The sequence below is a fragment of the Frankia sp. AvcI1 genome (assembly GCF_001420875.1).
Taxonomy (GTDB): domain Bacteria; phylum Actinomycetota; class Actinomycetes; order Frankiales; family Frankiaceae; genus Frankia; species Frankia alni.
In genome coordinates, this window is sequence record NZ_LJFZ01000008.1 from 11,259 (window position 1) to 68,929 (window position 57,671).

Annotated in this window: 28 protein-coding genes and 60 pseudogenes (1 of these 88 only partly in view); 27 read left to right on the plus strand and 61 right to left on the minus strand. The window is 73.8% G+C overall.

Translation table 11 applies throughout. From position 1 onward, the window contains the following. Positions 1 to 592 precede the first annotated feature (592 nt). From UK94_RS10290 to UK94_RS10310, 7 genes and pseudogenes are all read right to left on the minus strand, one after another. On the minus strand, positions 593 to 1,108 hold the full coding sequence (locus UK94_RS10290; RefSeq protein WP_235487362.1) for a TadE/TadG family type IV pilus assembly protein: 516 nt from the start codon (positions 1,106 to 1,108) through the stop codon (positions 593 to 595). 467 nt (positions 1,109 to 1,575) lie between these two features. After that, positions 1,576 to 1,624: pseudogene (locus UK94_RS73395) on the minus strand (hypothetical protein); the annotation flags it as partial. 1 nt (position 1,625) lies between these two features. Continuing rightward, positions 1,626 to 2,472, minus strand: a pseudogene (locus tag UK94_RS10300) (type II secretion system F family protein); the annotation flags it as partial. Beyond that, the coding region (locus UK94_RS10305; protein ID WP_235487364.1) for a type II secretion system F family protein at positions 2,469 to 3,329 on the minus strand (861 nt) is incomplete at its 5' end. The gene UK94_RS10305 and the pseudogene UK94_RS10300, both read right to left, overlap by 4 nt. Positions 3,330 to 3,541: 212 nt before the next feature. Then, positions 3,542 to 3,828: pseudogene (locus tag UK94_RS46705) on the minus strand (CpaF/VirB11 family protein); the annotation flags it as partial. Position 3,829: 1 nt separating this feature from the next. Further along, a pseudogene (locus tag UK94_RS46710) lies at positions 3,830 to 3,911 on the minus strand (hypothetical protein); the annotation flags it as partial. A gap of 1 nt (position 3,912) precedes the next feature. After that, positions 3,913 to 4,849: pseudogene (locus UK94_RS10310) on the minus strand (ATPase, T2SS/T4P/T4SS family); the annotation flags it as partial. A gap of 649 nt (positions 4,850 to 5,498) precedes the next feature. Here UK94_RS10310 and UK94_RS46715 point away from each other — a divergent pair. The 3 genes and pseudogenes from UK94_RS46715 to UK94_RS75965 all read left to right on the plus strand — a co-directional run. Beyond that, a partial coding sequence (locus UK94_RS46715) for a PAS domain-containing protein (protein WP_235487453.1) occupies positions 5,499 to 5,605 on the plus strand: 107 nt, incomplete at its 3' end. Position 5,606: 1 nt separating this feature from the next. After that, positions 5,607 to 5,844: pseudogene (locus UK94_RS46720) on the plus strand (histidine kinase); the annotation flags it as partial. Between the two features lie 800 nt (positions 5,845 to 6,644). Then, complete coding sequence (locus tag UK94_RS75965; RefSeq protein ID WP_313949478.1) at positions 6,645 to 7,079, plus strand: PAS-domain containing protein; 435 nt, start codon at positions 6,645 to 6,647, stop codon at positions 7,077 to 7,079. A gap of 2,663 nt (positions 7,080 to 9,742) precedes the next feature. Here UK94_RS75965 and UK94_RS10325 read toward each other — a convergent pair. The 8 genes and pseudogenes from UK94_RS10325 to UK94_RS10345 all read right to left on the minus strand — a co-directional run bounded on the left by UK94_RS10325 (position 9,743) and on the right by UK94_RS10345 (position 14,903). After that, positions 9,743 to 10,237, minus strand: coding sequence for a hypothetical protein (locus UK94_RS10325; RefSeq protein WP_011602513.1), 495 nt, complete (start codon positions 10,235 to 10,237; stop codon positions 9,743 to 9,745). A 136-nt stretch (positions 10,238 to 10,373) separates the two neighbouring features. Continuing rightward, a pseudogene (locus UK94_RS46725) lies at positions 10,374 to 10,933 on the minus strand (patatin-like phospholipase family protein); the annotation flags it as partial. Between the two features lies 1 nt (position 10,934). Next, a pseudogene (locus tag UK94_RS46730) lies at positions 10,935 to 11,552 on the minus strand (patatin-like phospholipase family protein); the annotation flags it as partial. Positions 11,553 to 11,804: 252 nt separating this feature from the next. Continuing rightward, a pseudogene (locus tag UK94_RS46735) lies at positions 11,805 to 11,913 on the minus strand (transcriptional regulator); the annotation flags it as partial. A gap of 1 nt (position 11,914) precedes the next feature. After that, a pseudogene (locus tag UK94_RS46740) lies at positions 11,915 to 11,988 on the minus strand (transcriptional regulator); the annotation flags it as partial. A gap of 1 nt (position 11,989) precedes the next feature. Beyond that, positions 11,990 to 12,305: pseudogene (locus UK94_RS46745) on the minus strand (helix-turn-helix transcriptional regulator); the annotation flags it as partial. A 499-nt stretch (positions 12,306 to 12,804) separates the two neighbouring features. Beyond that, positions 12,805 to 14,136, minus strand: a complete 1,332-nt coding sequence (locus UK94_RS10340; RefSeq protein WP_011602510.1) for a chromosome partitioning protein — start codon at positions 14,134 to 14,136, stop codon at positions 12,805 to 12,807. Next, positions 14,133 to 14,903, minus strand: coding sequence for an SAF domain-containing protein (locus UK94_RS10345; RefSeq protein ID WP_055749652.1), 771 nt, complete (start codon positions 14,901 to 14,903; stop codon positions 14,133 to 14,135). Before UK94_RS10345 ends, UK94_RS10340 begins: the two co-directional genes overlap by 4 nt. Before the next feature lie 504 nt (positions 14,904 to 15,407). Between UK94_RS10345 and UK94_RS73400 the strand changes: the two are divergent. Beyond that, positions 15,408 to 15,466: pseudogene (locus tag UK94_RS73400) on the plus strand (DNA-binding protein); the annotation flags it as partial. A gap of 1 nt (position 15,467) precedes the next feature. Next, positions 15,468 to 15,644 (plus strand): annotated as a pseudogene (locus UK94_RS10350) (helix-turn-helix domain-containing protein); the annotation flags it as partial. A gap of 65 nt (positions 15,645 to 15,709) precedes the next feature. Here the strand turns inward: UK94_RS10350 and UK94_RS10355 are convergent. Beyond that, entirely contained in the window at positions 15,710 to 16,279 is a 570-nt protein-coding gene (locus UK94_RS10355; protein ID WP_011602507.1) for a hypothetical protein, read from the minus strand. A gap of 160 nt (positions 16,280 to 16,439) precedes the next feature. Here UK94_RS10355 and UK94_RS10360 point away from each other — a divergent pair, with 160 nt between their 5' ends. Beyond that, positions 16,440 to 17,876 (plus strand): hypothetical protein, encoded by a 1,437-nt coding sequence (locus UK94_RS10360; protein WP_055749654.1) that lies wholly within the window; start codon positions 16,440 to 16,442, stop codon positions 17,874 to 17,876. 465 nt (positions 17,877 to 18,341) lie between these two features. Next, the gene (locus UK94_RS75970; RefSeq protein WP_313949479.1) at positions 18,342 to 18,761 is read left to right on the plus strand and encodes an Rv3235 family protein; all 420 of its coding nucleotides are present in this window, start codon (positions 18,342 to 18,344) and stop codon (positions 18,759 to 18,761) included. 94 nt (positions 18,762 to 18,855) lie between these two features. On the opposite strand, the gene UK94_RS46750 is transcribed toward UK94_RS75970, so the two are convergent. The 11 genes and pseudogenes from UK94_RS46750 to UK94_RS46805 form a co-directional block, all read right to left on the minus strand. Then, on the minus strand, positions 18,856 to 19,499 hold a 644-nt coding region (locus tag UK94_RS46750; RefSeq protein WP_235487371.1), incomplete at its 5' end, for an SEC-C metal-binding domain-containing protein. A gap of 37 nt (positions 19,500 to 19,536) precedes the next feature. Next, positions 19,537 to 19,639 (minus strand): annotated as a pseudogene (locus tag UK94_RS46760) (hypothetical protein); the annotation flags it as partial. 1 nt (position 19,640) lies between these two features. Then, positions 19,641 to 19,763 (minus strand): annotated as a pseudogene (locus tag UK94_RS46765) (hypothetical protein); the annotation flags it as partial. 1 nt (position 19,764) lies between these two features. Further along, a pseudogene (locus UK94_RS46770) lies at positions 19,765 to 19,960 on the minus strand (hypothetical protein); the annotation flags it as partial. A gap of 1 nt (position 19,961) precedes the next feature. Further along, positions 19,962 to 20,457 (minus strand): annotated as a pseudogene (locus tag UK94_RS46775) (preprotein translocase subunit SecA); the annotation flags it as partial. 1 nt (position 20,458) lies between these two features. Further along, positions 20,459 to 20,514 (minus strand): annotated as a pseudogene (locus tag UK94_RS46780) (hypothetical protein); the annotation flags it as partial. Positions 20,515 to 20,516: 2 nt separating this feature from the next. Further along, a pseudogene (locus tag UK94_RS46785) lies at positions 20,517 to 20,768 on the minus strand (hypothetical protein); the annotation flags it as partial. A 1-nt stretch (position 20,769) separates the two neighbouring features. Further along, positions 20,770 to 21,176: pseudogene (locus UK94_RS46790) on the minus strand (preprotein translocase subunit SecA); the annotation flags it as partial. 1 nt (position 21,177) lies between these two features. After that, positions 21,178 to 21,621, minus strand: a pseudogene (locus UK94_RS46795) (preprotein translocase subunit SecA); the annotation flags it as partial. A 1-nt stretch (position 21,622) separates the two neighbouring features. Continuing rightward, a pseudogene (locus UK94_RS46800) lies at positions 21,623 to 21,694 on the minus strand (hypothetical protein); the annotation flags it as partial. A gap of 1 nt (position 21,695) precedes the next feature. Continuing rightward, positions 21,696 to 21,819, minus strand: a pseudogene (locus tag UK94_RS46805) (hypothetical protein); the annotation flags it as partial. 319 nt (positions 21,820 to 22,138) lie between these two features. On the opposite strand from UK94_RS46805, the gene UK94_RS46810 reads away from it, so the two are divergent. The 3 genes and pseudogenes from UK94_RS46810 to UK94_RS46820 form a co-directional block, all read left to right on the plus strand. Beyond that, the coding region (locus UK94_RS46810; protein WP_235487373.1) for a GNAT family N-acetyltransferase at positions 22,139 to 22,331 on the plus strand (193 nt) is incomplete at its 3' end. A 1-nt stretch (position 22,332) separates the two neighbouring features. Continuing rightward, positions 22,333 to 22,605, plus strand: a pseudogene (locus UK94_RS46815) (GNAT family protein); the annotation flags it as partial. Between the two features lies 1 nt (position 22,606). Next, positions 22,607 to 22,711 (plus strand): annotated as a pseudogene (locus tag UK94_RS46820) (N-acetyltransferase); the annotation flags it as partial. Between the two features lies 1 nt (position 22,712). Here UK94_RS46820 and UK94_RS46825 read toward each other — a convergent pair. The 8 genes and pseudogenes from UK94_RS46825 to UK94_RS10390 form a co-directional block, all read right to left on the minus strand. After that, the coding region (locus tag UK94_RS46825; protein ID WP_235487456.1) for a LuxR C-terminal-related transcriptional regulator at positions 22,713 to 22,813 on the minus strand (101 nt) is incomplete at its 5' end. Between the two features lies 1 nt (position 22,814). After that, positions 22,815 to 23,049 (minus strand): annotated as a pseudogene (locus UK94_RS46830) (LuxR C-terminal-related transcriptional regulator); the annotation flags it as partial. Position 23,050: 1 nt separating this feature from the next. Continuing rightward, positions 23,051 to 23,293: pseudogene (locus tag UK94_RS46835) on the minus strand (response regulator transcription factor); the annotation flags it as partial. A gap of 1 nt (position 23,294) precedes the next feature. After that, positions 23,295 to 23,426, minus strand: a pseudogene (locus UK94_RS46840) (DNA-binding response regulator); the annotation flags it as partial. A gap of 132 nt (positions 23,427 to 23,558) precedes the next feature. After that, positions 23,559 to 23,893 (minus strand): sigma 54 modulation/S30EA ribosomal C-terminal domain-containing protein (locus UK94_RS46845; protein ID WP_235487375.1); only part of this gene is annotated, 335 nt, incomplete at its 5' end. A 1-nt stretch (position 23,894) separates the two neighbouring features. Continuing rightward, a pseudogene (locus UK94_RS46850) lies at positions 23,895 to 24,073 on the minus strand (ribosomal subunit interface protein); the annotation flags it as partial. Position 24,074: 1 nt separating this feature from the next. Continuing rightward, positions 24,075 to 24,353, minus strand: a pseudogene (gene raiA, locus UK94_RS46855) (ribosome-associated translation inhibitor RaiA); the annotation flags it as partial. A gap of 350 nt (positions 24,354 to 24,703) precedes the next feature. Continuing rightward, positions 24,704 to 25,491 (minus strand): annotated as a pseudogene (locus UK94_RS10390) (phosphoribosyltransferase family protein); the annotation flags it as partial. 1,689 nt (positions 25,492 to 27,180) lie between these two features. Here UK94_RS10390 and UK94_RS10400 point away from each other — a divergent pair. The 5 genes and pseudogenes from UK94_RS10400 to UK94_RS10415 all read left to right on the plus strand — a co-directional run. Further along, positions 27,181 to 27,793, plus strand: a pseudogene (locus tag UK94_RS10400) (DUF4129 domain-containing protein); the annotation flags it as partial. Then, positions 27,790 to 28,435, plus strand: a 646-nt coding sequence (locus UK94_RS46860; protein ID WP_235487377.1) for a DUF4350 domain-containing protein, incomplete at its 3' end; no start/stop codon positions are given. The pseudogene UK94_RS10400 and the gene UK94_RS46860, both read left to right, overlap by 4 nt. 1 nt (position 28,436) lies before the next feature. Then, positions 28,437 to 28,544: pseudogene (locus UK94_RS75975) on the plus strand (hypothetical protein); the annotation flags it as partial. 936 nt (positions 28,545 to 29,480) lie between these two features. Continuing rightward, positions 29,481 to 30,470 (plus strand): MoxR family ATPase, encoded by a 990-nt coding sequence (locus UK94_RS10410; protein ID WP_011602497.1) that lies wholly within the window; start codon positions 29,481 to 29,483, stop codon positions 30,468 to 30,470. A 5-nt stretch (positions 30,471 to 30,475) separates the two neighbouring features. Beyond that, a complete protein-coding gene (locus UK94_RS10415) occupies positions 30,476 to 31,771 on the plus strand; it encodes a DUF58 domain-containing protein (RefSeq protein ID WP_041938890.1) in 1,296 nt (431 codons plus the stop codon). Here the strand turns inward: UK94_RS10415 and UK94_RS10420 are convergent. The 4 genes and pseudogenes from UK94_RS10420 to UK94_RS10430 all read right to left on the minus strand — a co-directional run. After that, positions 31,743 to 32,219 carry a DUF5990 family protein gene (locus UK94_RS10420; protein WP_041940206.1) on the minus strand — a complete coding sequence of 159 codons (477 nt, stop codon included), beginning with the start codon at positions 32,217 to 32,219 and terminating at the stop codon, positions 31,743 to 31,745. The two genes, UK94_RS10415 and UK94_RS10420, sit on opposite strands and share 29 nt — an antisense overlap. A 97-nt stretch (positions 32,220 to 32,316) precedes the next feature. After that, positions 32,317 to 32,739 (minus strand): nitroreductase family deazaflavin-dependent oxidoreductase, encoded by a 423-nt coding sequence (locus tag UK94_RS10425; RefSeq protein WP_041938889.1) that lies wholly within the window; start codon positions 32,737 to 32,739, stop codon positions 32,317 to 32,319. Positions 32,740 to 32,812: 73 nt separating this feature from the next. Next, positions 32,813 to 33,095: pseudogene (locus UK94_RS46865) on the minus strand (alkene reductase); the annotation flags it as partial. A gap of 1 nt (position 33,096) precedes the next feature. Then, positions 33,097 to 33,943: pseudogene (locus UK94_RS10430) on the minus strand (alkene reductase); the annotation flags it as partial. A 184-nt stretch (positions 33,944 to 34,127) separates the two neighbouring features. Here UK94_RS10430 and UK94_RS46870 point away from each other — a divergent pair. From UK94_RS46870 to UK94_RS46900, 6 genes and pseudogenes are all read left to right on the plus strand, one after another. Then, a pseudogene (locus tag UK94_RS46870) lies at positions 34,128 to 34,357 on the plus strand (VOC family protein); the annotation flags it as partial. A gap of 1 nt (position 34,358) precedes the next feature. Then, positions 34,359 to 34,467 (plus strand): annotated as a pseudogene (locus UK94_RS46875) (VOC family protein); the annotation flags it as partial. Positions 34,468 to 34,576: 109 nt separating this feature from the next. Then, the coding region (locus UK94_RS46880) for an alpha/beta fold hydrolase (RefSeq protein ID WP_235487379.1) at positions 34,577 to 34,871 on the plus strand (295 nt) is incomplete at its 3' end. Positions 34,872 to 34,892: 21 nt separating this feature from the next. Continuing rightward, a pseudogene (locus UK94_RS46890) lies at positions 34,893 to 35,111 on the plus strand (alpha/beta hydrolase); the annotation flags it as partial. 1 nt (position 35,112) lies between these two features. Further along, positions 35,113 to 35,227 (plus strand): annotated as a pseudogene (locus UK94_RS46895) (alpha/beta hydrolase); the annotation flags it as partial. A gap of 1 nt (position 35,228) precedes the next feature. Further along, a pseudogene (locus UK94_RS46900) lies at positions 35,229 to 35,494 on the plus strand (alpha/beta hydrolase); the annotation flags it as partial. Here UK94_RS46900 and UK94_RS10445 read toward each other — a convergent pair. The 13 genes and pseudogenes from UK94_RS10445 to UK94_RS46950 all read right to left on the minus strand — a co-directional run. Next, the gene (locus UK94_RS10445; RefSeq protein ID WP_011602490.1) at positions 35,495 to 35,974 is read right to left on the minus strand and encodes a PPOX class F420-dependent oxidoreductase; all 480 of its coding nucleotides are present in this window, start codon (positions 35,972 to 35,974) and stop codon (positions 35,495 to 35,497) included. A gap of 9 nt (positions 35,975 to 35,983) precedes the next feature. Beyond that, positions 35,984 to 36,761: stage II sporulation protein M (locus tag UK94_RS10450; RefSeq protein WP_235487381.1), on the minus strand; the 778-nt coding region annotated here is incomplete at its 5' end. Between the two features lies 1 nt (position 36,762). After that, positions 36,763 to 36,994, minus strand: a pseudogene (locus UK94_RS46905) (stage II sporulation protein M); the annotation flags it as partial. A 132-nt stretch (positions 36,995 to 37,126) separates the two neighbouring features. Next, positions 37,127 to 38,999: pseudogene (locus UK94_RS46910) on the minus strand (KR domain-containing protein); the annotation flags it as partial. 1 nt (position 39,000) lies between these two features. Continuing rightward, a pseudogene (locus UK94_RS73405) lies at positions 39,001 to 40,725 on the minus strand (polyketide synthase dehydratase domain-containing protein); the annotation flags it as partial. A gap of 1 nt (position 40,726) precedes the next feature. Continuing rightward, positions 40,727 to 42,183, minus strand: a pseudogene (locus UK94_RS46925) (acyltransferase domain-containing protein); the annotation flags it as partial. Between the two features lie 5 nt (positions 42,184 to 42,188). Next, positions 42,189 to 43,995 (minus strand): annotated as a pseudogene (locus tag UK94_RS46930) (beta-ketoacyl synthase N-terminal-like domain-containing protein); the annotation flags it as partial. Positions 43,996 to 44,156: 161 nt separating this feature from the next. Continuing rightward, complete coding sequence (locus UK94_RS46935; RefSeq protein WP_313949480.1) at positions 44,157 to 44,543, minus strand: hypothetical protein; 387 nt, start codon at positions 44,541 to 44,543, stop codon at positions 44,157 to 44,159. A gap of 8 nt (positions 44,544 to 44,551) precedes the next feature. After that, positions 44,552 to 45,157, minus strand: a pseudogene (locus tag UK94_RS46940) (beta-ketoacyl synthase N-terminal-like domain-containing protein); the annotation flags it as partial. Between the two features lies 1 nt (position 45,158). Continuing rightward, positions 45,159 to 45,391 (minus strand): annotated as a pseudogene (locus UK94_RS46945) (ketoacyl synthase); the annotation flags it as partial. Between the two features lies 1 nt (position 45,392). Then, positions 45,393 to 45,488 (minus strand): annotated as a pseudogene (locus UK94_RS73410) (hypothetical protein); the annotation flags it as partial. Between the two features lie 320 nt (positions 45,489 to 45,808). After that, positions 45,809 to 46,266 (minus strand): annotated as a pseudogene (locus tag UK94_RS10465) (response regulator); the annotation flags it as partial. 1 nt (position 46,267) lies between these two features. Further along, positions 46,268 to 46,350 (minus strand): annotated as a pseudogene (locus UK94_RS46950) (hypothetical protein); the annotation flags it as partial. Positions 46,351 to 47,236: 886 nt separating this feature from the next. Between UK94_RS46950 and UK94_RS10470 the strand changes: the two are divergent. Further along, the coding region (locus UK94_RS10470; protein ID WP_235487459.1) for an RDD family protein at positions 47,237 to 48,131 on the plus strand (895 nt) is incomplete at its 3' end. Between the two features lie 139 nt (positions 48,132 to 48,270). On the opposite strand, the pseudogene UK94_RS46955 reads toward UK94_RS10470, so the two are convergent. The 4 pseudogenes from UK94_RS46955 to UK94_RS46970 form a co-directional block, all read right to left on the minus strand. Further along, positions 48,271 to 48,428: pseudogene (locus UK94_RS46955) on the minus strand (adenosylhomocysteinase); the annotation flags it as partial. A 1-nt stretch (position 48,429) separates the two neighbouring features. Then, positions 48,430 to 48,893: pseudogene (locus tag UK94_RS46960) on the minus strand (adenosylhomocysteinase); the annotation flags it as partial. A 1-nt stretch (position 48,894) separates the two neighbouring features. Next, positions 48,895 to 49,254 (minus strand): annotated as a pseudogene (locus UK94_RS46965) (adenosylhomocysteinase); the annotation flags it as partial. A gap of 1 nt (position 49,255) precedes the next feature. Then, a pseudogene (locus tag UK94_RS46970) lies at positions 49,256 to 49,596 on the minus strand (adenosylhomocysteinase); the annotation flags it as partial. Between the two features lie 266 nt (positions 49,597 to 49,862). Between UK94_RS46970 and UK94_RS10480 the strand changes: the two are divergent. The 5 genes and pseudogenes from UK94_RS10480 to UK94_RS46990 all read left to right on the plus strand — a co-directional run. Then, positions 49,863 to 50,333 (plus strand): MerR family transcriptional regulator, encoded by a 471-nt coding sequence (locus tag UK94_RS10480; protein WP_268761295.1) that lies wholly within the window; start codon positions 49,863 to 49,865, stop codon positions 50,331 to 50,333. Between the two features lie 203 nt (positions 50,334 to 50,536). After that, on the plus strand, positions 50,537 to 51,846 hold a 1,310-nt coding region (locus tag UK94_RS46975; RefSeq protein ID WP_235487383.1), incomplete at its 3' end, for a biosynthetic peptidoglycan transglycosylase. Position 51,847: 1 nt separating this feature from the next. Next, a pseudogene (locus UK94_RS46980) lies at positions 51,848 to 52,021 on the plus strand (transglycosylase domain-containing protein); the annotation flags it as partial. Between the two features lies 1 nt (position 52,022). Further along, a pseudogene (locus tag UK94_RS46985) lies at positions 52,023 to 52,426 on the plus strand (penicillin-binding protein); the annotation flags it as partial. A 1-nt stretch (position 52,427) separates the two neighbouring features. After that, positions 52,428 to 53,566: pseudogene (locus UK94_RS46990) on the plus strand (penicillin-binding transpeptidase domain-containing protein); the annotation flags it as partial. 75 nt (positions 53,567 to 53,641) lie between these two features. Here UK94_RS46990 and UK94_RS10490 read toward each other — a convergent pair. From UK94_RS10490 to UK94_RS10500, 5 genes and pseudogenes are all read right to left on the minus strand, one after another. After that, on the minus strand, positions 53,642 to 54,775 hold the full coding sequence (locus UK94_RS10490; protein WP_011602480.1) for a fused response regulator/phosphatase: 1,134 nt from the start codon (positions 54,773 to 54,775) through the stop codon (positions 53,642 to 53,644). Further along, on the minus strand, positions 54,772 to 55,481 hold a 710-nt coding region (locus UK94_RS46995; RefSeq protein WP_235487385.1), incomplete at its 5' end, for an ATP-binding protein. The genes UK94_RS46995 and UK94_RS10490, both read right to left, overlap by 4 nt. Position 55,482: 1 nt before the next feature. Continuing rightward, a pseudogene (locus UK94_RS73415) lies at positions 55,483 to 55,671 on the minus strand (response regulator); the annotation flags it as partial. Between the two features lie 22 nt (positions 55,672 to 55,693). Continuing rightward, positions 55,694 to 56,115: pseudogene (locus UK94_RS75980) on the minus strand (histidine kinase dimerization/phospho-acceptor domain-containing protein); the annotation flags it as partial. A gap of 692 nt (positions 56,116 to 56,807) precedes the next feature. Then, positions 56,808 to 57,671 (minus strand): annotated as a pseudogene (locus tag UK94_RS10500) (ATP-binding protein) (its annotated part continues 85 nt past the right edge of the window); the annotation flags it as partial.

Sequence of the window (57,671 nt, forward strand, 5' to 3'; positions counted from 1 at the left end):
CCCGTGAACGCAGGAAATCCCTGCTAGGGCTGGGCTTCTCGCCTGTCCGCGCGGAACTGGTCGATGACGACGGTGAACTGGCCGTTGACGGTGACGTCGGTGATGCCGGCGAACAGGGCGCCGGTGNCGGGTAGGGCGACGACCGTCCGGACGCAGATGACGAACGNCGCGCCCGGTTCCAGGGTCTGGGCGCCGTCGCCGGGATTGCCCGCGCCGCAGTTCGCGCCCGCAGGAGCGAAGTGGACCTGCGGCTGGCCGGCGACGCCCTGGTCCTGCAGGGAGAGGGCGGCCGCGAGGCGGGCGCGGTCGGCGCCCTGGGTCTCGGTGTCGGCGGTGGCGAACGCGCGGCCGGCCTCGCGGGCCGCCTGGGTGACGCCGAACGCCGACTTCTGCACCGCGAACACGCACAGGAACAGGTACACGAACGGGACGAGCAGCACGACGGACAGCCCGACGAACTCGATCATCGCCGAGCCGTCGTCGGTTGCCCCCCGTCCGACGCGGTGCGCCGCGCCCCCGACGCCGCGCNCCTGNCCCTTCCCCCACACCACCCGCGCCCAGATCGCGTGGACGGTACGCAGCCGCCGGGGCGTCATGGCTGCTCCTTGACCGCGTGGCCGGTGACGGTGATCGTCACGCCGTCGCCGAGCGGGACGAGGACGAGCGGGACGGCGACCTTGCAGGTGACCTGGACGAGTGGGGTGCCGCCGGGACCCTCGACGTCGGTGCCGGTGCAGACGGTGTCGGCGCGGCCGGGAATCGTCCGGGCGATCAGCGCCTGCGCGTACGGGCCACCGTCCGCGGCCGGGACGCCGAGGTTGGCCGCGTGCCGGGCGCCCTCCGCCGCGTCCGCCGCGAGCGTGTTGCGGATGTGCAGGATCAGGCCGACCTGCAGGATCCCTAGGAACAGGAACAGCAGCAACGTCCCCACCAGGATGAACTCGACGACGGCGGACCCTTCGTCGCCCGGCGGGGCGTCTTCGCCGGGCACGGAGCTGCCGGCCGCCGTGCTGGCCTCGCCCGGCGCGGCCTCGCCGTCGGGCTCGACCGGGTCTGCACCGTCTCGCGCGGCCATGGCCGGCGTGGCCGGGAGGTCAGCCGCCGCCACCGCCGCCGACGCCCGACACCGAGTTGATCGCCGAGGTGAAGAGGTTCTGCAGCGCCGGCGTCGCCAGCGTGGCGATGGCCACGACGAGTGCCGCCGTCATCACCGTGATCATGACCCAGCCGGGAACGTCCCCCCGGTCNCGGCCGTCACGGCCGTCATCGCCGTCACGGCCGTCGCCGGTCGTGTCGGTGGCCGACCGCCAGGCCAGCCACCTCGCCTTCAGGGTCTGCCCGATACGTCGTCCCATGTCTCCTCCATCACCGTCTGGCCTGGGCCATGCGCCCGGCCAGGAGCCGCGCGCCCACGTCGTCCGTGNCGCGCACCCTGCGCATCCGCGTCGAGCACCGCGTTGTGCCATGTCGGTTGGGCCCGAGTCGGACCAAGGCCGTGTCCCTCCCCGGGGGCCGCCGCGATCACTGGGCGATCACGGTGAAGCTCACCAGGGCGGGGTAGAAGGCGAAGATCANGGTCGTCGGCAGGACAAGGAAGACGACCGGGATCATCATTGCGATCTCCNTGCGGCCGCCGGCCTCCAGCAGCTGGCGCTTGCCGGCCTCGCGGACGTCCATCGCCTGGGCGCGCAGGATGTCGGCCAGCGGCGTGCCGCGTTCGATCGCGACGGCCATGCCGTCGACGAACCGGGTCAGCGGCGCGAGCGCCGTGCGGGCGGCGATGCCCTCCAGGGCCTGCACGAGGGTGGCGCCGGCGCGGGCGTCGGCGAGGGCCAGGCGCAGCTCGCGGCCCAGCTCGCCGTGGGTGAGGCGGCTGACCCGCTCCAACGCGCCGATGGCGGACTCCCCCGCGGTGACCGCCAGCGCCAGCAGCTCGGCGACCGTGGGGAACTCCAGCAGCATCCGGTCCTCGCGCTCGCCGATCGCCCGGGTCAGCCAGTACTCGCGGCCGACCACCCCACCGGCCGCGCCGGCGACGACGAGGGCGACGCTGACCAGCGCCGGCGGGCCGACGCCGAGCAGCGCCCGCAGCGCCAGCAGGAACGCGCCGACCAGCGCGCCGCTGACCGCACAGATCACCTGCTGGACCCGGAACTCCTCGATGCTGGTCCGCCCGCCCGCCTGGGTCAGCCGGCGCTGCAACGCCGCCCGACCACCGAGGAAGCGGTCGAGGCGGCCGGCGACGTCGGAGAGCAACGGCCGCACGAGCGCCTCGACGGCGGCGAGGCCCGGGCGGGACGACGCCCGCGGCCGGTCGGCGAGCAGCCGGGACGGGCTGGGCGTGTCGCGCAGGTAGGGGTCGATCCGGTCGGCGAGCTGGATGCGCCGAGCCCGGGGCGAGCGGTAGACGACGATGACCAGACCGAGCCCGGCGAGCAGGCCGAGCAGCGCCCCCGCGGCGACCATCGTCATGGTTGCATCCCCCGATCGGGCCCCACCCCGAAGCCCCCAGGCCCGTCGAAGCCCCCAGGCCCGTCGAAACCTCCGAGGCCGTCGAATCCTCCGGGCCCGTCGAGGTCGGGAGCGGCGATCGTCGGGCGGGCGGCCGCGGGACCGTCCGGGCGTGATCCCGAGCCGCGCCCGGCGGGAGTGGCGGCGGCCGCGGCCTGAGCGGCGGCGGCGCCGCCACGCAGCACCCGGCCCTCCTCGGGCAGCCGGCCGATCCGTTTCATCAGCAGGTACGCGAGGGCCGACACACCGCCGCCGACGACCAGCACCAGCACGCCGGTCGGGCTGTCGTACGCCTGCACGTTCTGGCCGCGGGTGGCCAGCAGGAGAAGCACGATCCAGGGGGCGGCGAGCGCGAGGCGGGCGGCGTTGACCGTCCAGCCCTGGCGGGTCTCCAGCTCGGCCCGGGTCCGCGCGTCCTCGCGCAGGAAGGTCGACAGGGTGCGCAGGAGCCGGCCGAGATCGGTGCCGCCGACCTCCCGCGCCATCCGCAGCGACTCGATGATCCGGTCGGCGACCGGGTCGGCGAGTTCGTCGGCGAGCCGGTCCAGGCAGGTCGAGAACGATCCGGTGGCGCTGTAGTCCTCGCCGAAGCGGGTGAACGCCGGACGCAGCTGCACCGGCCCGCGCACCCCGACGGCGGCCAGGCCCTCGGGCAGCGACATCCCGGCGCGCACGGCGCTGGCAAGGTTGTCGACGACGTCCGGCCACAGCTCCCGCAGGTCGTGGATGCGGCCGTGGCGACGACGGACGACCAGCGCCCGCGGCAGCAGGCTCGCGAAGACCGCGAACGCGCCGGCAAGCGACAGGGTCCCGGTGAANGCCAGCACGACGAGACCGACGAGCAGCCCGAGCGCGACGCTGATCGCGACGAACTGACGGGGGCTCAGGCCGCGGATGCCGGCCTGGGCGAGCAGCTCCGCGGTGGTGTGCTCCCAGCGCATCGTCGTCGGNCCGCGGGACGCGCGGGGCCGGCCGCTGGTGATGATGAGGAACAGGCCGAGCCCGCACAGCAGGCCGAGGAAGATACCCATCAGCGCTCCACGGCGATCTCGGGCCAGCCCCCACCGGGCCGGCGCTGGGGATGGTCACGTTCCCCCTGCGCAAGCAGGGTGGGCAGGTCGTAGCCGGCTCGGGTGAAACGGTCGACGTGCGGGGGGAAGCCGTCGGCGCGGACCAGGCCCTCGGCGCGGGAGCGGTAGATCTGGGCGATCTCCACGATGTCGCCCTCGGCCCGGCCGGGCAGCGCGACGATCTCGGTGACGCGCCGGCGACCCGAGACGTCCTTCTCCAGGTGGACGACGAGATCGACGCTGGCGGNCACGGTCGGCACGACGAAGGCGTGGCTGACGTTCTCCCCGGCGAGCAGCGGCAGCGTGCACAGCTTGGTCACCGCCTCGCGGNCCGAGTTGGCGTGCAGACTGCACATGCCGGGCAGGCCGGAGTTCAGCGCGATGAGCAGATCCAGCGCCTCCTCCTGGCGGACCTCGCCGACCAGCAGGCGGTCCGGGCGCATCCGCAGCGCCTCCTTGACCAGCCGGCGCAGCCGGATCTCCCCGCTGCCCTCCAGGTTGGCCTGCCGGGTCTGCATCGCGACCCAGTCCGGGGCGCGCAGCTTCAGCTCGAAGACCTCCTCGCACGAGATCACCCGCTCGCGGGCGGGAATCGCCGAACCGAGGCAGTTGAGCAGCGTCGTCTTCCCGGCCTGGGTGCCACCGGCGACGATGATGTTGAGCCCGGAGACGACGGCGGCCTCCAGGAACGCCGCCGCCGCGGAGGTGATCGTGCCGAGCCCGACCAGCTCGTCCATGCTGCCCGCGCTCAGCACGAACTTGCGGATGTTGATCGACCAGTGCACCCGGGTCACGTCGGGAATCACCACGTGCAGACGGGAACCGTCGGGGAGCATGGCGTCGACGAAGGGGGTCGACAGGTCCACCCGCCGGCCGGACGATTTGAGCATCCGTTCGACCAGATCCTGCACCTGGTCGGCGGTGAGAATGGTCGTCGTCAGCTCACTGCGACCGGCCCGCGCGACGAATACCCGACCCGGCTCGTTGATCCAGACCTCTTCGACGGTGGGGTCGTCGAGATGGCGCTGCAGCGGCCCGAAGCCGGCGACCGCGTCGTAGACCAGACGGGCGGTGACATCCCGGTCGACGACAGGCGGAAGGTCGCTGACGAGAACGCGTTCCTCATAGTCGGCGAGCACCTCCTGAACGAGCTGGCGGACCAGGGCCGGATCGCGCACGGGATCCAGGGAACGCCGCCGAACGAGCTCCCGGACCTCGTCCTCCACGAACGAGGTGGCGTCCAACCAACCGCCACGTGCCACCGCCACGAAAACCGCCGTTCCTCCAGCTCCGCCTCTTCCCGCCCCGACAATTGCTACGAAGCGTAGGAAGAAGGTCACCGCTTATCAAGCCCCGACCATCGGGGCGGACGCAACAACGTTCGCACAACCCCCTACGGGGGTGTGGGCCGGGTAGGACACAGGCAGGTCACGGNCCGCACAGGGTCCCACCTTGACCACCCATTTAGTTACTCTCCGCATCAGCAGCGCGGCCACGGATCGGGGGACGACGATCGCTGCGCGCGTACATCCCGCGGGTCGGCAGTGCGCCGACCGCCCTGGAAACGCCCGCAGGATTTCGCCGCCGAATCGCCCCGGAGGCGGTAGCCTCGCGGCGGTCCCTAACCCGCTCATCCGTGAAGCCACAATCGCTTGCTGGGTCGACCGGTGGAGCCTCCCCCACCCCGCCGATCTCACCCGGTAAGCCACCAACGCCTGCCTCGGGGGTCCCTTCCGTGTCCGGTCAGCCATCGATCCGCGGGCTCAGCAACCGCTTGCGAGAAGCTCGTCTGCCCACCACGGCGACGCTGCCCAGGACCTGCCTGCGGCCCGCTACGCGCGGCTCGAAAGGGGCGACCCGATGAGTGGAAACCGAGATTTCCAGCCTTCGGACATGTTCGACAAGACCGCTTGGAAAATGTTCTGGCGAATTGTCGAGAACTGCCCGGTGGCCGTATTCGCCACCGACGCGGTCGGCCGCCATCTCTTTGTGAACCGGCCGTGGTCCGAACTGACCGGGCTTCCNCGTGACGAGGCGGTCGGCTGGGGATGGGACCGGGTCGTCCATCCCGACGACGTCGCCACCGTGGGCAACCACTGGCGGCGCCTGGTCACGCATGGCGACGGATTCGCCGTACAGGTCCGGCTGGTGCTACCTGGCGGCGCGGCCCGGCGGGCGATCATCCAGACGGTGGCGACGTCCGCCGGCGACGGGCGGCGCCGCTTCGTCGGTACGCTCACGCCTGCCCCGATCGGCGCACCCANCGCCGGGGACGCCGCCAGCCGCGACATCCCCGACCTGGACCTCCCGGCACACCCCGACAGCCACACGCATCCGCAAGGCCAGGCCGGGCGCCCGGGCGCCGACGACGCCGGACACGCCGCCGCGCCCCTCGAGTCCGAGGAGGCGGCACTTGATTTCACCGCCTTCGACGCGGACTTCCTCGACGAGCAGCTGCTGGGTCACGAGCTGTTCGGCCGGGAGGATGTCGGAGCGGAGGAGATCGGACCGGAGGGCATCCTGCCGGGCGGGCCCGACCGATACGGGCTGTTCGACGGGCTGGGCGGCTACGACCCGTTCGACGACGCCGCCCGTGCCTTCCGCGAGTCCGCCGACGACCCGTTGCGCTGGACCGACGCGCCGGCAGGCCCCGGCGATCCGGAAAGTCCGGATCACGTCGCCGGAGCAGACCGGTCCGCGGACCGCTCGGCCGATCCCACGTCGGCCCCCGACGGCCCGGTGCTCGGACATCCCGCGGGAACCGGGTACCCCCTGGCCGGGCCCCCGCCGCGGTGGCCCGAAGCGGACGACGCCGTGGCGAGGCGCTGGACGGTCCCGCTGCCCCGCCGGCCGGTCCCCGGGGAGCCCACGCCCGGCCGGTCGGCCCCCCGGGAGACCCCGGAGGAGCGATCCGCGAGCTACCCGCGCGGCGCGCTCCCCCCCGGCGCCGAGTGGCGCGCCGCGGTCGTCCTGCATCGCGACGAGGATGGCGACCTGCATCCGCGCCCCGCGCACGCCGACGGCGGCCACCCGGCCGAGGGGTGCGGCTGCCTGTTCGCCGAGATGCGCCGGATCGAGGAGGCCTGCCGCGACCGGGAGCGCTGGTTGACGACCCTGCTCGCCGAGCTCACGACCGCGGTCCTCATCGCCGATCGCGACGGCAGCGTCGTCGCCGTCAACCAGATGTACTGCGACCTGTTCGACCTGGCGGACTCGCCCGTCGACGTGGTCGGCACGGACTGCCGCCGGCATCTGCGGCCGCGGGCCGGGCTCGTCGACGACCCCTCCGGCTTCGCCGCCCGCCTGGACACCTTGCTGCGCCGGCGCCGGACGCTGCGACGCGAGCCGGTCATGTTCGCCGACGGCCGGGTCTTCGAACGCAGCCACATCGCGCTGGCCGCGGCGGACGGCTACCGCGGCCACCTGTGGCTCTACAGCGACGTCACCGACCGCCGGATCCTCGAGGCCGAGATCGAGGGACTCATCTCCGGGCTGTGAGCCGCGGACCGGGCGTTGCCGTGCCCTGGCGACGCCCGGCCGGCCACGGGCGTGACGCCGGCCGTCCAATCGGGCGACGCGGCGGGGTTACCTCGATGCCGCGATGCTCGGTGTGCCACCGGTCGACGCACCCAGGCCTCGNCACGATCTGGCCCTGTTCTGGCCGGAACCGGGCCGGAACCGGGCCGCCCTGGGGCGGACGTGGTCGTCTCTAGAAGACGCCGCCGTAGTGGCGCACCTGGAGATCCTGGGCCTGGCCCACCCAGTCGTCGGAGATGATCCGATCGCCGAAACCGTCGAGCTTGTGGGCCAGCCGGTCGACGTCGGTGTCGCCCATCTCGGCGAGCTGGCTGAAGGTCGTTATGCCCAGCGTCCGCAACCGCGATTCNATCACCGGGCCGATGCCGACGATCTCCTTGAGGTTGTCGCCGACGGCGCCGCCCGGATCGAGCAGTCCGTTCCAGCGCGGCGCGGCCTCCTGGACGACCCGACCGCCCGCGGCCTGCTCGCCCGTGGCGCCCGACCGCACCCCCGGCGCGGTGACAGACCCGCTGCCCGTCGGAGCCGGAACCCCGGCCACCGCCGCCGGTCGCTCCTTGGTGACACCGGAGGTCCGGGCCCTCATGCCCGCCACACCCAGCGCGCCTGCGCGAACCGGTTCGCTCCCGGCGGGCGCAGCCGTCCCGGACTCGACCGAAGCCGCCGCGGCGAGGGCGGCGCCGTCCGAGTGCGGTCGCACCGACTCGTCGAGCCGCGCGGACTCCTCGCCCACGGCCGGCTCGTCCTCGCGTCCCGGCCCCGCGACCCCCGGCGACACGACCGCGTCTACCGACTCGGCACCATCGACCGGCTCAGCGCGATCGACCGGCTCAGCGCGATCGACCGGCTCTGGCGTGCCGCCCGGCTCGGCAACGTCGACCGGCTCGTCGGCGTCTACCGGCTCGGCGACTTCCGCCGGCTCTGCGACTTCCGCCGGCTCTGCGGCGAAGAGAGGAACGGCGGCCCGGGTCGAGCGGACGGCGCGCGCCGAGGCCAGCGCCTTCGCCGTACCGACAAGCTCGGCGTACTCGACGGCGGCGGAGGCAGGCTCCGCCACCGGGTTGGCGGCGGAGGCGGCCTCGGTGCCGCGTTCCAGGGAGGCCTCGGTCCGTTCGATCCGGCCCAGCAGGCTGAGGCGCTCGGCCGCCCATTCGGCCTGGTGGCGGTCAAGCCGGGTGGTCATGGTCGCGACGAGACGCTGGGCGTCCTCCGCCTCGGTCCGCGCCATCGCCAGCCGGGAGGAGAACTTCGCGGCCCGGCCCTCCGCCTCGACAAGCTGCTGGCGCAGCAGCTCCGCCTCGCGCGCCAGCTCCGCGACGGTGAGCCCGGTGTCGGCCGCGGTGGTGTCGGGGCCGGTCGGGGACGGGGCGTCCACCGCCCGCGTGCCGCCGCCGGCGGCACTCGTCGCGGCCTCGACCCTGGCGCGCAGCGTGGATTCGATCTCCTCGACCCGGGCGCTCGCCGTCATGGCATGCCGCTCCGCGGCCCCGATCCGCTGCTCCGATTCTGCCGCCCGCTGTTCGGCCACGGCGAGCCGGGCCGTGAGGTCGGCCTTCTCCAGGGCGGCGTCGTCCCGCTGGCGGCNCAGCAGGGCGACGAGCTCGGCGACGGGTTCCCCGACGCGCACGGCGTTGATCGGCAACGGGATCGGCCCGGTGGTGGCGAGTTCCGCTCCCACCGTGTCGGGCACGAAGGCACGGGAGTCCGCGTCCTGCCCGAGCCGGTCGCCGACGGTCGCCGGCGCTCCCGCACGCTCGCTGGACCCGGCAGACTCCGGGACGCGCCCGGAGTCGCCCCCGACCGCGATCTCGCCGCCGGGCTCCCTGGGGTAAGGCTCCCCGGGGCTCGGCAGGAGCGCGAGCGCCGTCCCAGCACGATCGGCCGACCGCGGGTCGGTCTCCCGGGCGTCGGTCTCCCGAGCCTCGATCCCCCAGGCCTCGGTCCGCCCGGCGTCGGTCCCATCGGCCTCGACGGCGTCGGCCTCGACGGCGTCGACGACGGCGTCGGCGGCGGGCGTCGGCTCGGCGCCGTCGACCGTCGGATCCGGCTGGGCATCGCGGGTCTGGCGCACCTGCCGGCGCAGCGGGGCGATCAGGAACACCCACGCCAGCGCGGCGCCGATGACCATCGCCACCAGCACGTACGCCAGGATCTGCCCGGCGAGGTACAGCATCGGCTGCCAGCCTCCTTACGCGGTGGATTACCGAGATCCACGCCCGCCCGGGCCGNCATCCCGGCACGACAGGTGGTGGGAGAAAAACGGACGATCGATGCCAACCGGGCGGCAACCCGGCCGGCGCCTCCCGGCCTGCCTACGCATTATTCGCAACACACGACAGCGGCTGTACCCCGGGGAGGCACAACCGTTGGCCATCTGGACCGGTTTGCGTGGAGAAAAGCGGGCCATCGACGCCGGTCGACGAGGCAGACCACCGCGACGGAACCGGATGGCCACCGCAAACGCCGTCCGACGCCAACATTTCACGCCGGGTGAGCACCGGTCCAGGCATCGCACCCCAACGAACCATCAATGGGTGTGGTCTGCCTCGCACCGAACGCCGGGCAGCGCGCCGAACCGTCGTCCAGGCGCCCGGCCGGCCCGCCGACGACGAGGGCGGCCGGGCTCACAGCAGGTCGGGCAGCTCCTGCGGAGCGAACCAGAGCAGTTCGAAGCCCTCGACGCTGTCGACGGTGAAGGCCGCGTCCTCGCCGCCGAGGTCGGCCTCGACGATGTGGTCCGCCGCCTCGGCCACCGCGTCGAGGACCTCGTCGTCGTCGCCGTCGTCGACGTGGATCGCTCCCACGGCCGACCAGGGCACCGGGAAGTCGACCTCGACGGCGCCTCGTTCAAGGTCGTCCCGGACCCGGACGTCGCCGTCGGCCAGGTCCGCGACGAAGACCAGGCGCCGCCGTGGGGCCGCCGGGTCGGCGTCGAGCAGGCGCAGGCTGGCGCGTGCCGCGTCGTGCAGCACCGCGTACTCCAGCTCCTCCTCGGATTCCGACTGGGCGTACCACTCTCGCAGCGCCGGCGTGACCGCAAAGCCCGTCCCGGCCGGCACCTGCCCGGACTCCCACACCGATCGCGCGGCGTTGAGCGTGGACGGCAGGTAGATGCGCACCCTGCCAGTCTCGCAACCGGCCGCGCCGGACGACCAACGAGGGTCCCACCCGACGGGCACCACGGGCACGGCCTCGACCGCGCCCTCCGAGCGCGGCGGGCGGAAACGGGCCGATGCCATGCGTGGATCCGCCCGGTCAGCCGGCCAGGTCCAGGCCGAGCCGGCCCTTCGGCGGACCGGCGCCCTCGCCGGTGCCGGCGCCCCCCTCGACGCCGGCACCGCCGCGGGTGCCGGTCCTGGCCCTGGACGTGGCAGTGGTGGCCGCGGCGGCGACCGCACGGTCGGCGGAGGTCGCGCGGGCACCGGTGGCGACAGCGGCGTCAGCGGCGCGGGCCGGCCGGGGTCGGGGGCGCGAGCGGGCACTCGCGCGCAGGGCCGCGCGCGTGGTTCGCAGGCTGGTCTCGAACACCTCCGCGCGGCGGGTCAGGTCCATCAGGTTGCCGCCCATCACCGCGAGGTCCTCCGGTCCGGGAGACAGCACCGTCACCCGGGTGCCCGCGGCCTCGACCAGCTCGACCTCCCGCAGCAACCGGCGGGTCGCGGCACGCCGGACCTGCCGTTCGACCATGGCCACCGCGCCACGGGGGCGGTCGCTGGCCAACGAGCAGGCCGGCGCGAGCACGAGCACCTCCTCGAGCCCGGCGTCGGCGAGCAGGTCGACCGACGTGGGCGAGCGGGTCCCGCCGTCGACGAAGCNCTGGCCGCCCGACTCGATCGGGGCGTACCAGCCGGGGATCGCGCAGGACGCCATGACCGCCTCGGGCAACGTCACCCGGGGTGCGTCGGGCGAGCCGAACAGCACCCGGTGACCGGTGTCGAAGTTCATCGCGACGACCCGCAGGATCGGCGGGGCGGGCCATTCGGCGAGGTCAAGTCCCTGGCGGTCCATCGCGGCGGAGACCAGGTCGCCCACCGCGGAGATCTTCCCGCGGCCCTGCGGCAGGATCGCCGCGAGGGTGACCATCGGTGAGGCGTGCCGGGGGTGCAGCGCGCTGGCCGTGAGCAGCCGGGGCGAGCCCATCCGCATCCGGGGCCGCGGAGGCAGGGAGGCGCCGAGGTCTCGGTAGTCGAGGACGGGGTCGCCCACCTCGTAGAGACCGCGTTCGGAGTTGGCCATCACGTCGATGCCGACGCCGAGGCTGAGCAGGGCCGCGACGACGGAGCCGGCCGAGGTGCCGACCACCAGGTCGCTACTGCCCAGGTCGCGGCCCGTCTCGGTCTCGACGGCCCGCATGGCGCCGATCATCCAGGCGGAGCCGAGGACTCCGCCCGCCCCGAGGACCAAACCCCTGCGCGGGGCCCGCCTTCTGGTCATTTGTCCACCTCCCGGCGCGGCGGTCGGGAGGGGATGCGCCCTGCGCGGGGCACCTGCCGCCCCGGTCCGCCCGCTGCCATGTGGGCCGCCCGGTCGCACCTGGACCGGGTTGCCGTCAGCGGCGGTTGCGCCGCGTGGGGCCTCCCGGGGATGGGGCCAGTCACAGTCCACGGTCCGCGTCGACCGTTTGTCACCTGCGGCGCATGACGCGCCCGGACGGGCCACCGGACGACGCCGGTGGTTCCGCACCGCCTACTCCGGCGGTTCCTCGCTCTCCTCGGGAAAGGTCGTCTCCAGGACGCCCCAGTTGCGCAGGCGCTCGGCGAACTCCTGCGGCGTGGTGTCGTGCAGCAGGGCGAGTNCACGCACATCGCCGTCGCGGATGGACAGCACGTGCCCGGCGTAGTCGTCGCGCTGGCGCTGGATCTGCGCCACCNACCGCCGGACGAGCGCGGAGGTGTCGGGCGGCGCCTCGCTGAGCTTCTCCAGGTTCAGGACCGTGCGCGGACGACGCTCACGCGGGGGAAGCTGGTCCTCGCTGGGCAGCAGCGCCGACACCGGCACGCCGTAGAATCCGGCGAGCTCGGAGAGCTGGTGAACGCTGATCATGCGGTCCCCGCGCTCATAGGAGCCGACGGCGGCGGTCTTCCAGCGGCCCCGCGACTTCTGCTCGACCCCCTGGAGCGACAGCCCCTGCTGTATCCGTATCGCCCGCAGGCGGGCGCCCACCGCCTTCGCGTACTCCCGGCTCACCCGACACACCCCCTAGCCGTCTCGCCCGAGCATCCCCGTGCCTCCGGTTCCCCGGACACGGTTGCGGCCNCGCTCCGGATGGCACCTTCGAGGCCTGCTCAACACTAACGTAACGTTGCCGAAAGGGGACCCTCACGCAGACATACATTGCATCACGCTATGCANCATAACTGCGTCGTTCTTTTGGTTCTTACTTCACAGCGCATCAGACTGATGCCTTTTCGTGGCCGATCTGCTGCCACTAGAAGCATTGAGTAAGATCCCCTTCACTTCTTGACCAGAACCGTTCCACACAGCGATGCCCACGAATCGCTCGCTGTAACCACGCCCGCTACACATTCATGACGAGACGAATACTTTATGTCACGGTTATGCCGAGGGCGTAACGGTGCGTTGCCACAGTCCGGTCCAGCCGGCCACGCTCATCGGCACCCAAGGCACCCACCGGCACTCACTGGCACTCACCGGCACTCACTGGCACTCACCGGCCGACGATCACCTAGCGCGGCTGGCGCCGGAACCCGCTGCGGCGCCGACGGCCGACCGCGGGCCGCCCGGCCAGCCGGGCGGCCAGATCCCGGATCGCCAGCCGGGCCGGGGAGGTGGGGGCGATGTCCCGCAGGAGCTGACCGGCGACCTGTGCCGCGTCCAGCCCGGCGAGGTCATAGGGCACGAGCGCGACCGGCTCGGTTCCGGTGTGGCGCAGGATCGCCCGGCCGACCTCCCGGGAGGGGTCGCCGCCGACGACCGAGGCCCGCAGCCGGTTGACCACCACGAGCGGATCGGCCGCCGGGACCGTCTCCCGCAGATCGGCCAGTCCGCGGACGAACCGGACCAGACCGACCGGCTCCGCCGAAGCGACCGCGAGGACGATGTCGGCCGCCTCGAGCACAGCGAGCGTCGCGCCGTTGCGCCGCGGCGCCGCGGTGTCGAACGACAACTCCTCGTCCGTCTCCAGGCAGAAGCCGCAGTCCACCACCACGTAGGACGCCAGCCGCCGGGACATCGACAGCACCGTCTCGATGGACGCCGGACGCAGCTCGGGCCACCGCGACGGCCGGGAGATGCCGGGCAGCACCCGCAGGCCCTCGCCCAGATCCCGGCACAGCACCGCCAGTCGCGGCACGTCGAGCAGGCCCTGGTTGGCGGACCGAGCCGCGGCGGCCAGGCCCGGCGCCTCCTCCAGCAGGCCGACGAGCTGGCCGATCGCCCCGCCATAGGAGTCGGCGTCCACCAGCAGCGTCGAGGCTCCCAGTGCCGCGATCTCGGCGGCGAGGCACAGCGCGATCGTCGTGCGCCCCGGCGCTCCGGCCGGCCCCCAGACCGCGATCACCCGGCCGTCACCGGCCTCGGCGAGGCCGAGGCCGTCGGTGCCGGTGCCGGCCGGGGCGAGCTGCCCGAAGCCCAGCATCGGCTCGCTGTAGGAGGAGGCTGCGGGCCAGGCCGCCGGGGCGGCGGCGTGGGACGCCAGGGCTCGGGAGGCCTCGACGACGGCGCCGGCGACCACCTCGGCGGTGGCGTCGGCGGGGATGACCGCGGCGACGCCGAGCTGGCGCAGACGGCGGTCCGCATCCTCGTCCCCCGGCGCGATCAGGCCGACCACCGCGATGCCCGCCATGGCCAGCCGGGTCAGCGCATCGCGGTCCAGCCGGCGCAGATCGGCCGACAGCAGCGCCGCACGCGCCGCTCCGGTCGTCGCCGCGGCGAGCAGGTCCGGCAGGTCGACGCAGCGGCGGACGACGGTGACGCCGAGATCGCGGCGATCGAAGGCCGAGACCAGGCCGGCCTCGACCTCGGAGTCGGTCACCGCGGTCAGGATCGGCAGACTCACCGGCCGTACCCCGCCACGGAGGTCGGTCCGGTCGAGCCGACGCCGCCGCGGGAGTCCCGTTCGAGCTTCACGACGTCGACCCGCTCGCTCTGGGACGCCGCGACGGCCTGGATCGCATTGTCAATCGGCACGCGCAACGTCAGCGACCGGTCACCGCTGGCCAGCTTCTCCAGCCCGACGAACTCGACGTCGTGCAGGACCAGCGACTCGGCGCCGGCCCCCACGGCCGGCGCCGGCTGGTTCGTGCGATCGCCGGTCTGGTCGCCGGAGCCGGTGGCCGCCGCGGACCCGGCGGAGAACACGTACACGTCGACGTGGTCGCCGGGCTCGAGGGCGGGCAGCCGGCCCGCCTTGACGATGACGGGGACCAGCCTGGTGGACTGCGTGTTCCGGCCGGCGAAGTCGGCCCCGCTGACCAGCTCCCCGGCGTCGACGGGCCGGGCGAGGGTGGCACCGGTCAGGTCCCGCAGCCGGCCGCCCGGGTAGTAGCGCCCGGACGTCCGGGCATCGAGCCGAGCGGACACCGTGGTCAGGTCCCCCGCCACGATGACGTGCCCGGCGGGCAGGCTGCCCTTCGCCACCACCCACTGCCGGGTCGCGTCCGCCGACGCGAACAGCCGCGCTCCCACGACGACCGAGACGAGTACGAGCAGCACCCCGACGAGCAGCCGGGAGTCCCGCCAGCGCCGCCGGGTCAGCCGGCGGGCGGGAGGTGAGCCCGGCGGGGGCGCCTCGGAACGGACCGGCGCCGCGGCGAGCTCGGTCACCGGGAGACCTCCCTTTTCTCCTGGCCGGACCATGGGTGCACGTTCACACCTTTCGGTCGCAGAGCGTACGCGGTCGAAGGCCCCGAACCCACCGAAACCGGCGAGGATTCCGCTGCGGAACGCCACCGTCGACGGTCGGTGTCCATCGACCGCCCGCGCGCAGCGACATCCCGGGTGTCCTGAGCTCACCTGTTGGACGCGCAGCCGGCCCGGTGCGATGCGCGCCGGGACGAAGCCACGCGAATTTCGCGTCGCGGGATCCGAGCGCCCCGGCGTACTTCGCCGCTTCGCACCGGTGGCGTCGCAGCTCAGGGGGCCGGCGAGCCCGGCGGTCGGCCGGCGACGCCAAGCCCGGGTGGTAGCGGACCAGAACAGCCGCGAGCGAGAGCTTTCGGCGGCGTCCGGGCGTAGTTATCCACAAGCTGAGGCATCTGGAGGCGATGAACAGTGGAATCTCTGATACACACGTGAGGAGAGACATCCGCCCTCAGTAGGAGGACTTTGATGAACGACCGCTTCCTTCAGCTGAGCGACGTGGCGGACATCCTCAACATCTCGTCCAGNCAGACCTACGCCCTCGTCCGCTCGGGCGAGCTTCCCGCCATCAAGATCGGTGGCCGGGGGCAGTGGCGGGTGGAGCGCGCGGAGCTGGAGGCGTACATCCAGCGTGCCTACGAGCAGACCCGGGCCTTCGTCGCGGCCAATCCCATGAGCCGCAACGAGGCCGTGCCGGAGGACTGAGTCCGCTGCCGTGCCGCGCAGCGGACCGCGCGCCGGGTCATGCACCGGGTCATGCACCGGGCCGGTCAGGGAACGCGGCGCACGTAGGCGATCGCGTCGAGCGGCATCGTCCACCCCGATCGGACCCGGCCGCGGCGGGCGAACTCGCCCACCGCGTGCTCGGCGACCTCCAGGAAGTCCGCCCCCACCCGGACCGGCGTGCCGTGCAGGCTCGTCCCGTCCACGAACAGCAGCGTGCACACGGAACGGTCCCGGACGAGCCCCCGCAGCACGTACCGCAGGTCCAGCTTCGCGGCCAGCGGCCCCTCGTGCCCCGGCTGGGCGGAGACGACCGGCAGGTTCTCGACCGCGAGCAGCGAGCGCATCGGCACCAGCACCTCCGTCGCGCCGGGCTCCGCGAGCAGGAACCAGTCCATCCCCAGCGCGGACAGCGTGCCGTGCAGCGTCTCCGGCGCCCGTTGCCCGCCCAGCACCCGGCAACGCGCCGGGTGTCCCACGACCGGCCGCAGACGATCGATCAGCCGCAGGTAGGCGGCCTCTCGGCGGCTGCGGTCGGCGAGCTCGGCGGCGAGCTCGGCGGCCTCGTTCGCCTCCCACTGCAGCTCGAGGTCCGCGAACAGGTCCTCCCAACGCATCGGGTCTCCTCCCGTACGGGTACGTTCCGCTGCACACCGGGCGACCCGATCCCTCACGCACGACGCAAGCGGGATTGACAGTGGGACGCCAGAGGTTTACACAACCAAACATAGGCAAACGAAGTCGTTCGACGACATCCGGCAGACAGGAGCAGCGACGATGATCGCGGGAGCGGCTCGGCGGACGCTGGCGCTGTTCGCCGGCGCGGCCGGAGCCGCGGGCACGGCGATCATATTGATCGTCTTCGGCCCCCGGCTCGCGGACCTGCCGGCCGGCGTCGGCGACGTGCCGGACTGGTTCACCGCGGCGCCCGAGCAGGCCCTCGTCACGGTCGTCGGCGCGGTGGCGTGGCTGTGCCTGCTCTGGCTGTGCCTGGGCGTCCTGCTCGGCGTGGCCGCCGCGATCCCGGGCGGCGTCGGCCGGCTCAGCGCGGCGCTGGCCCGCCTGGTCCTGCCCCGCGCAATGCGCCGGATGATCGAACTTGGTCTCGGCGTCACCCTGGTCGCCGGCGTCGCGCCGGTGATGGCGGCGATGCCCGCCGCGGCCGCCGGCGGCCACCCGGCGATCGGGGTCGGCGTCACGGCACCGGCGACCTTCCCCGATCTCGGCCGCCCGGCGGCGATCGGTCTCGCCAGTGCGGCGGCGCCGGCCTCGGGTCACGCGACCGGCCTGCCGGCCCTGGACCGCCCGGCCGCGACGGCGCCCGTCGCGGCCCCGCCCGGCGCCGCCCCGCCCGGCGCGGTCGGCGCCCGATCCGCCGGCTCCGGGCCTCAGGTGCAGGGCGTGGCCTACCACGGCGAGGCGGCCCGTCCGGCGTCGGCCTCGCCCGGCGCGGCCGGGCTGCCCGACCTCGACCGTCCGGCCCCGGACCCGGCCCCGGCCACATCCGAGCTGCCCGATCTCGAGCGCCCCGCCCTCGATCGCCCGTCCCCGGCCACACCCGAGCTGCCCGATCTCGGCCGCCCGACCGCCGCCCCGGACCCCACCCGGGGCACGGACGTCAGCCCGACGATCTCCGTGCCGGGCCTGGGTGAGGCCATCCCCGTCGTCGACCTGCACGCAACCACACCGGCGTCGACCTCCTCGACGCCGCCTCCCTCTCCGGACGCCGCCCACAGCGGCGCTCCGGCGGCCCCTGACCCCGGCCCCCCCGTCCGGCTCACCGCGGCACGCACGTCGGTGAGCTGGCCGGATCTCGAGCGCCCGGCCACCGATCCGCCGCTCACCGCGGCGCCGTCGACGGCACCGACCGGCCCGGCCCCCGCCGGCGGTGCCTCGACGGCGCCCGAGCCACGACCCGCCTCCTCAGCACCGGCACGCGACCCGCTCGTCCCGTCCTCCCATCGCGGAACCGGCGTTCCGGCCAGCCCGTCGGGCACCGGCCAGTCGGCCCGCGCCGGTGAGGCCGAGGAGGTCGTCGTCCTGCGCGGGGACAACCTGTGGACGATCGCCGCCCGTCATCTCGGCCCCACCGCCACGCACGAGCAGATCGCGGCCGAATGGCCCCGCTGGTGGGCCGCGAACTCCGACGTGATCGGCCACGACCCGAACGTGATACTTCCCGGCCAACGACTCAGACCGCCATCCGGGCCCTGACCCCGCCCGCCACCATCGGAGCCTGCCGTGACCGCCACCTGTGCCCTGCCCCTGCCCCGGCGACCACACCACTCGGTCCCCGGCATGCGGCTGCTCCCCGTCGCCCCGAACGAACCCCCCTACGACGACGAGATCGAGCCCGCCGCCGCAGGCGGCCGACCGGCTCACGCTCGGATCCGACCCGCCCGGCGAGCCGGNGGTGCCACCGACCGGTCAGGCCGGCCGGCGCCGGCTCCCGGCGGGAGCGGTCACCGCCGCGGCTCCGGCGGCGGCGGAGGCGGACGTTCAGCCCCTCCCCCCGCAGGCCGGGCCCCCGACCATCCGGACACCGACCATCCGGGCATCGACCGGCCGGACACGGCTGTCCCCGACGCGGCCGTTGATGGCTCGATCGGCCCTCACGGCGCCGAGGAGCGGGCCGGTGGCGGCTCCGCGGGCGTGGACCGCTCGCCCCGGCAGCTCACCGTGCCGGAGCAGGTCTTCACCGAGGCCGGCCCGGCGCAGGGACCGCCCTCGAGCGATCTGCCCGCGACGGGACGCCGGGCGGCTCGCAGCCCGGCGGCCGGCCGGCCGGCCGCGCCCGCGCGGGAGGCCGCGGTGATCGTCGTCCGGGCCATCGTCGAGGCGCTCGGCGGCGTGCGTCCCGTGGCCCACCTCGCCGGATGGACGACGCCCAGACTTCAGCACGATCTCGAGCGCATCGCCGCACAGCTCGGCGACCGCCGCCGCCGCGGCCAGGTGCGCAGTGTGCGGGTGAGCGAACCGCGACCCGGCGTGGCCGAGGTGTCGGCGGTGATCAGCCGCGGCGCGCGGGCGGCGGCGCTGGCACTGCGGATGGAGGCCGCCGGCGGCCGGTGGCGGGTCACGACTCTGCAGGTCGGCTGACCGCGCGGCGACCCGGCGCCGGCTTGTCGGCCGTCGGGCAGCGGGGTTGCCCGCCGTCCGACGGCCGAGACCGAAAGTGCTGGTAGCGCGTTTCCTACTCGGCCTCGGCGTTGCGCCGTGCGGGATCGCCGTGGCACCGCTTGTACTTGCGACCCGAGCCGCACGGGCAGGGCGCGTTGCGAGCGGGGCGGGCGCTCGCCCCCGCCGCCGACCCACCGGCGGGCCCACGGGCCGCTCGAGCCGCACCGCCAGCGACTGGCGACTCGGCACCCGAGTCCAGGATGGTGACTGGTCCGGCGCCGCCGTCGACCGACGGCGCGGTGTAACGGAGCCCGCCGGTCGGACGGCGCGGCTCCAGGCCCTTGACGAAGACCGGCGGCGCGGCAGGCGGCGCCGGCGCGGCCGGGACCTCTGGTGGAGTCCGGCGCGCGGCCGCCCGGTCGTCCTCGGCAGCATCCGGCAGGGCCAGGGGCGCGACCGCGGCGGGCAGGGCGGCGGCTCCCGCGGGGGGCGCCGGAGCGACGGCGACGTTCTCCGCGGGCGCCGCCTCGGTCTCCTGGCCGGCGATCTGGACCTCGACGTTGAACAGGAGGCGGACGGACTCCTCCTTGATGCCCTCCATCATCGTCTGGAACATGTCGAAACCCTCGCGCTGGTACTCCACCAGCGGGTCGCGTTGTCCCATCGCCCGCAGGCCGATGCCCTCCTGCAGGTAGTCCATCTCGTACAGGTGCTCGCNCCACTTGNGGTCCAGCACGGCGAGCACGACTCGCCNCTCCAGCTCACGCATGATCGGCTCGCCGTCTGCACCTTCGCCGAGGTCGAGCTCGCGGCGGTCGTAGGCCTCCTGCGCGTCGGCCTGCACATCCTCCAGCAGGNGATCGGTGGTCAGCCCGTCGCGGTCGTCGGTGTCCGGTGCCTCCACGCCGACCGGGTAGAGCTGGCCGAGCGCGGTCCACAGGGTGTCGAGGTCCCACTCCTCCGGGTAGCCGTCGGCGGTGGNACCGCGCACGTACCCCTCGACGGTGTCGTCGACGAAGTGCCGCACCTGCTCGTGCAGGTCGGCACCGTCGAGGACCTTGCGGCGCTCCTCGTAGATGACGGTGCGCTGCTTGTTCATGACCTCGTCGTACTTGAGGACGTTCTTGCGGATCTCGAAGTTCTGGCCCTCGACCTGGGTCTGAGCCGACCGGATCGCCNGCGTCACGATCTTCGACTCGATCGGGACGTCCTCGGGGATGTTGAGGCGATCCATGATCCCCTCGACGGCGGCCGCGTTGAACAGCCGCATGAGATCGTCGCCCAGGGAGAGGTAGAACCGCGACTCGCCGTGGTCGCCCTGCCGGCCGGCACGACCACGTAGCTGGTTGTCGATGCGCCGGGACTCGTGCCGCTCGGTGCCGAGCACGTAGAGACCGCCGGCCTCGACCACGTCCTCGTGTTCGGTCTTCACCGACTGGCGGGCCTTCTCCAGCGCCTCCTGCCAGGCCGCCTCGTAGTCCTCGGGGGTCTCGATCGGCGAGAGCCCGCGCTGACGCAGCTCGGCCTGGGCGATGAACTCCGGGTTCCCGCCGAGCATGATGTCGGTACCGCGGCCGGCCATGTTCGTCGCCACCGTGACGGCGCCCTTGCGGCCCGCCTCGGCGATGATGGTCGCCTCCCGCTCGTGGTGCTTGGCGTTGAGGACCTCGTGCGGNACGCCCCGCTTGGTGAGCTGCTTGGACAGGTACTCGGACTTCTCCACGCTCGTGGTNNCGACCAGGACCGGCTGGCCCTTCTCGTGCCGCTCGGCGATGTCCTCGACCACGGCGTCGAACTTCGCGATCTCGGTCTTGTAGACGACGTCCGGCTGGTCGTTACGGATCATCGGCTTGTTCGTCGGGATCGGCACCACGCCGAGGGCGTAGATCTGGTGGAACTCGGCCGCCTCGGTCATGGCGGTACCGGTCATTCCGGAAAGCTTGTCGTAGAGCCGGAAGTAGTTCTGCAGGGTGATCGTCGCGAGGGNCTGGTTCTCCTGCTTGATCTCGACCTTTTCCTTGGCCTCGATCGCCTGGTGCATTCCCTCGCTGTAGCGCCGCCCGTGCAGCACCCGACCGGTGAACTCGTCGACGATGAGGACCTCGCCGTCGGTGACGATGTAGTCCTTGTCCCGCTTGTAGAGCTCCTTGGCCTTCAGCGAGTTGTTCAGGTAGCCCACGAGCGGCGTGTTCACCGACTCGTACAGATTCTCGATGCCGAGCTGGTCCTCGACCTTCTCCACGCCGGACTCGGTGATGGCCACCGTCCGCTTGCCCTCTTCGACCTCGTAGTCGACGTCGCGCTCCAGCAGGGGGGCGATCCGGGCAAACTCCGTGTACCAGCGGGTCGGGTTGTCCGCCGGGCCACTGATGATCAACGGCGTGCGGGCCTCGTNGATGAGGATCGAGTCGACCTCGTCGACCACCGCGAAGTTGTGGCCGCGCTGGACCAGCTCGTCGGCGCTCCAGGCCATGTTGTCGCGCAGATAGTCGAACCCGAACTCGTTGTTCGTGCCGTAGGTGATGTCGCAGGCGTACTGGGCGCGACGGACCGGGGGCGGCATCTGCGGGTGGATCACCCCGACGGTGAGGCCGAGGAAACGGTGGACGCGACCCATGTTCTCGGCGTCACGCTGGGCGAGGTAGTCGTTGACCGTGACGATGTGCACGCCCTTGCCCGCCAGGGCGTTCAGGTAGGCGGGCAGGGTGGAGACCAGCGTCTTGCCCTCACCGGTCTTCATCTCGGCGATGTTGCCGAGATGAAGCGCCGCGCCGCCCATGATCTGCACGTCGAAGTGCCGCTGGCCGAGCGTGCGCCGGGCCGCCTCGCGGACGGCGGCNAATGCCTCGGGCAGCAGGTCGTCGAGGGACTCCTTGCCCTCCGCGACGCGCTGGCGGAACTCGTCGGTCATGNCGCGCAGCTCACCGTCGGACAGCCCGGTGAAGTCGTCCTCGATCAGGTTCACCTGCTCGGCGATCGCCTTGAGCTTGCGCAGAATCCGGCCCTCGCCGGCACGCAAGATCTTGTCTAGAACCACGGGCGAAACTCCTCCGGCAGGCATGTCGGCGAGGCACCGACCCCACGATGCTAGCCCCTGGACCGTCCCCCACAACATCCATCCGGACGCGGTTCCTCCAGCCGCGGTCGGCAACGGGCTGTACGAGGTGGGGACGGGTGCCGACGCCCGGGCACGGGGATTGCGTGGACACAAACGAGCAGGACAACGGGGCGATGGCCCGGCGCCCCGCGATGGNGTCATCCACTCCAACGTCCGGGGGCCCCGCGGGGTGCCCGGGCGGGTGGACGGGGGTACGCCGCGTGCCGGCGGTGAACCGGGAGCCGGTAAAAGGAGAGACATGCCGTCTCTCGAACCAGCGGAGATCACCGCCGGCCGCCTGCATCTGCGCCCGTGGCGCCCGTATGACATCGACGCCGTGTACGAGGCCTGCCAGGATCCCGAGATCGGGCGATGGACGCGGGTGCCCACGCCCTACGGACACCAGCACGCAGAGGACTTCGTGGCCAGGCAGGCCCCCGCCGCCTGGGCGANCGGGACCGGCGCGTCGTTCGCAGTCGTCGACGCCACGACCGAGCAGCTGCTCGCCTCTGTCGCCCTGGTGGACATCACCGAGCAGGGCGACGCCGAACTCGGCTACTGGTGCGCGGCGCCGGCCCGCGGGCAGGGCGTGACCTCACAGGCGGTGGCGACCGTGACCCGCTGGGGCTTCGGGGCCCTGGGACTGGACCGGATCGGCTGGCGGGCCCTGGTCGGCAACACCGCGTCCCTCCGGGTGGCCGAGAAATGCGGATTCACGCTGGAAGGNACCCTGCGACACGCCGTGGTGTCAGCCGACGGTCGGCGACTCGACTGCTGGGTCGGCTCGCGACTTGCGGACGACCCGCCGCCGCCCGACGACCCGCGGCGATGACTCAGGTAATCTCGAGTAGTTTCTCCCGAACCGCGTAGACCACCGCTTCCATCCTGGAATGCAACTGCAGCTTCTCCAGAATGTTGCGGATATGGTTCTTCANGGTGTTTTCGCTGATGTAGAGCTGCTTGGCGATGTCGCGGTTGTTCATGCCCTTGGCGACGAGGCGAAGCACCTCCATCTCCCGGTCGGTGAGCCGGGGGGTGGGGAGCTGCGGCCGGTCGTCCTTGTTCTTGATCATCGCCGCGAACTCGCTGAGCAGCTTCGACGCCATCGACGGGCTGATCAGACTCTGGCCGCCGTAGACGGCACGAATGTCGGCCGCGACCTCGTCGATGNAGATCTCCTTGAGCAGGTAGCCCATGGCGCCCGCCTTGATCGCGTCGTAGAGGTCGGCCTCCTCGTCACTGATCGTCAACATGACGATCTTCGCGCTTGGTACCGCCTCCTTGATGGCGCTCGTGGCGTCGATGCCGCCGCGGCGCGGCATCCGCACGTCCATGAGCACGATGTCGGGAGCCATCTCCTTCGCCATCGTCACGGCCTCGGACCCGTCCGCGGCCTCCCCGACGACCTCGATGTNGACCTCCTGGCCCAGCACCATCTCCAACCCGCGCCGGAACAGTGCATGGTCGTCGACGATGAGCACCCGGATGGGGTTCGCCTCCGATGGCGTCGGCAGCACCTCCTCAGAGCGCTGCTCCTCCACCGTCATCTGACCTCCTTAGGACCACTTTCACCCCGGTCACGCCACCCCACGCGCCTGCGCGCGGGGTGGCGTGCCGTGCACTCCGACACCCGAGGCAAATGGTCCCACGTCAGTCGGTGGGCGTGACCTGCAGATCGTCTAAAGAGCGGCCGAGCTCGCGAACGCGCCGCGATCCTGCGCGGATCGGTCCACGTCATGGTGCGCGTCCAGCGATGCGGCGGCTACCGCACCAGCCGAACCCGAGAGCCTGATCACGCCGTAGTCGTAGCCGACGCGGCGGTAGACGACGCTGGGCAGGCCGAGGTCGACGTCCAGGAACAGGTAGAAGTCATGGCCGACCAGCTCCATGTTGGACAGGGCGTCCTCGAGCGTCATCGGTTCGGCCTCGTGCGTCTTCTCCCGCACGACCAGCGGCTCCTGCTCCGCCCCCTCGCCCTGGCCGGCAGGGCTGTGGGCTGCGGTGAGCGAGTCCGNGGGGGCGGCGACGACCGGGCGCGCCGCGTTTCCCCCGGACGGTGCCGCCTCGGCGACGGGACGCAGGTCGGCCGGCCGCGTGCCCTCCAGTGGCATCAGGCTCTCCAGTGGCACGGAGGTGATACCGGACTGCTTGGCACCGGCGTGGTTGGCGTGGTGACGGACCCGTCGGTCGGCGGNCCGGCGCAGGCGCTCGGCGAGCTTGCCGGTGGCCAGGTCGAGGGCGGCATAGCAGTCGGCGGCGGCGGCCTCGGCCCGGATCACCGGGCCCCGCGAGTACACGGTGAGCTCAACCCGGTCACAGACGTCGGAGAGCCGGGGGTTGTGCTCCTTCGACAGCTCGACGTCGACGCTGATGATGTTGGAGTCCAGCCGCTCCAACTTGGCGAGCTTGGCCTCGACATGATTGCGGAACCGTTCCGGAACCGCGGTGTGCCTGCCCTTGACCACGATGTCCACGCGATCCACCTCCCGTTCGCCAGTCCCGGCGACGCGACCCGCGCCAGCGGCCGGCCGTGCGCCGGTATGTTGTGGCGTCCTCCGGGACACGCCCGGCCTCGGGCCGAGACGATCCACGGACGCCCTGTCCACGGTTGTCGCACCTTCCCGTCGTGCCGTTTGCGGTCGGTCGCCCGCGTTCGCCTCCTTCCCCACTGCGGCGGGCCTACTCCGCCCGTCAGCCCAGCATCCGCACGACGTGTGCGCTACGCCCGGCAGGCATCAGGGCCCGCCGCCGCCCGTTCGTTCGTCCCTTGCGGGCTGACACGGTCGGTGCGTACCGGCAGTTTCACCCCGGCGGACCGTGGATNGCGGGTAGGGCTGCTCTTCCGCGCGTCGGATCGGTGACGGCGACCACGGCGACGGCGGTGGTCCGCACGCAGGCGGCCCGCAGCGCCCGCACCGCCTCCGCCAGCGTCGCCCCCGTCGTCAGCACGTCGTCGACGACGATGACCCGCGCGCCCGCCGGCAATGGCGCACGTCGGCCCACGCGCGCCGGCTTCGCCAGCTCGAAGGCACCGGCGAGATTCGCTGCCCGCGCCGCGACGCCCAGCCCGGCCTGATCGGCGAGCCGGCGCACCGGCCGCAGGATGGGCGCGACGTGCACCCGGTGACCATGGCGGCGCAGCACGGTGGCCGCCGCGGAGCACAGCACTGCCAGATGGTCGAAGCCGCGCCGACGACGCGCCGCCGCGGTCGACGGCACCGGCACCAGCAGGCACGCCGGCAGCGGCGCCGGCGTCACGGAAGCTTCGGCGGGCGCGCCCGGGGCGGCGGGCAAGGCCCGCGCGATCGCGCGGGCCAGCGCGCCTCCCAGCGGCCGAGCGGCATCCACCCGGCCGCGCTCCTTGTAGGCCAGCAGAAGCGACCGGACCCGGCCGCCGTAGCGAGCCACCGCCAGGCACGGCGGCAGCCCTCGCCGCCGCGGGGTGGCCATGGGACCCGCGGCGGCGAGGAAGGCTGGACCGCGCAGCTCCGCAGCGCACGCCGGGCACACCGACGCCCCCCGACCGCCGCAGCCGGCGCACGCCAGCGGCACGACCAGGTCGGTGAGGATTGCCAGGTTCCGGATGAGCAGGGGCAGCAGGGCGCGGGCCATGGAAGGAAGGATCNCCGCCCGCCGAGGCGTTCGCCAGCCCCCACGGACGATCTGTGGACAACGCACCCCCCGAGCTCCGGCCGGGCTGTGGACACACGATGGATGCCTACGGAAGGGCAGTCCGGCCCCACTCCCCCGGGACGAGTAGGGCCTCGGAGGGCGGTGGGACGCCGTCTGAGACGATCGACGCTGGACGGATCATCTCCGTGCAGCGGACCGCGTGCGTACAGCCGGCCGGGAGCACATCCGGGCAGGCGATCCCGGCCATGGCCGGCGAAATCCGCGCGCCAACCTCGGCACACCCCCGCCCCAGGGCACAGAATCCTGGCAACGGGGAACAGNCCCGCGCGGCGACCCGCCGCCGGACAGATACCCCCGACCGCGAGACGGCAGGACCGATGAGCGGCGCCCGGCCCACGTGCGACGCCCGAACGACGAGTGGAGACACACCGATGACCGACGGTCCCGGCTGGGCCGCGCCCGGCACATCGTCGCCTCCGGGCGGCGGTTCCGCCGGGCCGTCGTGGGGCGAGCCGCTGCCCCACGACGGGTGGGGGCATCCCGACCAGCCCGCCGGTCAGCCGCCGGCGCCCGTCGGCGCGCCCCCGCCGGGCGGACCGCCCGGATGGCACGGACCTCCCCAGAGCGGACCGCCCGGGCGCTACGGGCCCCCATCTGGACCGCCCGGACCGCCGGGCCCGTGGCGCTGGGGTGCGGCGGCGCCCAAGCCGGGGATCATCCCGCTGNGTCCGCTGNCCCTCGGCGAAATCCTGGACGGCACCTTCGCCACGATCCGGGCGAATCCGGGCGCGACGATCGGGGTCACCGTCGCGTCCGCGGCCGTCGTAGAGACGATCTCCACAGTGGTGGCGATCACCACGGAGAACGCCTCGACCGCCGTGTCGGCACTGGGCATCCTCGCGACCTTCGCACTCGACCTCGTCCTCGGGCTGTTCCTGTCCGGTGTGCTCAGCGTGGTCGTGAGCGAGGCGACGCTGGGTAGTCGCATCGGCCCGACCGAGGCCGTCAAACGGGTCGCCCCACGTCTCGGCGGCCTGTTCGCCCTCACGGTCGTCGTCACGGCGGCGGTAGCACTGGGGCTGGTCGCCCTGCTGGTCGGCGCGGTCGTCGTGGGCATCTATCTGGGACTGGCGACGCCCGCATACATCCTCGAGGGCGGGGGNGTCCGCCACGCACTGCGCCGCTCTGTGACGATCGTGCGCGGCTCCTGGTGGCGCTGCCTCGGCATCCTGGTGCTCTCGACACTCGTCGCGTTCATGCTCAGCGCGGTGCTCACCATCATCACCGCGGTAATCCTGGGGTCGTCGGACGTGTTCGGCGACTTCCTGGGCGGCGATCTCACGATCACCGGCCACATCGTCCAGGGAATCGGCCAGCTGCTGGCCACGACGATCTCCACGCCGATCGTCTCCGGCACCGTCGTGCTGCTGTACATCGACCTGCGGATTCGGCGGGAGGGGNTGGACGTCACCCTCGCCCAGGCCGCCCGGGCCCGCGGGGCCGGGGNGGGGATGCCCGGATGACGCTGGGCGGCCCGGTCACCCGCGACGGCGCCCGGGAGGAGGCACACCGCGAGCTGTCGGACAGCATCTACGGCAACAGCCGGCCGCACTGGTGGAACCGGCTGCTGAGCTGGATCGGTGATCGGATCGCGGACTTCTTCGACTNGATCCTTCCGCACAGCGGGTCGGGCGGTGGCTCCCGCGGCCTCGGGGTCCTCGCGTTCGTGGTGGTGCTCGTCGTCGGAGCGGTCGCGCTGCGGTGGTGGCTGGGCCCGGTCCGGCGGACCGCGCGGGCGCGGCAGGCGGCCGCGGACGACCTGTCCAGCCCGTTGACCGCCGCGCAGCTGCGGGCCGAGGCCGACCGATACGCAACCGGCGGGGACTACGCGCGGGCGGTTCGCTCCCGGCTGCGGGCGATCGTGCGGATGCTCGAGGAGAAGGGCGTGCTCGACCCACGCCCCGGACGCACCGCCGGGGAGCTCGTCGCCGAGGTCGCCCGGATCACCCCGGCCGCCGATCGCGGGCCGGCCGGGCCGGCCGCCACCGTCCCCGGCATGCCAGCCACCGACCATGATCTGGCCGGCGCGAGCCCGGCCGGGGACGGGCGGGCTGCCCTCGCCGCCGCCGTGGAGGTCTTCAGCGAGATCTGGTACGGCGGCCGCCCGGCCACCGCGGCCGGCTACCAGGTGCTCGTCGACGCGGACAGCGCACTGTCGCGGCTGCGGCGCGGCGCGGGCGGACGGGACGGCGCGGCGGACAGCCTCGCGGTGCCGGCATGACGGCCAACGGCACCCTGACGCCGGACGACACGAGCCCGGGCGGCACCGGCTCGGGCGGCGCCTCGTCGAGCGCTGTGCGCAGCGGCCCCCGCCCGCCGGTGGTGCGCCGCGGGACCCTGGTGACGGCCGTCGTCGGCGCCATCGTGCTCGGCTTCCTCGTGATCACCGCCCTGGCCACCCGCCCTACCGGACGGCAGGCGCTGGATGTGGCCTCGCCCGAGTCCGACGGAACCCGTGCCCTGGCCCAGATCCTGCGCGCCCGCGGCGTGGCGGTGACCGCCGCCGACGCCGTGCCCGCAGTATCGGTCAGCCGTCCGGGCACCCTCGTCGTCGTCCGGCCCGGGCGGCTGACCCACGACGCGCTCACCGACCTGCTCGGCCGCGTCTGGCGGGGCTCCGACGTCGTCCTGGTGGCGCCGGGTGACGCTGTCCTCGACGCCATCGACGTGGGCGTCGTCACGGCCGACCCGCAGCCGGACAGCGGCGAGTCCGGCCCGCGGTGCGCGCTCCCCGAGGCGGCGGTGGCGGGCCGCGTCACGATCGGCACGGGCCGCGCCTTCACCCCGGCGGACGGCGCCGATCTCGGCGACATGCGTCCGACGCTCTGCTACGGCGACCCGCCCGACGCGGCCGAACTCGCGGNGCTCAACCCCGGCCGGACCGAGGCGGCGCCGGCGGCCGGGCGGCTGGTGCTGCTCGGCTCCGCGGACTTCCTCACGAACGGGGAGCTGGACCGGGCGGGCAACGCGGCNCTCGCGCTCGGCCTGCTCGCCCGGCACCCCACGCTGTCCTGGATCACCCCGGCCGCGGACTCCGCCGGCGGGGTCGGCACCCGCGGCGTCGCCGACCTGCTGCCCGCCGGGGTCCGGTGGGCGTGCCTGCAGGCCCTCGTCGTCCTGGTGCTCCTGGCCCTGTGGCGGGGGCGGCGGCTGGGACCGCCGGTGCCCGAGCCGCTGCCCGTGATCGTGCGGGCCGCGGAGACCGTGGAGGGTCGCGGCCGGCTCTACGCCGCCGCCCACGCCCGTGACCGGGCGGCCGACGCCCTGCGGGCCGGCATCCGGGTTCGGCTGGCGGAACGCACGGGGCTGCCCGTACTGGCCGGACCGGGCAGGACAGCCGGACCCGATCCCGTAGCCCTCGTGGCCTCCGTCAGCGAACGCACCGGGCGGTCACCCTCGGAAATCGGATCGCTCCTGTACGGTTCGGGCATGCCGCCGCAGACCACCGGCGCGCCCAGCCCACGTGGGCGGGCCCGGGACCGCTACCAGTCGCGTCATCTCCCGCCGGACGCCGCCTCGCCGACGGGGCCGGCGGCGGCGGTCGACGGGCCCGGCGCCCGGCGCGGCACCGGCGGCGCCGGGCGGCCCGGTGAGCGGGACGCCGCGCTGGTTGCACTGGCCCGCGCGCTCGACGAACTCGACCGACAGGCAGGTGGACGGTGACCTCCCCGAACATCGACGCGGAGCCGACGGNCGCGGGACCGGCCCGGGATGACGCGCCGGCCGAGGAGACTCTCCGCCGGCCGGGCGCCNCACCGACCCACCAGATCCCGACTGCCCCGCCATCCCCATCCGCACGGCCTGCACCATCCGCACCGCCAGCAACGTCCGCACCGCCAGCACCGTCCGCACCGCCAGCACCATCCGCACCGCCAGCACCGTCCGCACCGCCTGGCCCGCCGAAGCCGGTGGCCGCCCAGTCGGGCGGTTGGCCCGCGCCACCCGACGCCGACGCCGCCCGTCGGGCGCTGATCGCGCTGCGCGGCGAGGTTGCCAAGGCCGTGATCGGTCAGGACGCCGCCGTCAGCGGGCTGGTCGTCGCCCTGCTCTGCCGCGGGCACGCACTGCTCGAAGGCGTGCCGGGCGTCGCGAAGACCCTGCTCGTACGCACCCTGGCGACCGCACTGTCACTGGACACCAAGCGGCTGCAGTTCACCCCGGATCTGATGCCGGGTGACGTCACCGGCTCGCTCGTCTACGACAACCGCAGCTCCGCGTTCACCTTCCGCGAGGGTCCGGTCTTCACGAACCTGCTGCTCGCCGACGAGATCAACCGGACGCCGCCGAAGACCCAGGCCGCCCTGCTGGAGGTGATGGAGGAGCGGCAGGTCAGCGTGGAGGGGACGCCCCGTCCGCTACCCACCCCGTTCGCCGTACTGGCGACCCAGAACCCCATCGAACACGAGGGCACCTACCCGCTGCCCGAGGCGCAGCTCGACCGGTTCCTGGTGAAGGTGACACTGCCGCTGCCGCCGCGCGACGACGAGATCCGGGTGCTGGCCCACCACGCCGGCGGCTTCGACCCGACGGACCTGGCCGCGGCCGGCGTGCGGCCGGTCGCGGGCCCGGCGGACCTGGCCGCGGCGCGCGCGGCGGTGCTCGCCGTCGCGGTGCACCCGGAGGTGCTGGCATACATCGTCGACCTGGCGCGGGCGACCCGGGTGGCGCCGAGCGTGCAGCTCGGGGTGTCGCCGCGCGGGGCGACCGCGCTGCTGGCTACCACCCGGGCCTGGGCGTGGCTGTCGGGACGCGGCTACGCGACCCCCGACGACGTCAAGGCCCTGGCACGGGCCACGCTGCGTCACCGGATCAGCCTGCGGCCCGAGGCCGAGCTCGACGGCGTCACCGCGGACGTGGTGTTGGAACAGGTGCTGGCCACCGTCCCGGTTCCCCGGTAGGTCCGGTGGCGATCACCGGGCGTGCCGTCGCGCTGGCCCTGTTCGGGGTGCTGGTCGTCCTGCTGTCTCCCGCGCCCGGCCTGACGATGCTGGTCGTCGACCTGGTGATCGTGGCCCTCCTCGGGGTCGACCTGACGCTGGCCGGCGGGGTCCGCACGCTGGCGTTCACCCGGTCGGGGCCGACGTCCGCCCGGCTGGGCCAGCCCGTCCCCCTCGTGCTCGGGATCGCCAACGACGGTGACCGGCCCGTGCGGGCCCGGGTCCGCGACGCCTGGCCGCCGTCCGCGGGCGCCCGGCCGCGAGAGCATCAGGTGGTCGTCCCCGCCGGGGAACGGCGCTTCCTGGAGACGACGCTGTACCCGACGCGGCGCGGCGACCGGGAGCCGTTCCGCATCACGGTGCGTTCCCTCGGCCCGCTCGGCCTCGCCGGCCGGCAGGGCCGCCACCGCAGCCCGTGGCGGGTCCGCGTGCTGCCGCCGTTCACGTCGCGCCGGCACCTGCCCGCGGCGCTGGCCCGGCTGCGGGAGGTCGAGGGCGAGGTCGCGATCCGCGGGGCCGGCGCCGGCTCGGAGTTCGACAGCCTGCGCGACTACGTGATCGGCGACGACGTCCGCCTGATCGACTGGCGGGGCACCGCCCGACGCGGAGCGGTGGTCGTCCGCACCTTCCGGCCGGAGCGGGACCGGCGAGTGGTCTGCGTGCTCGACACCGGGCGGACCTCCGCCGGACGCGTCGGCGACGTCCCCCGGCTGGACCATGCGCTCGACGCCGCGCTGCTGCTCACCGCGGTCGCACTGCGCGCCGGCGACCGGGTCGGTCTCGTCGCGCACGACAGCGTGCCTCGCGTGACGCTGCCCGGTTCGCACGACCACGCGTTCCTGGCCCGGGTGACCGACGCCATGGCCCGGCTGGAACCGGCCATCGTCGAGGCGGACCACGCCGGGATCGTCTCGACGGTGCTGCGGGAGACCTCGCGCCGATCCCTGGTCGTGCTGTTCACCGAGCTGGCGCCGGCCGTGATCGAGGAGGGGCTGCTGCCCGCGCTGGGGACGTTGACCGCGCGGCACACCGTCGTGGTCGCGGCGCTGCGTGACCCCCGCGTCGACGAGCTCGCCGCCGGCCGCGGCGACGTCCGCGCCGTGTACGCCGCCGCGGCGGCCGAACAGACCCTGATGCGCCGCCGCGAGCTCACCGAGACGCTGCGCCGCCGCGGCGTCGAGGTCGTCGACGCGCCGCCGGCCGGCTATGCCGCGGCCGTCACCGACGCCTACCTCACCCTGAAGTCCCTCGGTCGGCTCTGACCGCCGACCAGGTGATCGCCGGCGGCCGGACCGCCGCGCACCGCGGCTGGCCGCGGGCGTCGGTCAGGCCGAGCCGGCCGACCAGCTCCCCGGTGCCGACCGCCGCGGCGAGGACGTCCGGGTCGACGGCGTCGAGCATCAGCTTCGCCCGCCGGAACATGGCGAAGGTGCCGGCGTCGTCGACGTCGCCCCAGGACAGGTAGAGGAAACGCGCGCCGGGTCGACCCTGGATGTGGCGGCCACGCAGGTCGAGACCGGCGGGCCCTTGCGTCACGGTGCAGTCGATCGTCCAGTCCGCTCGGGGGGCATCGCCGCGGTGCAGGCCCAGCAGGTCGTCCTGCCGGCCGCGGGCCTGCACCCCGACGTGGACGTTGACGTGGCGATGCGCGTCGCCGGCCGGAGCGCATCGCGATCCCGGCAGGTCGACGCCCTCGATGCGGATGCGCACCGGCCCATCATCCTCCGCCCGGTCGCCCGCCGGGGCTGGCGGCACCGACACACCGCCGCGACAGGTGGGCTCCGCCGCGATCGTCGCGGCGCAACCGTCAGCTCGCGGGGACGGGGGTCAGCGCGACGACGGGGATCTTCCGGCCGGCCTTCGCCTCATACTCGGCAAAAGCCGGGTAGTTCGCGGCATGCCGGGCGTAGACGGCGTCCCGCTCGGCCCCGGTGACCTCGTCGACATGCACGTCCAGGACCCGAGTGTCGATCTCGATCTTGACCCCGGGGTGCGCCTTCAGGTTGTGGTACCAGGCCGGATCCCTGGGCGCCCCGCCGTTGGAGGCGAACACCAGGTAGCGGTCGCCGTCCTCGGCGTACACCAGCGGGTTGATCCGCGGGGCGCCGGTGCGGGCCCCGGTGGTGTGCAGCAGCAGGATCGGAGTTCCCGCGAACTGACCATCGGGGTGCCCCCCGGTGGCCCGGAAGTCGGCGATGATCCGGGCGTTGAAGTCGTCCGTGTCTGCCATGGGTGGGCACTCCCCTCGTCGAACCATCTGGTCGGGTCCGGACGGTATACGAGTTCACGACCTTCNCCATGGCTCAGGCGGGCAGGGCTGCGGCGGTTGGCTGCTGGGCGGGCACGGCGGGAGCCCCGGTCGCCACCGGGAGAAGCGTCGGGTAGTCCAGGTAGCCACGGTCGTCGCCGCCGTAGAGGGTCGCTCGGTCGCCCGGGTTGAACGGTCCGCCGGCCGCGAGCCGGGCCGGCAGGTCCGGGTTGGCGAGGAAGGCGGCCCCGAAGCTGAGCAGGTCGGTGGTGCCGTCCTCGACAAGGGGAAGGTCCGCGAGCCCGGTCGGCTGGTCACCCGTGGCCGGGTTGAGGATCNGCGTGCCGCCGAAGCGGCGGCGCAGCTCCACGGTCAGCGACCGCTCGGCGTTCTCGGCGATGTGCAGGTAGGCCAGTCCGAGCGGGCGCACCGCGTCCACCAGCGCGGTGTACGTGGCGGGCACGTCGTCGACGACGATGTCGTTGAAGCTGCCACCGGGCGAGATCCGCAGCCCCACCCGGTTCGCGCCGATCGCCTCGACCACGGCCCGGGTGACCTCGACGGCGAACCGGATCCGGCCGGCGACCGAGCCGCCCCAGCCATCGGTGCGGCGGTTGGCGTTCGTGGCCAGGAACTGGTTGATGAGGTAACCGTTCGCGCCGTGCACCTCGACGCCGTCGAAGCCGGCGGCGACAGCGTTGCTGGCCGCCTCGGCGAACTCCGCGATGATCTCGGAAATCTGCACCTCGGTCAGTTCGGCCGGGGTCTCGAAGTCCGCCATGCCCGTGGCGCTGAACGTCTGGCCGGCGGGACGGACCGCGGACGGGGCGAGTGGGATCGCGCCCGCGGGCAGCAGGCTCGGGTGGCTGATCCGCCCGGCGTGCATGAGCTGGGCGAAGATCACTCCGCCGGCGTCGTGCACGGCGGCGGTGACCGCCCGCCATGCCTGAACCTGCTCGGCGCTGTGCAGGCCAGGGGTGTTCGGGTAGCCCTGGCCGACGGCGGAGGGCTGGACGCCCTCGGTGATGATCAGGCCGGCGCCGGCCCGCTGGGCGTAGTAGGTCGCCATCGACGGCGTCGGGGTGGCGCCGGGGCCGAAGGCCCGGTTGCGGGTCATCGGCGCCATCGCGATGCGGTTCGCCAGGTGCAGGCCGGCCAGGTCGATCGGGTCGAAGGCGGTGGTCATCGGACTCCCTCTCGTCACCGTCACGCCCCCGCCGAGCGCGGTCGCGGACTACCCAGTCCGAACCTCAAGCCCGCCGACGCCCCTTCCCGGTCACATCGAGTGTGAGACGCGTCACCCGGACAGGAAGGTGGTCGCAGCGTCCGATCGTGACCGGACTGTCGGAGGGTGGCGCTAGCATGCGGCCATGCTTGATCACATAGGTGTCCAGGCGGCCGACGTCGAGGCATCGCTCGCCTTCTACCTGCGTACCTTCGCGGCCATCGGCATCCGCGAGGCGAAACGCTTCCCAGCCGGCGATTCCGTGGTGGTCGGCCTGTCCGGGCCGGACGGGAAGGCGTCGTTCTGGCTCAGCCCCGCGGCCGGCGCCGAGACCCGGGAGCTGCACGTCGCCTTCCGTGCCCCGGACCGGGCCGCNGTCGACGCGGTGCACGAGGCCGCAGTGCGCGACGGCGTCGAGGTGCTGCACGCGCCACGCGTCTGGCCCGAATACCACCCCACCTACTACGGCGTCTTCCTGCGCGATCNCGACGGCCACAACGTCGAGGCCGTCCATCACGGGTTCTAGGAACACGGATCCGGGAAAGGCGCGGCTCCCAGGAACGCACGAATCCCAGGAAGGCAGGGAGATCGGCGATGCCCACCACCGTCCGCACCGAGGTGCTCGACATCTCTGTCGAGGTGACGGGGCCCGCCGATGGGCCGCCGGTCGTTCTGCTGCACGGCTGGCCGGACGCCGCCCGTGGCTGGCACGGGGTGCAGGCCGGGCTGAACGAACGGGGTTGGCGCACGATCGTCCCGGACCTGCGAGGCAGCGGCGCGACCAGGTTCCGCGACGCCGGCACGCCGCGCGACGGTCAGGCCGTCGCGCTGGCCCAGGACGCGCTCGACCTCGCCGACGCCCTCGGGTTGGGGCGGATTGCCGTGGTCGNCCACGACTGGGGCGCCCGCNCCGCCTACACCCTCGCCGCCCTGGCGCCGCGCCGTCTCACGGCCATCGCCGCGCTCGCCCTGGCCTACCAGCCGCGGGGGAGCTTCACCATGCCGGGCTTCGAGCAGGCCAGGGCGTTCTGGTACCAGTGGCTGATGTTCGTCGATGCCGGGGCGCGGGCGGTCCGCGAGGATCCCGTCGGCTTCGCCCGCATCCAGTGGGACACCTGGAGCCCGCCCGNCTGGTTCGACGACGACGAGTTCGCCGCCACCGCGCCGGCGTTCACCCGTCCGGACTGGGCGGCGATCACCCTGAACGCCTACCGGGCACGGTTCCATGCGAACGAGCCGCGCGACNCGCGCTACGACGACCTGCGCCGTCGCCTCGCCGAGGTCGAGCGGCTCGGGGTGCCCACCCTGATGATCCAGGGCGGCGACGACCGCTGCGACTCACCGGCCGCGTCCGCGGGCCAGGCGGCATACTTCACCGGCGGGTACCGCCGGGTCGTCCTCGACGGCGTGGGCCACTTCCCCCACCGCGAGGCCACCGCGGCGGTGGCGGACCTGGTCGCCGACCATCTCTCGGTGGCGGACGGCCGCGCGCGGGCCAGCGGCCCGGGTTAGCTAGCTCTCGTCGGCCGGGGCGAGCAGGCGAGCGGGGAAGCCGCCGCGGCTGATCGGCCCCCACCGGTCGATCCGCAGCCGGAGCAGCACCTTCTCCTGGCGGCGCATGGCCTCGCGGTACTCGTCCCAGTCGGGGTGCTCGCCGCTGATGCAGCGGAAGTACTCCACCAGCTCCTCGACCGCGGCGGGCTGGTCGACCACGGTGATCGTGCCGTCAACCTGGACCCAGTCGCCGCTGAACTCGTCGGACAGCACGCACATCGACGCCCGCGGGTCGCGGCGCGCGTTGCGGGTCTTCGCCCGTTCCGGGTAGGTCGACACGACGATGTCACCCGCGGTGTCGACGCCCATCGTCACCGGGGAGAGCTGCGGGGCGCCGTCGCGGCGGGTGGTGACGAGGATGCCGCGGTGGCGGGGGCGGACGAAGTCGAGCAGGCCCGCGCGGTCGACGCTGACATCCCTGGCTGCGGTCGGACTCATCCTGGCAGCCTAGGCCACGGGGGCCAGGTCGGCGGCGCCGTGGGCGGCATCGAGGTCGGCCGTCTGACCGGCGGCGGCCGCGCGCGAGCCGTAGCCCCACGTGTAGGCGACGAAGCCGGCCCAGGCCAGTGCGCCGATCCCGATCCGCACCGCCGTCGGCAGCCCGGAGGGCGTCACGAACGCCTCGATGAAACCGGAGACCGCGAGGGCCACCGCGGCGCCGAGCGTGATCGTCACCGCCCCCCGCCCCTCGGCAGCCAGCGCCTCGACCCGACGCCGCGGGCCCGGCGCGATGATCGACCAGCCCAGGCGCAGGCCCACCGCGCCCGCGAGGAACACGACCGTCAGCTCCAGCATGCCGTGCGGGAGGATCAGGCTCCAGAACTGGCCGCTCTGCCCGCAGCTGGTCATGTACCCGCCGACCACCCCGGTGTTCACCGCGTTCACCAGCAGCACCAGCAGGGTCGGCAGGCCGAGCAGCGCGCCGGCGGCGACCGCCGTCGCCGACACCCAGGCGTTGTTCGTCCAGACCTGGCTGGCGAACGAAGGAGCCGGGTTCTCCGTGTAGTACGAGGCGAAGTCGGAGCGGCACAGCTTGGCGACCGCGCTCGGCGGCGCCAGGTTGGCCTGTGCCTCGGCGTCGTTGGCGATCCAGAGCCCGATGGCCAGCGCTACCAGCACCGAGCCGAGCGCGGTCGCGAGCACCCAGCGGCGTCGCTCGTAGACGGCCAGCGGGAAGGTCACGGCGAAGAACCGGCCGACGACGTGCCACCCGGGGTCGGGCGCCNCGCCCACCGCCGCGCGGGCGCGGGTCACCAGGATGGTGAGGTCGTCGACGAGACTGGTGTCGTAGGAACGGGTGCGGATCACCGACAGGTGGGTCGCGGTCCGCTGGTAGAGCTCGACCAGTTCGTCGAGCTCGTCGCCGCTCATCCGGCGCGGCCGGCCGGCCCGGTCGACAAGCCGGCCGAGCCGGATCCATTCCGGGCGGTGCACGGCGACGAACGCATCGAGATCCATGGCGCTCTCATCCTCGCAGACGGGTGGTGGCGTCGGGACTCCCCGCCACCACCGGCCGTGGCATCACCCGTGGCGCAGCTGTCCCGTCAAGGAGATGCCAGGTCCGTCAGGACCCGTCAGGACCCGTCGCCNCCATCGAGGGCCAGGCCGGCGAAGTCCGCCAGGCCGGTGGCGAGCGCCGCGATCGTCGGGTACCTCCAGACGAAGTTGCCGGGCAGGGTGATACCGAGTGCGGGCTCCAACCGGGAGCGCAGCTCGAGGGCGAGCAGCGAGTCGAAGCCGAACGACCGCAGCGGCGTGTCCGGGTCGAGCGTGCTCTGGCTCAGCCGCAGCACCACCCGCAGATGCTCCCCCAGGTACTCCTCGAACAGCGCCCGCCGGGGCTCCCCCGCCGCCGCGGCCCGCAGGCGTGCCCGGATGTCGGTCGGACCGTCCTGCTCGGCCGCCTGGACGCCACCGGCCCGGATGACGGCGGAGAACACCGGCAGCGGGCGACCGGCCGGCGGTATCCAGGCGATCGGGTCCCCGGGCAGCAGGCCGGCGTGCCGTCGGCCGTGCGCGAGGACCGTCTCCAGGGCGTACAGGCCGTCGCGGGTCGGTATGGTCTCGTAACCCCGCTCCCCGAAGATCGTGCCGCCGCCGATCTCGCCCCAGACCCCCCAGTTGATCGAGGTGGTCGGCAGCCCCTGGGCGCTGCGCCAGTCGGCGAAGCCGTCGAGCCAGGAGTTCGCCGAGGCGTAGGAGCCCTGGCCGGGGATGCCGAACAGCGACGAGATGGACGAGTAGAGCACGAACCAGTCCAGCGGACGGCCCTCGGTCGCCGCGTGCAGCCGGGCGGCCCCGAACACCTTGGGATGCCAGACGCCGTGCAGCTGCTCGGCGGTGATGGTGGTCAGCGCCGCATCCCGGAGCACCATCGCCGAGTGCACGACGCCGCGCAGAGCGACGTCGTCGGCGGTGGCGGCCGCGACGAGCCGCTCGGCGACCCCCGGCTCGGCGACGTCGCCGAGGACCACCCGGACGTCGGTGCCCTGGGCGGCGAGCTCGGTGAGCCGCCTGTCGATCTCCGGGCTCGGTGCCGACCGGCCGCACAGCACCACGCGGCCGGCCCGGTGGGCGGTCAGCCAGGCGGCGGTCGCCAGGCCCACCCCGCCGAGACCCCCCGTGATGATGTATGCCGCGCCGGGTCGCACCGGGGACGGGGCGCCGCCGGGCCGGATCGCCATGGCCTGCCCGTCGTCCGGGACGGTCAGCACAATCTTGCCGATATGACGGGCGCCGGCCATGAACCGGAACGCCTCGGCGGCCGAGGCGAGCGGGAAGCTCTGCACGGGCAGCGGGACGAGATCGCCGGCGGCGAAGGCAGCGGACAGCTCGCGAAGCAGGGCCACCACCCGGTGCCGCTGCTCGCGGCAGAGCTCGATCGCGTTGACGCTGGCCAGCGTGATGCTGTTGCGGAACGGCAGCAGGCCGAGGGGACTGTCGGCGAGGATGTCGCGCAACCCCAGCTCGATGAACCGGCCGAAGGGCGCCAGGGTCTCCAGCCCCGCGCGGATCGCCGGGCCCGTCAGGGAGTTCAGCACGACGTCGACGCCCCGGCCGCCCGTCGCCGCGCGCGCCTGCGCGGCGAAGTCCAGCGAGCGGGAGTCCATGACGTGGCGCACGCCGATGCCGCGCAGGTAGGCCCGTTTCTCCGGGGTGCCGGCGGTGGCGAGGACCTCGGCGCCGAGCAGCCGCGCGACGGCGATCGCTGCGAGCCCGGTCCCGCCGGTGGCCGAGTGGATGAGGACCGACTCGCCCGCGCGCAGGTCGGCGACCTCTCGTAGGGCGTACCAGGCGGTCGCGAAGGCGACGGGGAGGCCGGCTGCCGCCGCCGCGTCCACCCCGGCGGGGATCGGCATGGTCAGGTCGGCGTCGGTCGTCAGGAAGGAGCCGAACGCCCCGCCGCCGAGCAGGTCGACCGCGACGACCTCGTCGCCGGGGCGCGGGGCGGTGACGTCCGGGCNCACGGCGGTGACGACGCCAGCGCACTCGAACCCGATCGGCGACGGCGGCAGCACGCCGAGAGCGAGCAGTACGTCGCGGAAGTTCACTCCGGCGGCGCGCACCCGCACCTCCACCTGCCCAGGGCCCGGCTGGCGCCGCTCGGCGACGGCGACGCGCAGATCGTCGAGGTCGCCGGACTCGGGGGTGCGCAGCGCGAAGCCGTCGCGGCCGTAGCGCACGCGCTGGTGGCCGGCGTCGTGCCGTTCGGCGGCCGTCACCGGCGTCAGCACCACGCGGGCGACGAACCTGATCCCGCTGCGCAGAGCGATCTCATCGTCGACGGCGATGGCGACGGGGTCGGGGGTGCCGGGCGGGGCGAGGGCGTCGTCGGCGAGCAGCTCGTCGGCGAGATCGTCGGCGTCGGCGGCGAACGACGGGCCGCGCCCGGTGCCTGCACCACCGGGCCCGGTGCCGCCAGGAGCAGGAGATCCGCCAGGAACGGTACCGCCGGGGGCGGCGATGGCACCGGCCCCCGCGGGCAGGACCCCGGCCGGATCGGCGTCGAGGTGGAGCATGCGGTACTCGGGGTGCTCGTGGGCGAGTACCCGCAGCAGGCCGCGCACCCCACCCCGGTGGGCGTCGGGCACGGCCCCCGGTGTCAGGGCCCGCGCGCCGCGGGTGACGGTGAACAGCCGCGGCGCGGCGCCCGACAACCCGGCGAGGGTCTGCACCACCGTCAGCAGCGCCCGGGTGGCCCGTTCGGCGGCGACCGGGGACAGCGCCAGCGGGTCGGCCGGCGGATCCAGCGGCGCGTCGGCGAAGCCGTAGTCCGGTGCAACAGCGCGCGCCCCGACCGCGTCAGCCCCACCGACCGCGTCAGCCGCGTCAGCCGCGTCAGCCCCACCGGCCGCGCCGGATCCGCCGGATGAGTCAGCTTCACCAGATAAGTCAGATCCACCGGATGAGTAAGCCGCCTCGGATGCCGCGGCCGGGCCGTCGAGGACGACCACGACCCGCTCCGGTCGGCCCGCGGTGGCCCACGCCGGCCCGGTGCCGCGCGCCCACCGCCGGGGGTCGTCGGCGGCGCCGGGCAGCAGCGCGAACTCGGCGTCCGCCCCGGCGGCGGCGAGCGCGGCGGCAAGGTCGCGCGCGGAGCCGGTGAGCTCGCCGAGCACGAGCCAGCGGCCCGGCCGGCCGGGCCCGGCGGCCGGGGGACGCGGCTGCGGTTGCCACGCGACCCCGTACAGCCAGTCGTCGATCCGTGCGGCGAGCTCCGTCGGCGCCGTGCCCGCGGTGGCGGAGTCGGCCGTGCTGTGGTGGACGTAGCGCATCCCGTCGAGGGCGGCGACGAGCGTGCCGGCGGCGTCGAGCAGGCGGACGTGCCCGGCGGGACTGCCGACGCCGCCGGCGTCCGGGAACTCCATCCAGCCGTGGACGTACCGCACGGTCGTGGTGTCCCCGAACACCCGGATCTCGTCGATGCCGGCGGGCAGGACCAGCCCCTGCTCGGTCGCGGCCGGCAGGCTGACGACGAGTGCCTGCGCGCAGGCGTCGAGGAGCACGGGATGGATGGGCAGCTCCTGGGCCCCGGCGGCGGCGAACGGCGGGACGGTCACGGTCGCCCAGACTCCGTGGTTGTCCGCCCCCGCGTGCAGGTCGGTGATGGCGGCGAAGGCGGGTCCGTGGTCGATCCCGCGGCCACGCAGGTTGCGGTACACCTCGCTCGGCCCGACGCGGCGAGGGTGNGCGACGGCGAGGTCGAGCAGCGCCGCCCCGCCGTCCGGCGCGGGCGCGGTGGTCCGTCGCAGCACGCCGGACATGCGCCGGCTCCAGCCGTTCTCGGTGCCGTCGCTGCGGGCGAAGATCTCGATCAGGGTTCGGTCCGGATCCTTGGGTGTCGCGGTCATCAGCGCGTCGGTGTGGTCGTCGAGGTCGAGCAGTTCCTCGAACGCGGTCTCGGTCAGGACGACCTCAGCCGGCGCGGCGTCGGGGAACACCTCCGCCGCGGCGCTGAGCGCGAACGCGCAGTAGGCGGCGCCGGGCAGCACCGCCCGGCCGTGCACCCGGTGGTCGGCGAGCCAGCCGACGGCCGCGGTGCCGACGTCGCAGCGCCACAGGTGGCGCACCGGCCCGCTCGGCACCTCGGAGTGCAGGCCCGGCAGCGGTGCCGCGGCAGCCCCGTGGCCGGGGGTCGCCGCGGGGGTCCGCGGGCCGGGCAGGGGGGCGTCGATCCAGTGGCGGCGGCGGTCGAACACCAGCGGAGGAACGTCGACGATCACCCCGTCGGGGTAGAGGACCGACCAGTCGACGGGCACGCCGGCGCAGTGGGCCGCCGCGAGCGCGATCCGGAACTCCGCCTGACCGTCGCCGTCCCGGCGCAGCGTCGGCAGTACCACCGGGGTGCGGCTGCCCCCGGCCAGGCTGCCGGCGATCGCGTGGGCCACCACCGGGTTCGGCGAGATCTCGAGGAAGACGCGGTGCCCGTCGGCGGCGGCTGCCGCGACGGCGTCGGTGAACCGGACAGGGCGGCGCAGGTTCGCGCACCAGTACGCGGCGTCGAAGGCGGGCGCGGCACGCGGGGAGTCCTCGACCGTGCCGTAGAAGCCGGTCTCGGGCCGACGCGGGTCGAGCTCGGCGAGCTGCTCGGCGAGCTCGCCGAGCAGCGGGTCGACCTGCGGTGAGTGGGAGGCGACGTCGACGGCGACCGGGTGGGCCGGGATGCCGCGGGCGGTCCAGTGCGCGACGAGTTCGTCGATCCGGCCGGCGGCTCCGGCGACGACCGTCGAGCCCGGCGCGGCCAGCACGGCCACCGAGACCTCCCGGTCGGCACCGGTCGCGGTGAGATCGGCCGCCACCGCGCGCCGATCGAGACCGACGGTCGCCATCGCGCCGGCCCCGGCGATGCGGGTGAGCAACCGCGACCGGCGGCAGATCACCCGGGCGCCGTCGGCGACGCTCAACGCGCCCGCGACGACGGCCGCCGCGACCTCTCCCATGGAGTGCCCGATCACAGCGGCGGGCCGCACGCCGTGCGCCCGCCACAGCGCCGCCAGCCCGAGCTGCACCGCGAACAGGACCGGCTGGACGCGGTCGCAGCCCACCAGCTCCTCGCCGGCCCGCAACGCGTCGAGGACCGAGATCCCCGTCTCCGCCCGGATGAGCGGGTCGACCTCGGCGATGGCCGCGGCGAACGCCGGCTCCACGACCNGCAGGTCGCGGCCCATGCCGGCCCACTGCGACCCCTGTCCGGAGAACACCCAGACCGTGTCCCGCGGCACACCGGCGACGGCGGTGCCCGCCACCACGTTCGGCGCGGGGCGACCGGCGGCGAACGCGCGCAGGCCCGCGACCAGCTCCTGCCGGGAGAAGGCGACCACCCCGAGCCGGCCGCGCCCCGTCGCGCGCCGCCGGGCCAGCGTGTACGCGACGTCGCGCACCGCGCCGGCAGCCGAACCAGTGCCGGCGGCCGAGTCAGCGCCGGCGGCCAACCAGTCGGCGAGGCGGGTTGCGGCGGCCGGCAGCACCTCGGCCGAGCCGGCCGGGACGACGACCACGTCCGGGCCGCTCGCCCCCGACGCGGCACGGGCCGCCCACGGGTCGGTAGCCGACAGCCGGTCGGCAGCCGACGGCGCCTGCGCGACGACGACGTGCGCGTTGGTGCCGGAGAACCCGAAGGAGGACACGGCCGCGACCCGGCCCGTGCCCCGCACGGGCCAGTCGACCAGGTCGGTGGGCACGAAGAACCGGGACTCGACGCCCGCGATCGCCGGGTTCCACTCGTGGAAGTGCAGGTTCGCCGGGATCTGCGCGTGCTGAAGGCAGAGCACGGTCTTGATCAGGCTGGTGACGCCGGAGGCGGGCTCGAGATGGCCGAGATTCGTCTTCACCGATCCCAGGGCACACCGCTGGGTCCCTCCGCCGTAGGCCCGCGACAGGGCCCGGAACTCGACCGGATCGCCCACCGTCGTCCCGGTGCCGTGTGCCTCGACCAGGCCGACGTCCGCCGGGTCGACGCCGGCCCGGCGCAGCGCGGCCTTCGCCACGGCGTACTGCGCCTGCTCGGAGGGGACGCTCAGCCCGTCGGTGCGGCCGTCCTGGTTGACCGCCGTGCCGCGGATCACCGCGAGTACCCGGTCGCCGTCACGCCGGGCGTCGGCCAGGCGCTTGAGCACGACCAGGCCGGCGCCCTCGCCGCGGCCGAAGCCGTCGGCGGCGGCGTCGAAGGCGTGGCAGCGGCTCGTCGGCGACAGCATGCTCATCCGGACCAGCGACTTCGACACCCGAGGAGAAAGCATCAACGCCACACCCCCGGCGATCGCGACGTCGCACTCGCCGCCCGCCAGGCTGCGGCAGGCCAGATGCACGCCGACGAGCGAGGAGGAGCAGGCCGTGTCCACCGTCAGGCACGGCCCGTGCAGGCCGAGCAGGTAGGCGATGCGGCCGCTGGCCACGCACGGCCCGTTGACGAGCAGCGATCCCTCCAGCTCCTCGGGCCGCCCGACGAGCCGCTCGGCGTAGTCGGAGCCGTTGAGCCCGATGAACACGCCGGTGGCGGTGTCGGCGAGCCGTTCCGCCGGCAGGCCGGCGTGGTCGAACGCCTCCCACGCCACCTCCAGCAGCAGCCGGTGCTGCGGGTCCAGCACGTCGGCCTCCCGCTGGGAGACACCGAAGAAGTCCGCGTCGAAGCCGGCGATGTCCGCCAGGAAGCCGGCCTGGCGCGGCACCGACCGGCCGAGCGCCGTCAGAGTCGGGTCGAGGTACTCCTCGGCCACCCAGCGACCGGGCGGTGGCTCGCCGACGGCGTCGCGCCGGGAGACCAGCAGCTCCCACAGGGACGCCGGGGAGTCCACTCCCCCGGGCAACCGGCAGCCCATCCCGATCACGGCGACGGCGTCCTCGGCATGGCCCATCGCGGACGCCGGCCGCTCCTCGGGCCGGGTGACCACGTCATCACTCATGGCGGGTGCCTCACTCATGGCGGGTGCGGTTCCTTTCTCGCGGGCGCACCCCGGCATCGGGCAGCACAGGGACACGCTGAAACCAGCGGAGCCGCGCCGGAGGCCGTCGGACCCGGCCACGGGGTGCGGCCTGACGGGAGGGAACACTGGGGAAGGGAACGCCGACGGCAGGGAACAGGGAGTCGGGGGAAGGGCGTCAGGGAGTCGGGGGAAGGGCGTCAGGTCGCGTCCGGGGAGCCCAGCAGGATCACGGCCTTGAGGCCGCCTGTCTGGTAGGTGAAGCTGAGCGCGTAGTCGAAGCCGAGCGGGCGCGAGCTCGTCCCCGGAATCGGGTCGAAGCTGAGGTCCGCGGCCGGCCGCTCGCAGCCGGCGGTGGGACACACCTCGCCTCGGGCGATCATCAGCGTCGTCAGCGCCGCGCCCAGCGCACCGGCCTGCCCGCCGCTGTGGCCGAAGCACGCCTCCTGGGAGCTGAGCAGCACCGCCGGCACCCTCGGCCCGTACAGCTCCCGCACGGCGTTGACCTCGACGTTCGTCACGTTCGGGTCGCCGTCGCTGCCCCCGTTGATGTAGGGGATCTGGTCGATGCTCCACCGCTCGCCCAGGCAGCGGNGGACCCCGGTCACCAGCGCCGTTCCGGTGATGTCGACCGACAGCGGGCTGAACAGGCCGTCGCGGGTCGTGGCCTGCGCGAGAAGGCGGCCGTGGGGGCGGGCGCCGCGGCGTTCGGCATGGGCGCGGCTCTCCAGCACCACCGTCGCCGACCCCTCGCCGTACCCGACGCTGCCCGCGCGCTCGTCGTAGGGGTGCATGCGGTGGTCGGTGGAGGGAGGCTCGTCCGGGACGAAGCCCGGGGCGCCCGCCGGCCCGCCCCGCTCGGCGGCGCGCAGGACTTCCTGTCCCTGGCGGGCGAGATCCGCGCTGCCGGAGTCGACGCCGGTGACGAGCGCGATCTCCACCTCACCGGCCTGGATCATGCGCAGCGCGTTCCCGAGCTGGATCGTCGAGGACGAGCAGCCGCAGGTGACCGAGAAGCTCGGCCCGCGGGTGCGGGCGAGGGACGCCTGCAGCAACGCGACGTCGTACGGGGTGGCCCCGAGCTGGGTCTGGATGAACAGCCCGACGGCGGCGTCCGGGGTGAGGCCCTCGGGGCGTGCGTCCAGGAGGTCCCGGTGGACCCGGACGTTGTCGTCGACACTGCCGCGGCCGGTGAGGATGGNAGCCTCGGTGAGATCGCCGGCGCGGAAGTCCAGCCCGCCGTCCGCGCACGCCTGGACGAAGGAGATCAGTCCGAGCCGGTGCGATCGGGTGAGCTGCTGGCGGTAGAGCGCCGGGATGTCGGGCAGCCGTTCGTCGAACATCTCCTCGGTGAGTGCGACGGAGCCGTAGTAGATGTCGCCCCGCGTCAGGCAGGAAATCCCTTTCGACGCCACCGCCCAGACGTCGTCCGCGGNGAGGCTGGGACGTTCGAGACCAGGCAGGCAGAATCCCATCCCGGTCAGCAGCACGTCTCGTTCTGTGGGCGCGGCGGCAGTGCGGTCGTCGGCCATCGCGGTCACTCCAGGTGGTCCGGTCGGCAGAGCAGAATGTGGACGCACGGGTTCGGCGGCGATGGGGGCGGAAGTCGCCGGCAGCGAGGTCACGGACCGGCCGGCGAGGCCNCCAACAGCTACCTTTGCGCGCGACCGGGGCGCTGTCGCCGTTTAGGTCATAGTGGTCTGCCCGGGCCCGATCCGGCGGCGAGTGTCACGTCCGACGCCACAGGTACAGGTGGCGCGGTCGGCCGGTGTGGCCGTAGCTCATGGTCCGGATCGCCAGGCGCTGCGCGGCCAGCCATTCGNGATAGCGGCGCGCCGTCACCCGGGCCAGNCCGAGGCCCCCGGCGACCTCGTCCGCGGACAACGGCCCCACCGCCCCGCGCAGGTGGCCGACCACGGTGTCGAGAGTGGGGGCGGACAGCCCCTTGGGCAGTGTCACGCCGGAGCCGTCGAGCCGCAGCCGGGACAGGGCGAGGTCCACGTCACGCTGGCGCACGAGCCCGCCGGCGCCGGCCGCGATCTGCCGCCGGAAGGCCGAGTACCGCTCCAGGCAGCGCCGGAACGCGATGGCGGTGAACGGCTTCACGACGTACTGGATGACGCCGTAGGACATCGCCGCCTGCACCATGGCCAGATCCCGGACGAGGGAGACGGCGATGATGTCGAGGGCCGAGCCGCGGGCGCACAGGGCCCGACACACGTCCAGCCCGCTCATGTCCGGCAGGAAGAAGTCCAGCAGGATCAGGTCGAGCCGACCGCGCAGGGCGGGTGACAGCGCCTGCTCCCCGCTNCTGGCCACCCCGCTGACGACGAACCCTGGAACACCGGCGACGTAGCCGCGCAGCCTGGCGGCGAGGACGGGTTCGGCCGCCACGATCAATGTGCGGACCGGTTGGTCGNCCATGCTGTCAGCTCCGGACGATAGGGCGCGGCGCAGATGCCGCGGGCGGGCTGCCGTCCTTCTTCCGCGCGGACAGCGCAGCGGATGGCTTCACACCTGGCACAAGAATCCGTACTCGAAGGCCGGCCGAACACTTACGGGTCACAGGGTCACAGAGATGCGGCCATGATCGACCGATGTTCGACACAGAACGAGCCGCGGGTTGTCGGTGGCCGCCGGTGACCACTCGGCGTTTCGGTCCGGCGCCAGCCTGGTTCTCATCCTCGCTCATCGGAACCACGCCATCCGGCCCGCCGACAGCCGGCAACCCAGCTCCGCCCGAGCCACGGTTCTTGCAATGCTGGATTCCGATCGGGCCGAGGGCACCACGGCCACATCCACCGCCACGTCCCTCGCCGGCCAGGATCCAGAAAATCTGCCGAACACACCGTCGGCCAATCTTCTCTCGGCACTACGGAACAGAGATCACCCCTGCATCATGGGGGGATTTCCGCGGCACCGTCAAGAGCCGGCATGCCGGGCCGGCCCGACTGCTCGGAGAAGGCGACGGCCGGCACCGAATGTGCCCGCACCGCCCAATTCCGAGCCAGGATTTGGATACCTGCGCNATTAGTCCGGGCGTGCGGTAAGTGACGGTAGTATGCCGATGCGAACCGTTTTGACAGCCGGCGGGGAGCCACCGAGCCGTCCTGGCGCACCTGGACGGGCAGTCCTCGGTGCCCGCCGGAGACCATAGGGTGAGATCCGCACGCACACCGAGATTCCCGGGGGCCCCATGAACCAGGTCGTCCGGAGCGGTCCCCACGGGGCGAGCCGCGCCGGCGCGCCGGGCNCACAGGCGAACCGCCCCGGCGGGGCGATCGTCACCGGTGAAGCGGTCGTCATCGGTGAAGCGATCGCCCCAGCTGAAGCGATCGTCACCGGTGAAGCGGTCGCCATCGACCTGCGGGTGGCCAGGCTGGGATCACGGCTGGTGGCCGGGCTGATCGACCTGCTCGCCGAGTTCTACATCCTGAACATCCTCGGCGCCCTGGTCGTGCTCGTCGTGCGACCCGAGGACGACGCGCTGGTCGCCGCCATCTTTCTGCTGATCTACGTCGCCATGGTGCTCGGCTACCCGGTGGCGTGCGAGACGCTGAGCCGCGGACGGACCCTCGGGAAGATGGCGTTGGGCCTGCGGGTGGTTCGCGACGACGGCGGGCCCATCCGCTTCCGGCACGCCTTCACCCGGGGCCTCATCGGCGCGGTCATCGAACGCCCCGGGGCCCTGCTCGGTCTGCCCGCCATCGTGAGCATGATCTCCTCCCGGCACAGCAAGCGCCTGGGCGACGTGTTCGCCGGGACGGTGGTGCTGCAGGTGAGCGTTCCACGCACCGTCGGCGCCGCGCCCTTCGTGCCGTCGCCCCTGCTCGGGTGGGCGGCCCTGCTCGACCTGACCGGGCTCGACGACGGTCTCGCCCTGCGCGCCCGCCAGTTCCTGAGCCGTGCGCACACCCTGTCGCCGCAGGCGCTGGACCGCCTTGGGTGCGGCCTGGTCGACGAGGTGCGCGCGGTGGTCACGCCGCCGCCGCCCCCGGGCACGCCGGGGTGGGCCTACCTGTCGGCGGTGCTCGCCGAACGCACCCGCCGGGCCTACGCCCGCCTCGCCGCGCAGCGCCCGCCCACAGCTCCCCCGGGCGGGTTCGGTTCGAACGCGGCTCCCGCATGGGTTCCAGCCCCCCCGCCGCCAGGCGCTTCATGGACGGGTGCCGGGCNGCGCACGCCCAGGCCGCCCACGACCGGGCCGGTCTCCGCCTGGCCCGAGCAGGCACCTCCGTCGAACGGCCGGTCTCGGNCCTGACATCAAAGTGTCAGATATGGCCTCCCGGAAACCAAGAGCCTCACATCGGTTTGTCAGGATCCATGCTCCCAGGAGCTCAGGTACTCGACCTGCGCCGGAGTCAGGGTGTCGATCCCGATGCCCATCGTTTCGATCTTCATCCGGGCGACGTCCTTGTCGATCGCGGTGGGGACGTCGTAGACGCCCGGCGTGAGTTCCCGCCCGGCGGTGTNCAGCCACTCCGCGGTCAGCGCCTGGTCGGCGAAGGACATGTCCATCACCGCGGCGGGGTGCCCCTCGGCAGCGGCCAGGTTCACCAGGCGACCCTCGGCGAGCAGCAGCAGCCGGCGCCCGTCGGCGAGGACGTACTCGTCGGTCGAGGGTCGCACCCGACGTGGCACCTCGACGGCGAGCTCGGCGAGGGCGACGATGTCGATCTCGATGTCGAAGTGGCCGGAGTTCGCGAGGATCGCGCCGTCGCGCATCACCGCGAAGTGCTCCCGGCGCACGACGTCCCGGTTGCCGGTGACGGTGATGAAGACGTCGCCCAGGGGGGCCGCCGCGCCCATCGGCATGACCCGGAAGCCGTCCATGGCCGCGTCCAGCGCCTTGGTCGGGTCGATCTCGGTCACGATCACCGCGGCGCCGAGGCCCTTGGCCCGCGATGCCACCCCCCGGCCGCAGTAGCCGTAGCCGGNCACCACGACCGTACGGCCGGCCAGCAGCGTGTTCGTCGCCCGGAAGATCGCGTCCAGGGTCGACTGACCGGTGCCGTAGCGGTTGTCGAACATGTGTTTGGTGTCGGTGTCGTTGACCGCCACCATGGGGAAGCGCAGCGCTCCGGCGGCGGCCATCTGCCGCAGCCGGATCACCCCGGTGGTCGTCTCCTCGCAGCCGGCGCGGACGCCGGCGAGCACGTCGGTGCGCTCGGTGTGCAGGATGTTGACCAGGTCGCAGCCGTCGTCGAAGACGTAGTGCGGCGCGGCGTCGAGGGCGGCACCGATGTGGGCGTAGTAGCCGTCGCGGTCGATGCCGTTGCGGGCGAACGTGGCGATGCCNTACTCGGCGACGAGCGCCGCGGCCGTGTCGTCCTGGGTGGACAGCGGATTCGACGCGCACAGCGTGACCTGCGCGCCGCCGGCCGCCAGCGCCCGCATGAGGTTCGCCGACTCCGTGGTGACGTGCATGCAGGCCGCGATGCGCACCCCGGCGAAGGGGCGTTCGGCGGCGAAGCGCTCCCGGATCTGGCGCAGCACGGGCATCGCCCGATCGGCCCAGTCGATCCGGGATCGGCCCTGGGCGGCGAGGGCCAGGTCGGCGACGTCGTGGCGCGGCAGCCCGGCGTCGGGACGGTCGGAGGGTTCGGGCAGCAGCTCGGGGAGGTCGGCCAGATCGGACATGGTGCTCCTGTCGTGGGAGGGGGCGCCGTGGCCGGCGACGCCGTGGCGGCGACCGGACTCACCGGCGCGGTTGCGGCAACTCGACGGTCCGGCACCTCGAACGATGGCAAGGCCGCCGAGACGATGTCAAAGAAGCTGACAACTCGCTGTTAGAATCGGGGCCCTGCATGGCGCCTCGCCCGTACTCTTCGTCGCATGATCGGATCGACGTGAGAGGCCGGGAGGGTGCCGCCCCACCCCGCCGGGAGGACTCGTTCGTGCGGNACGTGCTGGAGCGACTACGTCAGCGGGTCCAGCTCCGGCCCGAGCAGCGGCTCCCCATCGCGCGGGCCGCGGCGGTGTTGGACACCACACCGCGCATGCTGCGCTACCGCGAGTCGCTGGGCCTGCTCGTGCCCGCCCGCTCCCCCGGCGGTCACCGCGAGTACGGCGAGCGCGAGCTGCTCGCCGCCGCCTACGCCGACGAGCTGGAGCGGCGCTACCAGGTGAGCCCCAGCGACCTGGCCTTCGCCGTGCGGGTGCTGGCCGAGGCGGAGGTCGCCGCCGACGTCCGCCGGCTCGGGCAGCTCACCCGGCGCATCCCGCCGTCCCCGCCGGTCGCCGCCCTCGACTTCGAGGCGCAGAAGGGCCGCCGGCTGCTGCGCATGCCGGGCCCGGCCGGACCCGGCGGACCCGGCGGACCCGGCGGACCCGGCGGACCCGGACCATGGGAGCCCCACTCCCTTAACGGTCGCTAAACAATCCGAGGCGTACCGCACACACCTGGCCCGCCGGGTCGCCCCCGCGGGAAACGCTCGTCTACCGTTACCAGCGGTATCGGACCGTCCATGCCAACTGCCGTGAATCGGCGCCCGTCCGCAGCCAGGTTCGCTTCGCCCGAACTGTTCGGTCAGCCCGCGAGCACCCGGGTGCCGATGAGCGACCAAGCGCCGGGTCACGCATGCTGGTTGAGGTCCCACGAAGATCCCGGCGGTTCCGCCGGCCCACCGAGGGGGTGACGTCGACGTCTGGCGGACGGGAGTCGAGCACTCCATCCCGACCCAGCCCGCCCGCACCGGCGGGTGGTTCGTCGCGAGGGGGATCCGCCGGGGTGCCGACCCGCGCCGACGGCACGCCCCGCGGAGTCCCCGCCGAACGCGCGGCCACCCCGCCGAGATCGGCGGCACCACCACGATCGGCGACGCCGAAGCCGGGACCGGCGACGCCGAAGGCCGGACCGACGCCCAAGACGGGACCGACGGCACCGACGGCACCCAGGGCGGGAAGGGCGGGAGGAGCGACGCCCAAGGCGGGGCCGGCGGGTGACGCGGGGCCGGCGGGTGACGCGGGGCCGGCGGGTGACGCGGGGCCTCAGGGCACGGCGAGACCGGCGGCCCGGGCCAGGCCGGCGGGCGTCGGCGCAAAGATCCGTGGCCGCGCGACGGCGCGTTCGGAGCGGGCCGGAACCGCATCGACCGCGACCGCGACGACGGTCCGCCCGGCGCCCGGCACGGCTCCGGGGGCACCAGTCGGCACAACCCCGGCGGCACCGACCGACACCGCCACCCGCGGCCAGGACGGGCCCCCGAGCGGACCGGGACGCGGCGACACCCTCGACTCCCAGGCTCCGGCCGGGGACGGGCCGGGCGGCCGCATTCTGACACGGCCGCCCGTCGACCGGCGCCGCGTGCTGAAGAAGATGGCGCTGACGGCAGGCGCGCTCGGCGTGGTCGTCGCCCTGCTGTCGCTGCCGTTCGTGGGGGCGGTCGGCCTGTTCGCCAAGGGCAGCGCGGACCACTTTCTCGGGCTGCCGAGCGAACTGGTCACCCCGCCGCTGCCGCAGAGTTCGACGATCCTCGCCAGCGACGGCTCGGTGATCGCGACGCTGCGGGGCGCCGAGAACCGCATCGTCGTCCCGGGCAGCGCCATCCCGAAGATCATGCGTGAGGCGATCGTCTCCATCGAGGACGCCCGCTTCTACGAGCACGGCGGGGTCGACCCGCAGGGCGTCGTGCGGGCGGCACTGCGCAACAGCGAAGCCGGCGGGGTCGCCCAGGGTGGATCGACGCTGACCCAGCAGTACGTCAAGAACGTGCTGTTGCAGAACGCCCGCACGACCCAGGAGCGTGAGGTGGCCGCCGGCGACTCACTGGACCGCAAGATCCAGGAGCTCCGCTACGCCCTCGACATCGAGAAGCGATTCTCCAAGGACGAGATCCTCGAGCGCTACCTGAACATCGCCTACTTCGGCGACGGCGCCTACGGCGTCGGNACGGCCGCCGAACACTACTTCGGGGTGCCCATCTCCCAGGTCACCCTCGAGCAGGCGGCCCTGCTCGCCGGGCTGGTGCAGAGCCCGTCGCGGTACAACCCGGCCGCGCACCCGCAGGCGGCGCTGGTCCGGCGCAACACCGTGCTCGACAAGATGGCGGAGAACAAGTACGTCNCGCCGACACAGGCGGACGCGGCGAAGCAGATGCCCCTGAACGTGGTGCCGGCCCCACCGCCGGCCGCGGACTCCTGCGAGACGTCCACCGCGCCGTTCTTCTGCGACTACGTCCGCGCGCAGCTGCGGGCCAGCCCGGCGCTCGGCACCACCGTCGAGGAACGCAACCGGCGCATCTACGAGGGCGGCCTGGTGATCCGCACCACCCTGGACCCGCTGGTCCAGCAGGCGGCGCAGGACGCGGTGAACTCGACGATCGCCCCGGACAACCGGGTGTCGGCGACCGAGGTGGTCATCCAGCCGGGCACCGGCAACATCCTCGCGATGGCGGTCAACCGGGTGTACGGGTCGAACGCCGGCCTCAACCAGACGGTGGTGCCGCTGCCCACGAACGCGACGTTCCAGNCCGGGTCGACGTTCAAGACGTTCGTGCTCGCCGCCGCCCTGGAGCAGGGCTACGGCACGTCGACGGCCTTCTACTCGCCGGCCTGCTACGTCAGCCCGAAGTTCCCGCTCGACCGCGGCGAGGGCGACTGCGCCAAGGGTTTCTCGAACTCCGACCCGGCCGAGGCCGGCATCTACGACATCCCCCGTGGCACCTGGGACTCGGTGAACACCTTCTACGTGCAGCTCGCGGAGAAGACCGGCATCGGCCCGGTGATGGAGATGGCCAAGCGGCTCGGCGTCGCTCCCCCGGAGGCCGACAAGATCGGGCCGACGGACGGGGCGACCGCCATCGGCGGCGGTCGGTACATGTACGTCTCGCCGCTGCAGATGGCCGACGCCTACGCGACGATCGCCGGCGGCGGCCTGCGCTGCGCGCCGCGGTTCGCCACCGGGGCCGTGGACTCCAGCAAGGACCCGATCGACGTCGCCCGCCCGCCGCAGTGCGAGCAGGTGCTGGCGAAGGGGGTCGCCGACACGGTGACCAGCGTGCTGGCCGGCGTTCCGATCAACGGCACGGGGACCAACGCCGCGATCGGCCGTCCCTCGGCCGGCAAGACCGGCACCACCGACGAGTTCTCCGCCGCCTGGTACGTCGGTTTCACCCCGCAGATGACCGCGGCGGTGTCCGTCGGCGACCCCACCGGCGCCGAGTCCCACCCGCTGCGCAACGTCGTCGCGGACGGTCGGACCTGGTCACGGGTCTTTGGTGGTGACCTGCCGGCGATCATCTGGGGCAAGTCGATGCGGGCGGCACTGGCCAACCAGCCGGTGGTCGCGCTGCCCGGCGCCGATCCGACGGTGGCCCACGGCACCAAGGGCGGTCTGCAGAACACCCCGCCGCCCCCGCCCGCACCGGCGCCGGGCCAGGGCCTCGGCGACCTGCTCCAGAACCTCGGCCAGCAGGTCATGCCGGGCGTCTTCGGTCAGCCGCAGGCCCGCAGCGCCCCGCTCGGCCAGAACGGCACGCAGCAGGCAGGCCCGAACGGCCGGGACAACGGCGCCGGCCAGCCGAACGGCGGGCAGCCGAACGGCGGGCCCCAGAACGGCGGGCCCCAGAACGGTGGACCCCAGAACGGTCAGAATCGGGGCGGCCGCTAGCGGTGACGGGAGGCTTTGCGGTGCGTGGGAGAGCGGCAGCGCTCGCGGCACGACCGGGAGGGTGAGCCGGACGGCTCAGTCGGGGCCGATGGCTTCCACGAGGACGAGCGCGACGTCGTCGGCGGCGCCGTCGGCGGCGGCGAGCAGGCCGTCGGCGACGTCGGTGATGGACCGCCGGGCGCGGCGCGGCCCGGTGCCGCCACCGAGGCCGTGCGCCGCCGCGACGGAGCTCGCGAGCGTGGCGAGGCTGACCTCGATCGGCTCCGAGCGCCGTTCCACCAGGCCGTCGGTGAACAGCAGCAGGCGGCTACCGGCGGGCAGGGGCATGGTGTCCGCGATCTGGGCGCCGGCGTCGACGCCGAGCAGGACCCCGGCGCCGGCCTCCCAGTAGGACAGCCGATCCGGTCCGATCAGCAGCGGGGGGAGGTGCCCGGCGTTGACGATCGTCACCCGGGACCGGTCGGGCGGGAAGGTGAGGATGCACACGGTCGCCGTCGCCTCGGGGTGAGACAGGAGCATCAGCCGGTTGAGCCGGTCCAGCACCGCCGCCGGCCGGTGTCCGTCGAACGCGTAGGCCCGCAACGCGTAGCGCAGCTCGGCCATGATGATCGCCGCACCCAACGAATGGCCCTGGACGTCGCCGATGACGACGAAGGCCTCGCCGTCGGGCGTGTCGAAGGCGTCGAAGAAGTCCCCGCCGACCTCGGCCTGGGCGGCGGAGGCGTGGTAGCGGGCCGCCACCCGCAGGCCGGCGAGGTCGGGCAGGGTCGCCGGCAGCAGGCTGCGCTGCAGGGTGAGCGCGATGCGATGTTCCTCGGCGTAGCGGCGGGACTGGCGCAGCAGCGCGCCCACGGTGGAGAGGAACTCGCGCGGCTCGATGGGGTCGACGAGGTAGGCGTCGGCACCCTCGTCCAGGCCGATGCTGCGGTCGCCGGCGTCGACCGCGATCGCGGACACGTGCAGCACCGGAACGCCGGCGGACTCGCGGTCCCGTTTGATCCGCCGGCAGACCTCGATGCCGCTGAGGTCGGGCAGGTGCACGTCGAGCACGACCAGATCCGGGACGTGGTCGCGCACCTCGCGCAGCGCCTCCTCGCCGGAGGATGCCTCGAACACCTCGTAGCCGGCCCGACGCAGCCAGCTGCCGAGCACGTAGCGTTTGCTGACACTGTCATCCACGACCAGGACGCTGGCGCGCTCGACGGTCACGGCCGCAGCGCGTCGACGCGGGCGAGCACGGCGTCGATGGCCCGCTGGCTCAGCGTCAGCTTCGCCAGGACGGCGACGGCCGAGCCGGGACCGCGACCCCGGCGCGTGTCATGGTCGCTCCAGGTGACGATGACGACCGGGATGTCGCGCAACGCCGGGTCGGCGCCCATCGTGGACATCACCTCGCCGCCGTCCAGCCCCGGCAGCATCAGGTCCAGGAAGACGACGTCGGGTGGGTCCGCGTGCAGCGCCGCGAGGGCCTCGTGGCCGTCGCCGGCCTCCAGGACGCGATCCGCCCGGTCGGCCAGCAGCCGGCGCATCGTCATTCGAAAGGCCGGATCGTCGTCGACCACGAGGGCGGTGCTCACCCGGACCGGTGCCTCGCCAGGGGTCAGCGGCGAGTCCGCGCCCTCCTCTGCGTCGGCCTGGTGGCAGACATCCGCGTCGCGGGGCAGGGTCACGGTGAACGTCGAGCCACGGCCGAGCTCGCTGACCAGGTCCAGGCGCCCGCCCAACAGCTCGCACACCCGGCGCGCGTAGGGCAGTCCCAGGCCCGTGCCCCGCGTACGGGCGTGCAGATGACTGCGTGCCTGGTAGAACTCCTCGAACACCTGCTCGACGTCCTCCGCCGAGATGCCGATCCCCGTGTCCCGCACGACGAACGTCACGGTGTCCCCGGCGTCACCCGTCCTCGCGGCGGTTACCCNCACCTCGCCGTGCTCGGTGAACTTCAGCGCGTTGCCGACGAGGTTGCGCAGCACCCGACCGAGCAGCGTCTCGTCGGTGTACAGCGGGCCGACCTCACCGTCCTCCTCGATGACGAGTTCGACGCCCGGCCGGGTGGCCAGCGGCCGCAGCGAGCCGTCGAGGTGCGCGAGCACGGCCCGGATGTCCACCTGCTCCAGGGCCGGTTCGAGNCGGCCGGACTCGGCCTTCGACAGGTCGAGCAGGTCGTTGACCAGGGTGAGCAGATCCTTCGTGCTGGCGAGGATCAGCTCGACCTGCCGGCGCTGCTCGTCGGTGAGGGAGTCGCCGGCCGGGTCGAGCAGCAGGCGGGCGAGGCCGAGCACCGAGTTGACCGGGGCCCGCAGCTCGTGGCTGACACTACGCAGGAACCGGGTCTTGGCCTCGTTCGCGCGGGTGAGGGCGATGCCCCGCTCGTCGAGCTCGCCGTAGAGCGCGACCACCCCGCGGTTGGTTTCCTCCAGCTCGGCGGAGAGCTGGCTGTACAGCGCCAGGACGCCGCGGTTGGTCTCCTCCAGCTCCGCGTTCAGACGGAGCAGCTCGTTCTGGTTGTCCCGCAGCTCCGCCAGCGCGCTGACCAGCTCGCTGTTCTGCACGCGCAGNTCGTCGGCCGGGGAGAGCGGGACGGTGGCGGCGAGGATCTGCCGTAGTCGGGTGCGCCGCGCGTCGTCGACGACGGCCCCCGGCGCGAGCGGCTTCGCGAGGGTGACGACCGTCGGGGCACCGCCCGCGCCGCCCGCACCGCCCGCACCGCCCGCACCGCCCGCACCGCCCGCACCGCCCGCCGCGGGCCCGGTCGGGCTGACGGTGAGATCGACGAGGCGGCCGGCGGCGACCAGGCCGGCCGCGTCCGCCGGGATGACCCNGTCGGCCGTCAGGACGACCGCCAGCGCCGGGGGGTTACGCAGGACGAAGTCGATCCGCGCGCCGCCCGCGGCCAGCGCCTCCCGACCGATCTCGCTGAGCGCGGTGGCGAACCTGACCTGGTCCGGCCCGTCGAGCCCGGCGGCGGCGCCTGCCGCCCGGGCGAGCTGGCGGGCGGTGAACACGTCCGGTTCGCTGTCCAGCCGCATGGTGGCCAGTTCCGGCAGNGGGCTGCCGTGGTGCCGCGCCCCCATGGCCTACCCCTACCCCGCCGCCTGCGGTGGACCGGCCACGACGACGGAGGCGTCGTCGCGACGCAGGCCCGCGTCGCGCAGGATCGTCGCCGCGACGAGCAGCGGGTCGTGGCTGGCGACGCCGGGATGGTCGGCGAGGTTCCAGCGGGTGNCCACCCCGTCGCTGTGCNGGACGACAAGCGCGTCACCCGGCAGGGGGTGGCGCGTCTCGGACAGGCCCCGAGCCTGGTGACCCGCGATGCCCGGCCGGCTGAGCAGGCCCGACCGGCGAGCCCCGCTGAGGATCACCCCGGCGACGTTGCCGAGCCCGGCGAACCGCAGGACCTCCGCGGCCGGTTCCAGCACCGCGACCGCGACGGCGGCGCCACGGGTGTGGGAGATCCCCTGATGGATGCGCCGCACGAGCTCGACCGGGCCGCCCGACGGGTCGGCGGCCGCGAGGAAGATCCGCACCGCCTCCCTGGCGGCCCGCGCGGCGAGCTCCCCGTGCCCGAGCCCGTCGCACAGCAGCAGCGCGAGGCCGGCGTCGGTGGCACGCACGGCGTAGGCGTCGCCGCAGACGGTCTCGCCGGTGATCGGGCGGGTCAGGCCGGCGACCCGCGGGGCACCGAGCCCGCCGCTCGGCAACCCGGGCGGCCCGGGCGTGCCGGGGCGCGGCCCGGGCCGGCCCGTCGGACGGAAGGTGACGACCATGGCCGTCCCGCGGCCCGGGGTCGAGTGGATGTCCAGGTCGTCCGAGAGCCGGGCGATCGCCCCGAGCCCGACGCCGAGGGTTCCCGCGGACGTCGCCCCGTCGCGCATCGCCGCCGAGACGTCGGCCATGCCCGGTCCACTGTCGATCGCGACGAACTGCACCGCCGTGGTCAGGTCGGTCCGGTCGCCATCCCAGCGCAGCACCCGCAGGAGCAGGCGGCCGTCGTCGGAGTGGCGGACCAGGTTGGTCATCGTCTCGGTGACGGCGATCCCGAGCTCCGCACCGCGGGTCGCGGGGAAACCCAGCCGGCCGGCCAGCGTGACGGCCGCCCGCCGGGCCG

Excerpts from the sequence above, each read along its gene's own strand:
- UK94_RS75965 (WP_313949478.1), top strand. The coding sequence starts at position 6,645 with ATGCGCCGGATCGAGGAGGCCTGCCGCGACCGGGAGCGCTGGTTGACG.
- UK94_RS10355 (WP_011602507.1), bottom strand. The coding sequence starts at position 16,279 with ATGCGTTGGGAGGACCTGTTCGCGGACCTCGAGCTGCAGTGGGAGGCG.
- UK94_RS10360 (WP_055749654.1), top strand. The coding sequence starts at position 16,440 with ATGATCGCGGGAGCGGCTCGGCGGACGCTGGCGCTGTTCGCCGGCGCG.
- UK94_RS10425 (WP_041938889.1), bottom strand. The coding sequence starts at position 32,739 with ATGGCAGACACGGACGACTTCAACGCCCGGATCATCGCCGACTTCCGG.
- UK94_RS10445 (WP_011602490.1), bottom strand. The coding sequence starts at position 35,974 with ATGAGTCCGACCGCAGCCAGGGATGTCAGCGTCGACCGCGCGGGCCTG.